General features: G+C 44.9%; 35 protein-coding genes and 2 pseudogenes (2 of these 37 running past the window's edge). 21 read left to right on the top strand and 16 right to left on the bottom strand.

The genetic code is table 11. From position 1 onward, the window contains the following. Together CCS41_RS02120 and CCS41_RS02115 are read left to right on the top strand one after the other, a co-directional pair. A protein-coding gene (locus tag CCS41_RS02120) for a hypothetical protein (protein ID WP_119797124.1) crosses the window boundary here: on the top strand, nt 1-337 show its 3' end. Its footprint begins 1,517 nt before the window's first position; only the last 337 of its 1,854 coding nucleotides appear in the window; its start codon lies beyond the left edge, outside the window; it ends in the stop codon at nt 335-337. Between the two features lie 117 nt (nt 338-454). Beyond that, entirely contained in the window at nt 455-1,450 is a 996-nt protein-coding gene (locus CCS41_RS02115; protein WP_119797123.1) for a type III secrection system effector, WxxxE family, read from the top strand. A gap of 458 nt (nt 1,451-1,908) precedes the next feature. On the opposite strand, the gene CCS41_RS16265 is transcribed toward CCS41_RS02115, so the two are convergent. Further along, the gene (locus CCS41_RS16265; protein ID WP_240313803.1) at nt 1,909-2,079 is read right to left on the bottom strand and encodes a hypothetical protein; all 171 of its coding nucleotides are present in this window, start codon (nt 2,077-2,079) and stop codon (nt 1,909-1,911) included. Between the two features lie 543 nt (nt 2,080-2,622). Between CCS41_RS16265 and CCS41_RS02105 the strand changes: the two genes are divergently transcribed. The 5 genes from CCS41_RS02105 (at nt 2,623) to CCS41_RS02085 (ending at nt 10,652) form a co-directional block, all read left to right on the top strand. Continuing rightward, complete coding sequence (locus tag CCS41_RS02105) at nt 2,623-5,463, top strand: C80 family cysteine peptidase (RefSeq protein WP_119797122.1); 2,841 nt, start codon at nt 2,623-2,625, stop codon at nt 5,461-5,463. Between the two features lie 56 nt (nt 5,464-5,519). Continuing rightward, the gene (locus CCS41_RS02100) at nt 5,520-7,616 is read left to right on the top strand and encodes a hypothetical protein (protein ID WP_119797121.1); all 2,097 of its coding nucleotides are present in this window, start codon (nt 5,520-5,522) and stop codon (nt 7,614-7,616) included. Between the two features lie 71 nt (nt 7,617-7,687). After that, entirely contained in the window at nt 7,688-8,722 is a 1,035-nt protein-coding gene (locus CCS41_RS02095; RefSeq protein WP_205411451.1) for an FG-GAP repeat domain-containing protein, read from the top strand. After that, entirely contained in the window at nt 8,653-10,299 is a 1,647-nt protein-coding gene (locus tag CCS41_RS02090; protein WP_162859957.1) for a hypothetical protein, read from the top strand. The genes CCS41_RS02095 and CCS41_RS02090 overlap by 70 nt, the downstream gene beginning before the upstream one ends. Further along, complete coding sequence (locus CCS41_RS02085; RefSeq protein WP_119797118.1) at nt 10,296-10,652, top strand: hypothetical protein; 357 nt, start codon at nt 10,296-10,298, stop codon at nt 10,650-10,652. The genes CCS41_RS02090 and CCS41_RS02085 overlap by 4 nt, the downstream gene beginning before the upstream one ends. Nucleotides 10,653-10,762: 110 nt before the next feature. Here CCS41_RS02085 and CCS41_RS02080 read toward each other — a convergent pair whose 3' ends face one another. The 4 genes from CCS41_RS02080 to CCS41_RS02065 form a co-directional block, all read right to left on the bottom strand. Beyond that, on the bottom strand, nt 10,763-12,451 hold the full coding sequence (locus tag CCS41_RS02080; protein WP_240313802.1) for a hypothetical protein: 1,689 nt from the start codon (nt 12,449-12,451) through the stop codon (nt 10,763-10,765). 5 nt (nt 12,452-12,456) lie between these two features. Next, entirely contained in the window at nt 12,457-14,136 is a 1,680-nt protein-coding gene (locus CCS41_RS02075; protein ID WP_162859956.1) for a TcdA/TcdB catalytic glycosyltransferase domain-containing protein, read from the bottom strand. 307 nt (nt 14,137-14,443) lie between these two features. Next, nucleotides 14,444-15,646, bottom strand: coding sequence for an MFS transporter (locus CCS41_RS02070; protein ID WP_119797115.1), 1,203 nt, complete (start codon nt 15,644-15,646; stop codon nt 14,444-14,446). 187 nt (nt 15,647-15,833) lie between these two features. Continuing rightward, complete coding sequence (locus CCS41_RS02065) at nt 15,834-16,595, bottom strand: helix-turn-helix transcriptional regulator (protein WP_072550806.1); 762 nt, start codon at nt 16,593-16,595, stop codon at nt 15,834-15,836. 374 nt (nt 16,596-16,969) lie between these two features. Here CCS41_RS02065 and CCS41_RS02060 point away from each other — a divergent pair, with 374 nt between their 5' ends. From CCS41_RS02060 to CCS41_RS02010, 11 genes are all read left to right on the top strand, one after another. Beyond that, the gene (locus CCS41_RS02060; RefSeq protein ID WP_119797114.1) at nt 16,970-23,758 is read left to right on the top strand and encodes a Tc toxin subunit A-related protein; all 6,789 of its coding nucleotides are present in this window, start codon (nt 16,970-16,972) and stop codon (nt 23,756-23,758) included. Nucleotides 23,759-23,869: 111 nt separating this feature from the next. Beyond that, nucleotides 23,870-29,941 carry a neuraminidase-like domain-containing protein gene (locus CCS41_RS02055; RefSeq protein ID WP_119797113.1) on the top strand — a complete coding sequence of 2,024 codons (6,072 nt, stop codon included), beginning with the start codon at nt 23,870-23,872 and terminating at the stop codon, nt 29,939-29,941. Between the two features lie 4 nt (nt 29,942-29,945). Then, nucleotides 29,946-30,728 carry a SpvB/TcaC N-terminal domain-containing protein gene (locus CCS41_RS02050; RefSeq protein WP_240313801.1) on the top strand — a complete coding sequence of 261 codons (783 nt, stop codon included), beginning with the start codon at nt 29,946-29,948 and terminating at the stop codon, nt 30,726-30,728. Next, nucleotides 30,710-33,937 carry a toxin TcdB middle/C-terminal domain-containing protein gene (locus CCS41_RS02045; RefSeq protein WP_162859955.1) on the top strand — a complete coding sequence of 1,076 codons (3,228 nt, stop codon included), beginning with the start codon at nt 30,710-30,712 and terminating at the stop codon, nt 33,935-33,937. Before CCS41_RS02050 ends, CCS41_RS02045 begins: the two co-directional genes overlap by 19 nt. Then, the gene (locus CCS41_RS02040; RefSeq protein ID WP_072550810.1) at nt 33,934-36,807 is read left to right on the top strand and encodes an RHS repeat-associated core domain-containing protein; all 2,874 of its coding nucleotides are present in this window, start codon (nt 33,934-33,936) and stop codon (nt 36,805-36,807) included. Before CCS41_RS02045 ends, CCS41_RS02040 begins: the two co-directional genes overlap by 4 nt. Nucleotides 36,808-36,994: 187 nt before the next feature. Next, on the top strand, nt 36,995-37,324 hold the full coding sequence (locus CCS41_RS02035) for a putative holin (protein ID WP_119797110.1): 330 nt from the start codon (nt 36,995-36,997) through the stop codon (nt 37,322-37,324). A 66-nt stretch (nt 37,325-37,390) separates the two neighbouring features. Continuing rightward, entirely contained in the window at nt 37,391-37,963 is a 573-nt protein-coding gene (locus tag CCS41_RS02030) for a transglycosylase SLT domain-containing protein (RefSeq protein ID WP_072550812.1), read from the top strand. After that, complete coding sequence (locus CCS41_RS02025; RefSeq protein WP_240313800.1) at nt 37,953-38,570, top strand: hypothetical protein; 618 nt, start codon at nt 37,953-37,955, stop codon at nt 38,568-38,570. Before CCS41_RS02030 ends, CCS41_RS02025 begins: the two co-directional genes overlap by 11 nt. Nucleotides 38,571-38,574: 4 nt before the next feature. Further along, complete coding sequence (locus tag CCS41_RS02020; protein WP_072550816.1) at nt 38,575-38,904, top strand: hypothetical protein; 330 nt, start codon at nt 38,575-38,577, stop codon at nt 38,902-38,904. A 190-nt stretch (nt 38,905-39,094) separates the two neighbouring features. Next, entirely contained in the window at nt 39,095-39,532 is a 438-nt protein-coding gene (locus CCS41_RS02015; protein ID WP_072550813.1) for an antiterminator Q family protein, read from the top strand. Nucleotides 39,533-39,630: 98 nt separating this feature from the next. Then, nucleotides 39,631-40,689, top strand: coding sequence for an ISAs1 family transposase (locus CCS41_RS02010; RefSeq protein ID WP_119797109.1), 1,059 nt, complete (start codon nt 39,631-39,633; stop codon nt 40,687-40,689). Between the two features lie 71 nt (nt 40,690-40,760). Here CCS41_RS02010 and CCS41_RS02005 read toward each other — a convergent pair. Further along, nucleotides 40,761-40,919 (bottom strand): annotated as a pseudogene (locus tag CCS41_RS02005) (IS5/IS1182 family transposase); the annotation flags it as partial. 325 nt (nt 40,920-41,244) lie between these two features. On the opposite strand from CCS41_RS02005, the gene CCS41_RS02000 reads away from it, so the two are divergent. Both CCS41_RS02000 and CCS41_RS01995 read left to right on the top strand, forming a co-directional pair. After that, the gene (locus CCS41_RS02000) at nt 41,245-46,821 is read left to right on the top strand and encodes an anthrax toxin-like adenylyl cyclase domain-containing protein (protein WP_119797108.1); all 5,577 of its coding nucleotides are present in this window, start codon (nt 41,245-41,247) and stop codon (nt 46,819-46,821) included. A 109-nt stretch (nt 46,822-46,930) separates the two neighbouring features. Beyond that, nucleotides 46,931-48,931 carry a hypothetical protein gene (locus tag CCS41_RS01995; RefSeq protein ID WP_119797107.1) on the top strand — a complete coding sequence of 667 codons (2,001 nt, stop codon included), beginning with the start codon at nt 46,931-46,933 and terminating at the stop codon, nt 48,929-48,931. Here the strand turns inward: CCS41_RS01995 and CCS41_RS01990 are convergent. The 10 genes and pseudogenes from CCS41_RS01990 to CCS41_RS01945 form a co-directional block, all read right to left on the bottom strand. Further along, nucleotides 48,818-49,567 carry a DUF6651 domain-containing protein gene (locus CCS41_RS01990; protein ID WP_119797106.1) on the bottom strand — a complete coding sequence of 250 codons (750 nt, stop codon included), beginning with the start codon at nt 49,565-49,567 and terminating at the stop codon, nt 48,818-48,820. The genes CCS41_RS01995 and CCS41_RS01990 overlap by 114 nt on opposite strands. A gap of 478 nt (nt 49,568-50,045) precedes the next feature. Continuing rightward, entirely contained in the window at nt 50,046-50,786 is a 741-nt protein-coding gene (locus CCS41_RS01985) for a hypothetical protein (RefSeq protein WP_162859954.1), read from the bottom strand. A gap of 243 nt (nt 50,787-51,029) precedes the next feature. Further along, nucleotides 51,030-52,094 (bottom strand): hypothetical protein, encoded by a 1,065-nt coding sequence (locus CCS41_RS01980; RefSeq protein ID WP_119797105.1) that lies wholly within the window; start codon nt 52,092-52,094, stop codon nt 51,030-51,032. Nucleotides 52,095-52,188: 94 nt separating this feature from the next. Continuing rightward, nucleotides 52,189-53,564 (bottom strand): annotated as a pseudogene (locus CCS41_RS01975) (DUF4055 domain-containing protein). A gap of 42 nt (nt 53,565-53,606) precedes the next feature. Continuing rightward, a complete protein-coding gene (locus tag CCS41_RS01970; protein ID WP_119797103.1) occupies nt 53,607-55,097 on the bottom strand; it encodes a terminase large subunit in 1,491 nt (496 codons plus the stop codon). Nucleotides 55,098-55,133: 36 nt separating this feature from the next. Then, on the bottom strand, nt 55,134-55,619 hold the full coding sequence (locus CCS41_RS01965; RefSeq protein ID WP_119797102.1) for a hypothetical protein: 486 nt from the start codon (nt 55,617-55,619) through the stop codon (nt 55,134-55,136). Between the two features lie 17 nt (nt 55,620-55,636). Continuing rightward, the gene (locus tag CCS41_RS01960) at nt 55,637-55,879 is read right to left on the bottom strand and encodes a hypothetical protein (RefSeq protein WP_162920494.1); all 243 of its coding nucleotides are present in this window, start codon (nt 55,877-55,879) and stop codon (nt 55,637-55,639) included. A gap of 142 nt (nt 55,880-56,021) precedes the next feature. Next, the gene (locus CCS41_RS01955; RefSeq protein ID WP_119797100.1) at nt 56,022-56,411 is read right to left on the bottom strand and encodes a lysis protein; all 390 of its coding nucleotides are present in this window, start codon (nt 56,409-56,411) and stop codon (nt 56,022-56,024) included. Between the two features lie 62 nt (nt 56,412-56,473). Next, the gene (locus CCS41_RS01950; RefSeq protein ID WP_119797099.1) at nt 56,474-56,992 is read right to left on the bottom strand and encodes a lysozyme; all 519 of its coding nucleotides are present in this window, start codon (nt 56,990-56,992) and stop codon (nt 56,474-56,476) included. After that, nucleotides 56,989-57,186: a class II holin family protein gene (locus CCS41_RS01945; protein WP_119797098.1), complete on the bottom strand. Its 198-nt coding sequence runs from the start codon at nt 57,184-57,186 to the stop codon at nt 56,989-56,991. Before CCS41_RS01945 ends, CCS41_RS01950 begins: the two co-directional genes overlap by 4 nt. Nucleotides 57,187-57,473: 287 nt before the next feature. Here CCS41_RS01945 and CCS41_RS01940 point away from each other — a divergent pair, with 287 nt between their 5' ends. Next, on the top strand, nt 57,474-57,671 hold the 5' portion of the coding sequence (locus tag CCS41_RS01940) for a type II toxin-antitoxin system RelE family toxin (protein WP_072551174.1). 63 nt of this gene lie beyond the right edge of the window; only the first 198 of its 261 coding nucleotides appear in the window; it begins with the start codon at nt 57,474-57,476; the stop codon falls past the right edge of the window.

Below are 57,671 nucleotides of genomic sequence, written 5' to 3'. Positions count from 1 at the left end.
ATCACTGTTTTTAACGCCGTATCTTGCAATTTCTCTATTCATTACCGGCACCGCTTTCGGCTTGATTTATCTGATCGCCAAATATAAACCAGAAACTGTGCCAAGCGATATTAACGAGATATTGTCCAAAAATATTAAAGAGCTTTCAAATAAAAAAACCGATGCTAAGTTTAAAAGCCAAGCCGTACCTTGGGCTGCTGCATTTAAATTCTGGCTGACAGGTATTTTACCCGCTGTTGTTGTGAAAAAGAGAAATGACGAAACGACTTCACCGATTACCGAGAAGTTGAGCACTTTTCATGAGGAGTATAATAACCATTCCAAAGCATATATCTAGCGACGATCACGTTTATCATAAAATTTATAGTTCACTGTGTAGTACGTAAAGATGATTTCGCCATAATCATTACAGTGGTGGGAATTTAATTTTTAACAGTAAGGTGGAGTACATATTATGACTGATATAGTTTTTTCAGTAGGGACGGGTTATTTCCCTACCACTGTCCGCATAGAAGAAATATTAAATGATGATCGTCATATTTATATGACATTATGGGAAAAGATAAAAGAATTCTTTTTTTTTCATGGCCATAAAGAAGCCCAGGAATGCCTGAAAAAATTATGTCATCCCGTACACAATATCACGCTGGATGAAGTGGAAAAAATACTATTCAAATTAAAAGAATTAGCCTCTCCGGCATACAAGGAAAGGTTTTGCTATGACTTTGGATCAACCGATAATTTATTACAAATGAAAGACAATAGAGGTAATGACATATTCTCTATCAACATTAACAAAAATGATAAAATTTTTTCCTATACTATTTTAGATAAGGAATTTTTCTTTTACGACCCGACGATAGAATTCAGAGACCTCGTCGACGATTTCCGCACCCGTCCTGCTTTGTCGAACGGCCTGTCTATTGCTACTAAGGGTACAAAACTATCCATTGCATATAAAGACGGGAACAGTTTGCGACTGGATTTTGGCACAATCTATAAAGATATTATGAAAATGATCAGAGAGATAAATCCCGGCGAGTATTACAAGCAATGGCTAGAGCAAGAGAAATGCACTTATCTCTGTGCGCTAATTAACCTACAGATAGATAGAGCCTTTATGGGACATAAGCAACTTACCAAAAATGAACGGCTCTCTTTATTTAAAGAAACGATGCATTATTTAAATAAAAGTGATATGACTATCGATATTGCTTGCGCCCAGGGTTCAATAAAACACTTGGTTTCAACATACCTGATGAAAAATACCCTGTTCACCGATTTTTTAAAAAGAATAAATGACTGTGACCAAAAAAGCGAAGTTAACACTAAGATCTCTTATGCTCTATCCGATCTGATGTATGAAAGCATTTTTAAAGAAAATATTATTAGTTCCGTTAGAAAAACAGCTGCTCATGTGGCCAATGAATATATTCAAAGAGCAGCCTAGTGGCAGCAAATAATTCATATTGTAGTCAATTATTTCCAGACAGTGTTCACGGCCAAAGTAGATTGAACTTACTATGGCCGTAGTCAACATGATGATACATTTAAAATAGTACTGGATACAATCAGTTGCCTTTCTTCCTCTGTTAAGAAGAGTTCTCAATTAACTCTCAAACCAAAAGAGGCATGTGAACTCTATAAGCTAATAAAAGAAGGAAAAATACCATTTCTTGATATAAAACACCGCGTCAATACTTATAAAAATTTAAGATTAGTAAAGAAAATTATGATGCGCCCAATATGCAATAAATTAACAAACGGGAGTGCACGTAAATGATAATATTTTATCGCGGATCGATTAAATCGATAAGCGTTGATACCACTTTATCAACGAGGTAGCTTTCCGCTACAGTTGCAAAATGTGCCAGATGTCTCCCTTATGAGGTATTCTCTGTTTTACCATTACCAAAATTCCTTACCTGTCGGTGGAGTAACGGTAAAATTAGCCACTGTTTCATTAAGAGAGAATATTTCGTTACTGTCTATTTCGTTAAGTAATTCCTGAATGTTTTTACGGCCACGCGGAATACGGTGCATTGGCGTCAAACTGATTTTAGCACCTTCAACTTCCACAGTGACCTGCTGTTCCTACCCGCCATCCCATTGTCGATGCAATATCACGGGGTATAGTTAATACCACTGCCCCGCCTTGCTGCCTCAATTTTGTTAAGACCATCATCAATTGCCTCGTCAATCTATTGATATGTAGCACTAATAGCATAAAAATCACACTCAGTCACACATTAATCAATAACGAGGATAAACTTTATGGCAAACTTTATTTTTATACTCAATGATATTTAGCCCCAAAAATAAAAAAGAATAAAATATAATAATTATAAACTTATTTATCTCGATTATTTATTTTATATTGATAAAAGCAATCCATTTTCTCACTTCTGGCTGCAACAGAAATCACAAAAACATACAGTAATTTATACTTTAGTTTATAAAAACATGAACTTTTATCATTAAATTAATAGTTAATAAGATAAAACAAAAATTTCTATTTCTGTTTTAAGTCAATAAAATTTAATCAAACTGCCTATCGATTTCAAAAATAAAATCAGAAATCGATGATACGGTCTTGATAGACATTTATTAAGGATAATATACATGCCACACACATCCATGTCCCGATACGAAGCCACTAACACAGCCCCCACACTCGTCACGACTCCCGTATCCTCTACCCCCATTAGCGGCTCGGCAGCGACACAAAGCAATTCACTGAGCGGCGCGCCAGGCCCAGCCAAACGCGATAACGTTGCTGGATGGCAGAGAAGGGATATTAGTGCTCTTTCTCGCGATGAACGCTCAAAATTTGATAGCATCCTCATTATACAATTGGAAGACAATGAACAAAGCCTAAGGGATGCCATCAATTTAGCCAGTAAACATCCTAAAAAGTCGGTGTTATTGCAGCTTGATGCAGAGGGGAACTCACGTTTAATACATGGTGATCTTATGCGGCTGACCGGTTATTCACGTTGGCATTTTGTCGGGCGTAGCCGTGGTGGTGAGGATGATCATAACCCTACTTCGTTAGCAGGCTATGATGCCTCAGGATTGTTAAGTGTAAAAAAGCAAGTTTCTCAAATACTAGGGGGGGCTGAACCGAATGAGATTGTGTTGATAGGATCTGCTCTGGCCAGCGATGATGAGAACCCAGAATTTGTCGATTATAGAACGCAATTTGCCGACTTGCTAAATCAGACGAACACCGGAGAACCTCGCACAGAACCCGTTGGAGTGGTAGCGTACACAACGACAGTGGACGTTGACGAGCAAGGCCGTCGGTTAACATTGGACGATGATGACCAATTCAAACCGGGTCTCATTGAAAATCGAGTGGTATCACGCGCTGCGCCCAAAGGGCTGACGTCAGTACAGTGGATGCAACTGATCCGGTGGATGCAAGAGAAATACCGCAATCGGGTGCAAAATCAACCTGGCAACGAAGGGCGCTACATGTCATCTGCCAGTGCAGAAGCCTACCTCAAACTCTATAACTTCCCTCCAGAAACCCGGTTGCGTGACTACGACATGCTGTTGGGGAATCCTGATTTTTTTATTTTTAACGGCCGCTTAATAGAACCGGGTCCAGTAGAAAGTCATGGTCACCATTCCATCACTCAGATCGACGCACAGGCGTTAGCAAGAAGCAACAGAGAAAGTGCCAAACAAGAACAGCCCGTCAATAATGAAGATATTAAGAAAAAATGGTTAATTTTTCCTAAAAAAGAACAACAAGCCATCGCTGTGCTACAAAGCTTGCATCCTGATAAAAATAATATTGAGATTGATGTATTGTGGAAAAGCTTCAATATGTCAGGTGAATTACGGCAACAGCTAGTGGATCATTTAATCACAGAAAACACTGTTCCTGAGTGGGCTGAGGCACATAAAAGCGCGTCAATGGACAGTAATAACACGCATCGCTTTGATCATATTCGTAGCGTTGTTGATCCGATGATCGCTCGCTTTCTAAGGAGTGACGATCAGACCATGAGTATGGGCAGTGAAACGAGACAAGCCCATTATTATGCTCCTGCTTTTCTCAATGACTATTTACGTTCAAGAGGATATCAAATCAATGATCGCGGTTATCCTTTCAGAAGAGATATTAGCGGGGTATTCCGGGGTACCCATATTACACCCTATGAAATAGTAGCCGATGAAAGATTACTCCCATTTCATGGTTCCCATCCCGATCGCACCGTGACTGAAATAGTCATGTGTGGCAGCGCCCTCTATCGGGTATCTCAAGAAAATTATACTTCTGGGAAGAGTGCCAACATTAGTCAGTACCACTATGATCGCCAGTCTGATCCTACTTATCGTGAATTCTCAGACTCAGATAGCGATGATGAAGATTACGATCATCCTATCGCTTCGAAAAGAATCCACAAAGAATACAGTCGCCCTTTACGTCGAGGTCAAACAAGTGGCTTTATCTATTGGATTGATACACGGGGTCTTGAAGTGGTATCAATGGTAGAGAGTTATATACTCGATCCTAAGGCCGTTGCAGACGGAGGGGGAGGGGACGCCGAATTGCATATTTCCGCTCCTTTTGATAAGGGTATCCCAGCCGATCGTATCTGGTTAATTGATACTGAAGGTAACCGGGCCCTCAATATTGCTGATCTTGGCGAGCATTTCCATAACGATCTTGTCGATTTAGAAGAAGAAACGTTACAAGGAGCGAGCAGAATACGCTACGATAGATTATTTGGTCGAGCAGAAGCCAAAGGCTTGAGAATACTGGATATTAGCAGTATGACAAGCGCATTACCGACGCAAAATAACTATAATTATGATTATCAATATTATAGTCCGGGCGCTCTTAACTCAGCAAAAGAGAGGACAGCACCACGACCCAAAAATATACCAGGTAGCTCCCTTGAATCCAGGGTTGTTGTCGATCCTGTTAGTAGGCCCGTGGACACTGTTGAACCCATGGAGTTTGGCAAGCGTGTTGGCCCAACGATGGACAGTGGTGAACCAATGGAGGTTGATGAAAGCGTTGACACACCAAGGGACAGCGGTGAACCGATGGAGGTTGATGAAAGCGCTAGCGTACCAGGAGACGACGTCGAACCGATGGATACTGATGAAAACGTTAGCTCACCCAGGAATAGTGTCGAACCGAGTCATCATGTTTACGAAATAGCCGTGGTACAGCAGGGAGATGCCGATGCCATCAGGGCAGTGGGCCAATGGCTCAGAAAAGATCCCATGCACCGATACCTTGTTGTCATGAATGGAGAACAGGCAGATATCTCTTCACCGAATGGCACTGCATTTCCAATGGAAGCGTCCGCGCAAGCCTGGCTTACATTAAATACTTCCCCGCGAACGTACAAGTACTCTTTGTCGGTGAAAAAAAAGGGGAGGCATCCCCCAACGTACTGTGGAATGATCAATCACTGCTTGACACCCGAGAAAGAATAAACCGTTTTATTAATAAAAATTTAACCGGCGTTAGTGCAACTCATCTCCAAATTAAATTGGGCCAAATTATTATCACCGATCTTGATGAAGACGGCTATGCGCCAGAATACCGTATCGATGTAGGAACTGATTACGTCGCGCAACTGGCCCCCGCTGCTGAAGGCCGGATGAATGTCACCGATCTTATTGCACAGCCTCGCATATCCATGCCGACGGGCCTACCCGGAGGAAATAGCGCCTATGCTGATCCCCTGTCTTCAATCCCGCTTCCTTCTCCCGTGGTGGATCGTACCGATCTCACTACCCGACTGCAGCGGGTTATCGCACTCATGGAGGCGCTGCACGCCAATACGTTAACCCTCGATACGCTGGATGCCCAGCAACGTCTTGACCTGGCCGATTTTTTCCCTGATGCCGACGGCGCCTTTGATGAAAGGAAGATCTCTGCCTTCACCACTGACGCGCGCCATTTTTCCCGCTGGCATAACGATGTAAAACAGCTGTTGCAATTACCGGATACCCATGCTCAGCTCGCTCACTTGACGGGTGAACACGCGTTGGCGCGCAGTCAAGAATGGAACAGGCAGCAAATCAGTGCTATCACGGCATGGAAAGGCGTTGAGGCCGAACAGGGCGTCAACGTGCAGCTCGCGCCACAGGCGTTATTTATCGAGGACAATAGCCGGTACGCACAGGCGGCGGCCACTGCCACAGGACTTGCCTGGTTGGATGCACAAACACAAGGCGGGCAGGCCAGTGAGCATTACCTGAAGGGCCTCAATACTTACGCCACGCTCAACGAGCTGCGCGCTCAGGATCCCCTTTCTGACAATGACGTCAAGCAAGTGCAACAATTCCGCCGGCTGTTCGAGGGGTTGCTCGCGACACCTGACGCGCATCCCTCGATTTTTGGCCGACAACCGTTGCCCGTGACGCACGCGGATATGACGCCCGGCCAGTATCTATTAAAAATCGATCAGCAAATCCTGGCGCTTTCTGTCAAAGAGAACGGCCACTTTACGCTTTATCACCCCAATGTAGGCGCGATGCACATCACGGGGGCGGATGTCAGTCAAAACCGACGGGTACTTGAGACGACCTTGCGTCACCACATGGCGCCCTCCACGGCAGTCACCTTGTACAAAGTCGATCTGACCGCCGCCCGTGCGCAATTCTCGGGGCTAAGGCAACTGCAGACGCTACTCGGCGAGTATAAACCCGAAGCACAACGCCTGGCCGCTGCCCCTGATATTACCCTGAGCGCGGTCCCGATAGCCGTCGTGGTACTCGATAAAATGGGGGCCCGCATCGACGGTAAGCCCTTTTCAGTCGATCATCTCCAACGCCTCTCACCACAACAGGTGGCGGAGCAACTGCGTTTTGATGCCCAAAAATTGGCGCGTTATCTGCACCAGGCTGATTACAGTACCGTTGAAGCACAACAGGCCGTGCGTTTCCTCCGGCAGCAAATACCGGCGGAAGGCAGTATGGAAAATCGCCTCATCGACAGCGGCAATCCCGCCGCAAAAGCCAGTGTGCTGGCGCAGCTGGATGCGATCCGACAGCAGGTGACCTTCAGGCCACAGCCGACGGCGGGCAGCCAGGCGACCAAGCTGGTGTTAGACATTGCACCAACACTGGGCGACACGCTAAAAAGCGTGCCGATAGCCGGCAGGGCGCGTCTGCAGCGCTTTACCAGCCGCGCGGGCGGCACCATGCAAGGCTACGGCTACCTGCGTTCATTGAGCGATCTAACCAAATATAACCGGCGACTGCAAAATCAATCCTTACCCCCCGCACAAAGAGAACAGCTGACACGAGAAAGGGATATGGCCCTGTTTGCACTGAGTTCCAACATGGCGATTGATCTCACCCAAGAGGGGCTCGGCATTTGGGGCAGTCGTCTGACCCAGATGGGCCTGCAGTCAGGCTTCAAACTGCAGTTGGCTCGCTTTGGCGGCCCGGCGCTCGGCGTCTTATCCAGCGGTTTTGACTTCTACCAGGCATTCCGTGCTTTCAGTCAGCTCGCCACCACCACCGATCCGACATTGCGCCAAGATTTGATCGTCGAAGGGTCTTTATCGCTCACCGGCGCGCTGGTAAGCATCGGCGTCCCCTTGCTTTTGCGCTTGGCGGCGCCGCCGCCGCGGTAGCCGGCCCGGTGGGATTGGCCTTCGGGGCAGCGCTGCTCTTAGCTGGCGGCATTTATTCGGCAGTCCGTGAAGTGGACGAGATCAAAAAAATCGTCAAATTAGACGGGTGGGAAACCTTTCAAGCTGGGGTATTGGCCTTTACCGGGCAAGATCAGACGCCGGAGGTGGAAAACCAGGTAACGGCCTACCAGCTAAAAGAGGAGGCAGAGGAAGCACTGACCGCCCGATTGGAACAGGCTGCTAAAACCGTATTACGGGCTAACATCAACATTGAGACCCTGTACCTCAGCCGAGGGGTCGTCAAGCTGAACCCCCTCCCTTATCGGCGGATCGTGGCGACAGACATCGCCAAGGGCGAGCACATCATACGTGACCGCATCCCCCCGACAGCAATACCGTCATCAGACGCCATGCAACAAGAGGCGGCCAGCTACGCCATGCGGTATAGCAGAGGAAACAGGGTATTGACCTTCCAACAAAGCGAAGGGAAAGCCGTCGTGAGACTGGAAGAATATTCACTAAACTACTACCTGCCTTACGCGGAGGGGGTCGACGAGGTCGTTGATCTGAATGATGAGGACGCGCGTCTGCCCGCGACCGTGCTAAAAAAACCCTTTATCGGCGCGGACCAGCCGGTAGGGTCCTTTGTTGCGACGGCCGATCACCCCTTGCCCACGGTGAGCTTGAATCCCTTACAAAATGATACGCGCGCAATCAGTATCGATATTGACCATGATGGTCACCGTGAGCTCGCCTTTTATTCTATTGATGGGTTCTATTTCCTAAAATCTGATGGGAAAGGCGGTTATGGGACTCAACAGCGTATCGATAGCATCGTGCCGCTGATCTGGCCGACAATAAGAACGACGGTCGGGGATATCAACGGGGATGGATGGGACGATATGGTGGCCGTCGGCGACAGTAGCGACCCGGTACAGATTTTTTTAGCCCATAAAAACGGGGCCTTTGCCCGTCGCGAGCAATCAAACGGCCTGCAGCGGTCATTTTTAAGTGACGCCCCCCGGTGTTACTGGACGTGGATAAAGACGGCCGGGCGGATTTTGTGTCATTTACACGAGACGTTAGCCGCGACAGCAGCGGGCTAGGCCATGTCAACATCAGTTATGGCAAACCCGTGAAGGCCGACGATGCGCTGGCCGCCGCCGCCGGTATTTTTGAACCCGCGCAGTCAATGGCGCTTTCCACGTTATACCCCGCGTCCGTCCCCGCGTCTGTGGCGGCCTATCTTCATCGTGTGGTCGGCGATATTGATGGCGATGGTGATGACGATATTGTTTCCATCACCAAAACAGGGGACCTCTACACGCTCTTGAGCAGCGGCAATCGCCAGATGCCTTTTATCGCCAAAGCAGTACAACATCATGACGGGATAAAACAGCTGTTCACGCCAGAGAAATTCAATAATGCGCAAATACAGCTGCATGATATGAATGGCGACCACCGCGCCGATTTAGTGGTGATCCAAGACGATGGAAGCTACACCATTGCAGAGGGACAAGCCGATGGCACCTTTGGCCCGGCGAAGGCGGCAAGTCGCCAGAACCGCTTCGCGCCCCGTGGCGCCAGTCAAATCGTGAACATTATTGACGAAAACGGCGAAAAATTCTTAGTGTCCCTCCGTCCCACCGGCGAGGCAGTCCGAGCCCCTTTTCGCCGACCCTCGGAGGCCGACTCCATCAACAAGGTGAATATGGGCGAGGGTAATGACAGAGTCCTGGGCAGGCGGGACAGAAAAAATGACTTCGACATCGGCGGCGGCACCAAACAGTTTACTGGGGGCAGCCAGGCAGACAGTTTTCGACTTTTGGGTCAAGCGGCGCCGACCACCCCGCACGTCCTGGATGGCGGGCAGGGTGCGGGGAGCGATCGTGACCAGGGAGATACGGTGATCGCCTCGCGCCAACCAATGAATGGCAAGAGCACCCTGCTGGCGCTCGATATTGGCCTCGCCGCGTATTACCGTGAGGGGCAGCGCCAGGATGTGATTGATCGGTTAGCCCGGATTGCGCAATTAACGGGGCAGGCGCGAGAAGAGGCGATAACGCAGCTAAACGCGTTGGCGCATGTTAAGACACTGGCTCGGTTAAGCCACATTGAACATGCCTACGGACAGAGTGACGTGTCTGTCTTACTGACAGGAGACGCGGGTAACAATACCCTCGGTTTAGGGCGCGGGTATGCAGCCGGAGGAAAAGGAACAGACAGCTACCATATCCTTCGCAATCAGAGCGCAACACGCGCACAGATAACGTTAAAAGAGCAGGTGGAGCCGCAGGCACACAGCAACGTGCTCCTGGATTATGACGCAGAAGACATCGCCAGTATTCGGCTGGCCGGCGAAGAGGTGTGGCTGCAACTGCGGGGCGATAACGGGGCCCACACTGAGCTAAGGTTAGAAAACATGTACCGTCTGCACGCAGACGGTCAGCAAAAAAGCCTGCAACACGCCTATGTCCTCCATACCCGTGATGGCCTGCGCATCACCGGATGGCCACAAACGCTCAGACGCGCCGCCGACGGGCATTGGCCATCCCTGACCCCGTTAACCGCGCACTACATTCCCGAGCATGACCAAAGCCGACAAGCGTTTCTGCGTGCGGCCCGACCGGAGGACATCCAGGTTGAATTCATCACCCCAGCCGTGAGGGTGAAAAACAAGTGAAAGTCACCATCAAGGGAAAACCGGTCAGCCGTCATGAAAATAATAGCCCGACCCGGGTGCCTCATTTTTTACAACTGGCGCAGGTAGGGACGAAATTTAGCACCCACCTGCAAGGAGACAAACGAAATAACACCTTGTCAACCACGCCTCTGCCGGGAGACGAGGAAAATAATCGCTTATGGCACCAACATGGCAAAGATACACTCAAGGGTAAAGGGGGGCAGACAGGTATCATATCCAGGCTGGCGCCCGTAATGTCGAGATTGATAACCAAGATAATGGCAGCGAAAACGGCGGATACATCGCCCAAGATGTCGTGCTACTGCCGTGGTCGTTCGAAAACATGCGGATAGAAAAACAGGATAACAACGATGTGGTGCTGAGCCACGCGAGCACCCCGAGTTCGTATCCGACTGTCCGTATCAAACACTTTATGAAACATGCAGAGTACCGTCATCTTTGGTTACAAGATAACTGTTGTGCTGAAAAAGGGATTTGGATAGAGGCGTCCATTGACTCGCTGGTAGCATTTAATGAGGCGTTCATGTTGCTGTTCCAAATAACGCCTCATTTCAGCAAAAATAGTATTATCGGTTGTAAGCTGTATTTTTTGCATTTTATCTTGGTGAAGATAATACATCTCATACTGCTGAATTTCTTTGTTGTAGGTGAGGGTTGACAACAAGCACCCCCATTTATTCGTCTCCAAATGGTTTTGAGTCAATAAATTTCGATTTGCGCTAACCAATGCATCACAGTGATCGATAACCATTCGGTATGAATGAGCACTCAATGTATTGGCGTAATACACCTGTGCTTTGATGAGGTAACGCGGGCTGGTATATTTTCTTTTCAATTTGCTATTATTAATAGTCGCCTGTTCTGACTGGCGTGTGAGTTCAGAATGATAATAAAGTGACGTGTTTCCTTCTCCCTTACTTAATTTTTTTAGATTTTGCTCTATATTATCAATGCTGGTTTTCATTTTTTTCAGAGAAGTCTCGGGATCATCGTTGTAGGCTAGGCTTTCTTTGATTGTTTCACCGAAATGCTGCTCAACTTGGCCTAAATAAATACTTCTAATCGGTGCTTTGTCGCGTTTATCACGCTCAATAATGCCAGCACTGGCGGGATCACTGAGATTGAGACTGAATAAATCAAAATCATCATGCAAATACCGTTCTTTCAAACGCAGGAAAGCGGTTTGCGGCTGGGTAAATAGTTTCTCCATCAGCAATTTTAATTCTTTTGTCCCACCCCACAGGTCAAGTTCATTCAACCAATGAATATAATCATGATATTGTTCAGTTTGCCGTAAAATATGCTGCAGTGCAGTCATATCCGGCCTATTCGCGTTGATAATAATTCGATGTGGCGCGACCTCTTCACACATTCCCGCTATCAATGCCATGATATCAGCCACCATCAGAACGGGGCCTTTCTTTATATTTTCCACAATCTGGCGGGCGATTTTTACATTAATGGCGCCACTGAGTTTTGTTTGGTAGCCGTCGAAGACATCATCTACGCCAAAACGACCGTTATAAGAGGTTTTTAGTAATCTCGTGCGCGCAGAAGCCTCCTTTAGCAAACCGATACGCGTCTTCACTATTTCTCCATCCTCTCCCTGAGTAAAAATAATTTTTCGGTTACTCTCTTTGACTAATGTCCAATCAACCTGCCATTGCTCTTCCGGTATCTGAGGATTTTTTATTAGCCCAGTCCATGTGCGTCCTAATGCATCGATTAGCACTAATTTTTCGCGCACACTGATACTCCCAACGGAGATTTTTTCAATGGAAAAAGCACGATAAATATTTTCTATAAAATTTTCGTCTTGAATCGGACGGTTCATGACTACGTTAGCCGGTGTGGCTTCATTGATATAACAGGCTGCTATTGACACTCTATCGATTTTTTGGAAGTCGCCTGTAGTATCTTTTTGTAATAACCCGCGAGTGATCAGCAACTGAACGATTTTTTCACCTCCCATTGCCTTCATAAAAATACCATGGCTTATAAAAATAATGCGGGTTTTACCGTGAAAGACAAAATCAGGGGCAGCATTTACGATAGCCAAGGTATTTGTTTGTGCCTGATAACAATAATGGGCAGTACGATCAGCATTTTTGTTATAGAGGAAACGCGCCATTTGACTCACCTCCTCATCATCCTGCAATTGTATAATATACTGACTGTCGTATTGGCTATTTTGGCGAAACAAATCACAGGGAAACCTTCCCCGCGTTCACGCAAACGTGACAGATAAGCCTCTTCGGTGGAAAAAAAAGCACGGCGAAAAGGGGGAATCGTTTTATGCAGTGAGGGCTGTATCCTATTATCAGCTACCACACCCGCTTCTTTCATCAATAGGGTATAGGCATGACGGTAAGGTGCTAGCCGGTTGGGAATGTCAGCACTATACGGACCCCCTTCGCGATAAGCGAATAATGATCGACTATCGGGGAACAGCTTATTTGTCTGTAAATCTTCAGCAATTTTTCGGTTGATCTCACGTGGAATGGGTTGATCAGGATCTAGTCCATCAATGTTATGCCTACGCATTACTTTATGTATTTGTGCAATATAGATTAAAATTTGATCAATAAATTCACTGCCTTTTGCAGCAACAATCGCTTTATTATTATCCCCGCTATAGCTACATGCAAAATAAGGGTCCACGGCCAATCGGCCAAGGGGTGAAAAAAGGCTCTGTCCGCTATCTAGTGCACTTATCACGACATTTTTAATGTATTGTCTGGCTGATTCATCAATAATTTGCAGAGGATTAGGGTAGTCTCCCCGATTTGTATTCTTAATAACGGCAGCACGTCCTGGCATCGATCCTCGGTGCGTCAATTCATCTAACACCACTTGCATAATGACTTCTGGACTGTATTGATGGGCCGTATTGCTGGAATGGGTTGCGATCAATCGAGAAAAAATAATTTCATTCAAACAGGGCAATAAGTCGGTATCAAGGTAAAGGCCCCCCTGATCTTTGAGTATCAGCAATCGGCTAACATCCAGCGCCGTGACCGGATTACCTCTTAACACCAGTTCCTTAAGATATAGAAAATAGCCTGGCAAATAGTTCAGAGAGTGAAAATCGATAAAGGTGACGTTATCAGGGTGACGGGTTGTCTGTTTTAATTGCTGAATGGCTGAGTTAAAGCGCTCAGTATGGGTTTGGCGAATTTCAGCCAATTCTCCCGGTTTTGCTAACCCTTCTTCTTCTAAAAAGATTATCACAGCCTGATCAAAACAAAATTTTTTGTTTCCGTCCTGTGCGGGATCATTGTGTAACATCGTGTTGATGATGCTGTTACAAGCTTTATTTTGCCACATAATCAGTTCTGATCTAAAGGCTTGCTTGCTTGTATATTTTCCGTTACGGGCATGGCGAACGGCCACTTCTTCTATACGTGTGGAAAGTTCTTCTGCTAATAAGGTGGTGGAGTCTGTCCAAATGTTTATTGTATTATTTTCGGCGTTTTCCTGTATCCAAAGATTAATATAGTCTAACTGAATCGCTTCAAACCCAATTAGGGACATAAAATGTATTTTCGGTGGTACTGTTTCAGATAAAACAGCGATATGTTGTTTAATAATGTTAAGTAGCTTACTTTTGTAAAAAGGGTAATAATTACATTTCACCGCCCAATAAAGTATGCGGCTTAACGCTTCCATTTCATATTTTGGTAGGACCTCCCTCTTACTCATCACGGTATATTCTACCAAGGCGGCGATCAACTCGTTTTCATCGGGTTTAGTTAAAATAAAAAAATTCTGTGAAAGAAAATTATCTATTTCTTTGGCAAGTTCTAGATTTGGCATAATATACATCATCCTTGATTAAACATTAGACGTCTTGCAAAACCTGCTACGTGCCGCAAATTCTACGTTATCGGGTGCCCGCAATCCTCATGTACTCTATGCACCGCACAGTGACTGTGCGACGGGCGCCTTGAGTTCGCATAACGAATACGGTTTTGCAAGAAGTCTATTATTTTTTAAATGCGGGATATCAATGAGTACAGCGAAATGATGAATAGATAAAAAAATGCAACATTGTGCGAACGATATAAACCAGTTTTGTGCAAACGTCAAGGCTATACCCGTCTTATTATTTTTAATATCAATACTATTTGGTACAGCATGTGGATTTTCGGATTGCAGGAATGTATCCCGCCACGACAAATGCCACCCCTGACGCAGCAACATAAATCCCTGGGAAGAGTCCACCAAAGGGTATCAATAGCGCGATAATAAGAGGAGATAAACCACCAAAAACCGACAAAGCCGCGTTGTATCCTAGGCCCAAGATCGCTGTTTTATTTGCGCTTTTTTCAAACAGCACCGCAGCCAGATTGCTAAGGATCAGTGCTGCAATCAGGGTTAACGCCAATTGAGCGATAATGACCAGCACAACACTCTTGCTGGCTAGCAGCAGATACAGAGGGGCAGCGGCTATCAGTAACGCATAGATACCAAGGCGAAAGATTTTTTGCGGCGTACTGTATTTATCCGTTAACCAGCCGATAAATAGCACAAAGACCAACAACAGGCTACTGGAAAGTAATGGATAAAGTGTCTGCAGCGTCCCGTTATCCAGCGCTCTCTTGGAGAGAGTACTCGCTAAATTTTGCACGTAGAACACCACAGCACCGGGAATAACGATAAGAAAAATCTTCAAAACAGCTAAAAGCGTTATCCCTTGATTTTTGATGACACAGGGTGATATTTCTTTCAATTTTTGGCGAAAATAGAAGCTGATTGCAATATTTACCAATGCAATCAGCAGAGGAATACGCCAGCCAATCTGTTGCATCTCCTCGGGACTTAATAGATTGTTTATAAAATAGACAATCAGTAATGACATCAAGACACCAACAAGAGAACTGGCTACGATCATACTGCTGATTTTCGCTCGCTGTTTCTGTTCTGATTCACTGAGCAGATAGTGGATGATGGTCGGATATTCCCCACCAAAACTGAAGGCTTGCAGCATTTGTAAAATTAAAAAGAGCAACGGAGCGGCAGCACCTAATTTAGAAATAGGTAACACCGCCATAGTTAATGTAGACAGCCCAATAACTGTACTGGTGAGGATCAGTGCCGCCTTACGTCCATAATGATCTGCATACAAACCGATAATATAACCGCCTAACGGTCGGATCAGAAAACGTAAGGCAAAAATCCCCCAAACAATATAGGTTGAATTCCCCATCCCCGCTTGTTGGAATTCCACTGTGATATAACCAGAAATCGCGGCAAAGAGAGCAATATCATAGAATTCACACGCGTTTCCTGCCACCACACCAAGGCGTTGTTTCCATGTCAACATATTTTTATCCTCATCATTCCACGTAACGCAAGATCTATACCCAATGAATTTCGAGTTACAGCAAGGCGGCAATCAATCGAATCCCAGGAGTGTACAAGTAGTACATGACTGGGATGAGTGCGAGCAGCCAACGTCGCCGTAACTTGAAAGGCGAAGGGTATAGGTTACAAGAGATGTCGAACGGGTTCTAATAAGAGATAATATAAGTACCCAGACATGCGGCTATTATCCCATATTTTTTGAGTGTGGTAAAAACTCTGGAAAGGGGCATATTGGCACATCCTATTTTCTCTTTAATACGTATTATCCGATTTTTCTCCGCCGTTGCTGAGCAACAATGGAGCCAGGCTATTTCTTTAATCGATTTTAATTCCAGCAGGTAACGTATTGTTTCTAGTTCCAGCTCAGAGAGAGAGATATCGCCAAATTTAAATTTTTTATAATTTATATCCCTGCCAGCTGTCTGATGTGCTAACGGACTGTCTATGTGCGCACGTAATGGCAGAGCAATATTATCACCATCAATCCCTCTGATTTTTCTTGTTGCGTAGTGACTAATAGCGGATTTTACTTTGTTTAAGTAGAAAAGATCTGGCAACAGCATATCCGTTCTGAAACTTACGGAAAATAACTCAAATCTACCTTTGTCGTAGCAAGTCATATCTATTTTTTTTATGCCATTTTCTAATTTTTTTAACGTATTGCCATGCTCGCTGGAATAGGCACCCCAATAACTCATTGTGTGTTTTAAGCGTTCATTAAGATGCCTATCCAAATCACTGTCCCAATATTGCAAATGCCAAATATAATTGCTGGGCAGTGCATGAACACAACGGTTTACTGTATCAATACAGGTATAAGTTACTTCATGATAAGTACGAAAAAGAGACAAAAATTCTTTTTTAAATTCATAGGAATGGCGCTCCAATATTTTATTTTCTACATTCATTTTGTATTTTGTTCATAGTTATACATGCTTTGAATATATTAATTGTAGCAGAATCAACCATTCTGTCCCGTCAAGACGATAAATCAAGACAAAACAAGCGAGCTAATGATCATCCGATAACAGCCACCCTTTACCTGATGGCCGTGCAGTAAATGCCTGAAAAAAATTTTCCTCTCCGAGAAAAAAATCATTCCTGCGCGACGCAGAAATTGTATTAATGTGATAGGTAGTGCCACCTAGCTGTTAATAACACAGCGATTAATAATGGCTAGGTAGCACTCATCACTCTTTTTCGCCTGGTTTTAACTTGCTATTTGCTGAGACTTACAGCAGATGTTAAGCAGGCTATACAACAAAAATATAACAAGGATCTTATGAGTATCAGTGAATCTCTAGCAAAACTTAAATTTTATTCATTAAATGAAGTGGCACAAATCTCATTTAATGATTTTTTAGAAAAAACAAAGTTTTACTCCTTAGAAGAAAAAAACGCTCAAGTGCTTTATAACACAGCACTTGAAGAACAGAGTCAACAAAGAAACGCATTGACGCGTGCTAATCCGATGCTAAAGAACATTCCTAATATTATTTATACAGATGTATCACCACAGCATGAATATAACGAAAATTTTACTACCATCAAACATGATTATGCTGTTGCTGATACTCCCGCTTCCATGTTTTCAGTTTTCGCTTATCTGGCTGAATTATACCGTGAGGCATATGGACTACATGCTAAGCACTCACCCTACCATTTAGATAAGCGGCGGGCAGATTTAAAAACATTAGCGCTTAGTCAGGATAATAGGGATCAGGAAGTGAGCACCCTAACGCTTTCTAATGACATTTTATTGCAATACGTAAAAGAAAAAATGAAAGAAAAGGGCAGTACGCTTGATAGGAAAAATAAAAATGATATATATCGATTCCTCTATGAGAGAAAAATTTATACTAACGGTAATGTAAATCTTAATTACTATTTTAACTATCATTATGAAGTGATTGAATGGGCACTTAAAGCGCAAGGAACAACGGTCAGTCGCTTATTGGACAACCCTTTTTTCGCGAAAAGAATGATAAAAAGTCATCTAAATCCTTTATTACAAGCAAAAAATGATTTCCTTTTTTACCAGATAGTGACTACGCCTAAAAAAACAAAATATTATTATAAATTGACTGGTTTATCTTCAGAAATAATTGACGCTATCATTGATCCTGTATCTCAACATGAACAGTCAGATTTTGAAAAAGTAGAAAAAATAACCAGAATAAAAAACTACCAGGCGCGTTATCACATACCGGAAGAGCAGGCGTTTATTTTAGATAATAACACCATATTAATAACAAAAAATAATAATCACCAATCACCGAGTCAATTTGACCAATTATTTAATTCTCCACCCCTAAAGGGGGTTCGTTATGAACTCACAGGCGCACAAAAACGTACTCATGCGCCCTTAGAGGCCCAAGAATCGGCGGTATTAAGACAGGCATTGGCTGTCGATGAGAGAGAGCTGAGCATCATGTGCGAAATGCTGACTGATGCTGTCGTCTCTCAAATAACCTACCTGTCTGCGTTATATCGTATTCGGTTACTTGCGCGTATTCACGGACTCACTATTTCCGAACTCGCTATGCTGTTAAGAATGTTAGTCAATCCATCAAAGAGCCTAACCCTTTTTCCTATCGATATGAGCGATGATCAGTGCGCTGAGTTGATAGACAAACTCTATCAGCGCACTTATTGGCTGTGTGAGCAAGGATGGCGGGTTGATGAATTGTATGACATGACCACCACAGAATATAACGGTGTAAAGACGCTTGAAATCGAAACCTTAATTCAGACCGTCGCCATGGGTTTGAGTTCAGCACTTGCCCAGGAAAACCCTGAAACAACCATACAGGTATCAGAACAGATCGCCCCTTTTTTCCTCTCTTCATTGGCTTTGCCTTCGATAACAGTGGCTAATTTTTTACTGGCTTGGCTTGATAAATTAATTCCACACGCCAATCCAAGCAGTCTGATTATTAATGTCAATACATTTAGAAATGAAATAATAAAATGGAATCGAGATCATCTAGAAATCAATGAAAAAATGATCATTTTTTGTCAACGTTTACAACAGTTAGCACACATTTATCACCGTTTACAACTCAGTGAACCCGAATTATCGCTACTAGTCGAACAGCCTCATTTATTAGACGCTTCTCTCACATTAATCGGGCACAGCATCGCACATCTTGAATTATTAACCCGTATCCATAGCCAAATAATCTCACTCGGTGATCAGGTTCCTCAGGTGCTAATAGCCCTAAAGCAGCGCAATCTGACGGCGGCCATTTTGGCACCCATGATACAAATGGACAAAGAAACGCTACAACAGGCGGCTAAACAGGTCGATATTCAGCGAGCAGAAAGGGCAGAGAGAGAGGTTTCTCTTCTCGATCAAACGCTAGGAGCAGTAGAATCTACAAAAACAGAAGCGAAAAAATTAGCCGCCGATCTTCGGAAGATTGCGGATTCCCATGAGGATATGCGCTTCTCTGACTTTTCCAGCATCACAAATACGCTGGAATGGTTAACTATGGCACAAGAACTTGGTATTAAAACTGACGATTTACGCAAGCTACTCAGGTTATCAAATGTAGCATACTTTGCGGATTATCCGGATTGGCAAGCCGTCTCAACAGCGTTGCTCGCCGGGCAGGATGCGCAACAGAGCAGGAAGATCGCGCTTGAGCTTGATAAAATAGTCAGCAGAGGATTGAGTCATTACTATGTTGCTTCCCATGGAAGCCAAACTACACCACCCGTCATAACGCGCGACCAGGTTTACCAACATTTATTGATTGATAACCAGGTTTCAACCGAAGTGAAAACCAGCAAGATAGCAGCGGCCATTGCGGCTCTCCAGCTTTATATTAGCCGCGTCTTACAGCGTAAAGAAGAGGAAGGCTTAAATACAGATGTGTTGAATAAACCTTTCTTTCAAAATTGGGAGAATGGTAACGGTCGTTATAGCACTTGGGCTGCCGCGGCCAAGCTTCGTTATCAGCCGGAAAATTATATTGACCCACTACAGCGCCTTGAGCAGAGCCAAATGATGGATAACTTTCAGCAAGCGATTAGTGATGCTCAGCTGAATAATGAAATGATAGAACAGGCATTTAAAGCGTATCTAACAGAGTTTGAACAGATTGCTAATTTGTCGATTATCAGCGCTTATCACGATAGTGTTAGGAGTAATGAGGGATTGACTTATTTTGTCGGTGAAAATCCTAACGAAAAAGGGGCCTATTATTGGCGGCGTATTGATCAAAAACAATTTAGTCAGGGGAAATTCTTTGTTGGTGCCTGGAGTCAATGGAAAAAAATTGATTGTGCCGCTAATCCGGTTGCTAAATTGATCCGGCCTGTGATCTATCAATCTCGTCTTTATCTGGTATGGATAGAAGATCAATGGGAAATGGCAGCAGATAATACTGATATCAGAAAACAGATAAAAATCAATAAACAAAAATTAAAAATCGCGTATCTTAATTATAATGGTAACTGGAGTTCAACGTTTTCATTCAATATTTTGGAAGAAAAACGGATTAAGAATTTAGGATTATCTTGTACAGAAGATAATGAAAAAAACATCATCGCAGTTTATCTTTATGAAAAACAGGACAGTCATTATAGTTTAACACCTGAGCATACAGTGGGTTATGCTATTTCTGAGAACATGATCTGTCATGTCATGTCTCATGAATCACTTATAGAATATTTTCCTCATGTAAAAAATGAATTTGATGTGCTTAATCAAAAGAATAAAAAAGTAAGTTATCCCTATCCTGGATTATACAACTATAGCATCACAGATAATCAAGATGAACTGATCAGTGGCCGTCTAAAACTGTCCAATGATATCGGGATAATAGACAGTATAGAATCTGAAAGAAATTTATTCGTAACATGTGAAAGTCATAAAAAAAATTATTTGAAATTATTTATCAAACCACGTTTGCAATTTGCACATAATTATTTTTCTGGTTATGAGGAATCGCAACATACGCTCATTGGGCTTATGGAAAAAATGGGGGAAGTTGGCCATGACAACTATATTTTTTATAAAATAGAAAATAAAAAGAAGCATCAGTCTGGCACCAAAATAACACTTGTCATCTGTCCGAATAAATGTACAGTTGGCATTTTTAATCCTTACTCCAGTCCCGACCCAACGAAAAATATTAAGTTGTATTTTTATGGCAGAGAAAACCCACTCTTCGAACCGATAATAATAAAACGCGGAAAAAATATTTTTCATATCTCTGAATTCAAATATCAATCTGAACGCCCGATACAATTTCAAACACCACAAAATGACATTATGAAATTTAATGAATGTGTTGAAATTAAACTGGCAGAAGAAAATATAGAATTTGATAATATTTTTTTTGAAACGAACTTTATTAAATCATCCAAAGAAATCAAACCCACTATTACCGATTTTTTTATATCGATGGGAAATCATCATAAGGAAAAAACTGACAATTTTTTTTCCGAGCTAGACAGCGATAGAATCGTCTTCGAATCCGATGAAATTGAATATATTATCGAAAATGCCCTGTTTTCTAGCGATATTTTTACAACCACCATCAGTATGAATTTTCATAAAGGTGCAGTGATAACCACCAAGGAATGGGCAATTAAAATTAAGCGCACACATAAAGCGGACACGTCGAGACTAAAAATTAATAACGATGCTGGTATACAATATTTGATATTGAATGAGGCTTACCGAGAACCCCTGAATACGAAATTTGCTAAAAAACTTGTCTCTCTGTCCACGCGAGGCATCGATGCGATATTAAATTTAGAAACACAAAAACAGGAGGAGATTTCCAGTAAAGCACAGAGGGATTTCCACGGTGCTAACGCTATCTATTTTTGGGAACTGTTCTACTACGTCCCTATGATGGTGATGAAACGTTTATTACAGGAACAACATTTTTCCCAGGCCAGTCGCTGGTTAAAATACGTCTATAATCCCGCTGGCTATGCCGAGGCACCGACTGATACTGGTGCATTGAGGCGTTGGAACGTGCTTCCCTTACACGTCGACGAAAAGAAGAATAATTTAGAAAGCAGTGGTGGCAGAGATCCCGATGCCATCGCTCAGGCGGAACCTATTCATTATCGTATTGCGACTCTCATGCTTTATCTCGATTTATTGCTTGAACGCGGTGATCATGCTTACCGTCAATTAGAGAGAGACAGCTTGGTAGAAGCGAAAATGTGGTATATGCAAGCACTGGATTTATTAGGTGAAAAGCCGGTGCTTAAAGCGTTTATTTGGAATGAGGAAACCACGCTCAAGCAGGCAAGTCTGGTCACTGACACAGAAGAAGATTATTCCTTACCACAGGGAGCATCATTAACAGTGATACCAGGAGAACAACTGTTTTTACCAGAAGAAAATACCAAATTCAGACGCTATTGGCGTATTTTTGAACATCGCTTATACAACCTACGTCACAATCTGACCCTCGATGGCGCACAGTTGTCACTGCCTTTCTACGCAACGCCACCGGATCCACGCACGTTGCACTCAGCAAGTCTTTCCTCTTTACAAGGTATTGTGAGTTTACCCACGCAGAGTGTTGAGCGGCCGATGTTACAACGTTTTCCACAGATGCTCGATCACGCCCGGGAAATGGTATTACAGCTGATGCAATTTGGCTCCACCCTACTGAACGTTATCGAGCGTAAAGATGCAGAAGCGTTAAACGAGCTATTACAGACTCAGGCTCTGGCACTGATGACGACCAGCATCCAGTTACAAGATAAAACCCGAGAAGAATTGCAACAGGACTTGACCGCACTGAACCTCAGTGTAGCCGGGGCCACTGCCCGCTATAAACATTATGATGAGTTGTATGAAGAAAACATCAATCCTGGTGAGCAAAGTGTAATGGATTTATCTGCCGATGCGTCATCAGTGATGACAGTCGCACAAGGGTTCAATACGACTGCGGCGGTGCTAGACATGGCACCTAATCTTTTTGGTGCCTCGAATGGGGGTTGCAAATGGGATGGATTAGCCAGAGGTATGGTGCTGAGCGCTGAAATTGTTGCCGCTAGATTGAGGGTAGCTGCCGATAAAACCTCACAATTTGAGATGTATTGTCGCCGTCGTGAAGAATGGGATCTCCAACGCAAGAGTGCGCAATCAGAAATTGATCAGCTAACCGCACAGATTAATGGGACGGAGATCCGTATACAGTCAGCGGATAAACAGAAAGAATATTTGGAGGCCCAACAGAAACAGATTCAGGAGCAGTTACTATTTCTACAAAGTAAATTCAGTAATCAAAAACTTTATCATTGGTTACGCGGTCAGTTAACGGCAATCTATAAAGGGTTCTATGACCAAACCCTCTCGCGTTGTCAGATGTCAGAGCGCGCTTGGTTGTGGGAAACCGCTCAAGAACCACAAAATTTTATCCCCGCAGGTGCCTGGCAAGGTATTTATGCGGGGCTACTCAGTGGTGAAATATTGATGTTGAACTTGACTCAAATGGAAACCGCGTATTTACAGTGGGACAACAGAGCGTTGGAAGTGGAACGAACTGTTTCTTTAGCGCAAGTGTATAACCAGCAAGCTTTGGGTGAAAATAAATTTGATTTGGCAAAAGAGATCAAAGAATTGATTACCAACCCGGAAACTAAAACGCGAGGTAAAGACCAAAATACATTGCAAATTAATGGCAAGACCTTGTCTGCGTCAGTCAATATCCACGGGCTACAAATCAGCAAAGATTATCCTGTCGCCCTGTTACCAGGTAAAGGCCTGAAGAAACGCCTTATCAAGCAAATCAGCGTCAGTTTGCCGATGCTGCTAGGCGCTTATCAGGATGTTCAGGTTACGTTAAGTTACCAAGGTTCGTGCCAGTTGCCAAAGGGCTGTACCGCCATCGCAGTCTCACGAGGCATCAATGACCACGGTCAGTTTCAATTGAATTTCAATGACGAAAAATACCTCCCATTTGAAGGTATCGATATCGAAGATCCTGGCGCGCTAGTGCTTCGTTTCCCTAATGCGACCTCGAAACAAAAACAGCCATTGCAAAGTTTAAACGATATCATTTTGCATATTCGTTACATTATTTGTGATTAACGATTTTGTAAAAAGTCCAGGGTACAGAGCAAGTCTACATTCAAATCCCTATTTGCTGTGATCCACAGCAAATACTAAATCGGCTATACGAAAAAATATAATAAGGATTTTATGAACATTAATGATTCCCTAAAACAAATTAAGCTTTCTTCATTAAATGAAGTGGCAGAAATGCCGTTTAATGATTTTTTGGAAAAGGCAGAATTTTACCAACTCGATTGGCAAGATACGCAAGTGCTGTATGATACCGCGATTGAAAATCAGAACCGACTGAGAAAAACATTGACGCGTGCTAATCCGGAAATAAATATCGGACGGATTATCAGCGAATATAAACCACCCACGGAGAAGCCGACATATGATTCGAGTTTTCTCTCACTTCAGCACGGATACGCTGTGCCTGGTACTGCCGCCTCTATGTTTTCAGCGCCTGCTTATCTCTACAAATTATACCATGAAGCACGTGCACTACATGCTCACTCATCAGACTACCATTTAGATAAACGGCGGCCAGATTTAAAAACACTCGAGCTTAGCCAGGAAAATATGGATCAGGAAGTGAGTACTTTAACGCTGTCTAATGATATTTTATTACAAAAGCTTATAGAAAAAAGGGAGCAGGATCCGTCAGCCGATGGGAATAAAGGTGACATATATGAATATTTTTCTACCAAGAGCGATTTTCATTATGCCAAGGAAATAATTTATCAGGTATTACACGCGCGTGAAATAAACGTTAAACGCTTAATGGAAGAAATGCCTTTGGCAAAAGAAATAGATCAAGACATTCTTTTATGTACAGAATTAACCCTGACGCCATTGCGATTGAATAGCGTAAAAAAAGACATAAAAAAAATAGCATCTTATTATAAAGAAAGGGGCTTATCTGCAAAAATAATGGATCCTATCCTTGGATCTTCAACACTTCCTGGATCTTTGATACTTGAAAAATTAAATAAAATAGCCAGAATAAAAAAATACCAGGATCGCTATAACATACCGGAAGAGCAAGCATTTATCCTAGAGAATAATTCCATATTAACAACCCGAAGTCAGCATGATCCAAGATCACCAAGCCAATTTGACCAATTATTTAATTCGCCACCCTTAAAGGGGGTTCGTTATGAACTCACAGGCGTGGAAAGATGCACTGATGACGCCTTAGAAGCCGAAGAAGCTGCGGTATTAAGACAGGCATTGGCTGTCGATAAGAGAGGGCTGAGCATCATGCGTGAGATGCTGACTTCTGATACTACCGTGTCTCAAATCACCTACCTGTCTGCATTGTATCGTATTCGGTTACTCGCGCGTGTTCACGGACTTACTGTTTCTGAACTCGCTATACTGTTGAAAATGTTAGGCAATCTATCAGAAAATCCAATCACTTTCTCCATAGAAATGAGCGATGATCGATGCGCTGCGTTGATGGAGAAGCTCTATCAACTCACTTATTGGCTGCGTGAGCAAGGATGGCGGGTTAATGAACTGTATGACATGACCACCACAGAATATAACGGTGAAAAGACGCCTGAAATCGAAGCATTAATTAACACCATCGCCATGGGTTTAGATTGGGTACCTGCTCAGGCAGAACCTGAAACAGCCATACAGGTGTCAGAACAGATCGCTCCTTTTATTGCCTCTTCATTGGAACTATCTTCAGAAACAGTGGCTTGTTGTTTGTTAAATTGGCTTGATAAATTAATTCCACAAACGGCTCCAGACGATCTGATTATCAATGTCAATACATTCAGAGATGAAATAATAAAATGGAATCAAGATCATCGAGAAATCAATGAAAAGGTGATCATTTTTTGTCAACGTTTGCAACAGTTAGCATTCATTTATCGCCGTTTACAACTCAGTGAAGCCGAACTATCGCTATTCGTCGAGCAGCCTCACTGTTTGGATCGATCCCTCACATTAATTAAGAACAACATCACCGATCTGCAATTATTAACCCGTGTTCACCGTCAAATAACCTCATTCGGTGATCACGCATCCCAGGTGCTAATGGCATTAAAGCAGCGGAACCTGACGGCGGATAAGTTGACGGATAGGTTAGCGCTTACAATGCAGACAGACATAGAAACGCTACAACAGGCCGCTAATCTGGCTGATTATACCGATTCCTCGCCCTTTATTGATATCTTAAGCATTATCGGCACCGTACAATGGTTAAATACCGCACAATGGCTCAATATTGACACCAATACCTTGCGTCAACTCATCGATCTCAATGCCCTGTCAACCTATCAGGACTGGCAAGCAGTCGCGACGGCTTTATTGACGGGACTGAATAAACAACAAGCCGAGAAGGTAAATATTCAGCTTGATGAAGGATTAAGCACCGCCCTGAGCGAGCACTCTATTAATTTTTACTCTGTTGTCGATGAGCCGAGGTTAAATACCCTGACCACCCGCGACTATCTCTACCAATATTTATTGATTGATAACCAGATTTCGGCGGAAGTGAAAACCAGCAAAATCGCGGCGGCCATCGCTGCTCTCCAGCTCTATATTAATCGGACTTTACAACGTCAAGAGAAAGCGGGCTTAAATACAGACATATTAAATAAACCTTTCTTTCAAAATTGGGAGAGCATTAACTGTCGTTATAGCACCTGGGCTGCCACGGCCAAGCTTCGTTATCAACCAGAAAATTATATTGACCCACTACAGCGCCTTGGGCAAAGCCAAATGATGGATAATTTTCAGCAAGCGATTAGCGAGACTCAGCTGAATAATGAAGTGATAGAACAGGCATTTAAAGCGTATCTGACCGAATTTGAACAGATCGCGAATTTATCGATTATCAGTGCTTATCACGACAATGTGAATAGTAACGAGGGATTGACTTATTTTGTCGGTGAAAATCCGGATGAAAAAGGGATCTATTATTGGCGGCATGTTGATCAAAAACAATTCAGTAAGGGGAAATTCTTCATTGGTGCCTGGGGTCAATGGAAAAAAATTGACTGCGCGGTTAATTCAATGGATCAACTGATCCGTCCGGTGGTCTATCAATCACGTCTTTATCTGGTATGGATAGAGAAACGTCAGGAAACGGAAATAGATCAAGATGATGATAAAAAAAGCAACAGTGTCAACAAATATAAATTAAATGTGGCGCATCATCGTTATGATGGTAATTGGAGTTCCTCTATTGAATTCCCAATTGAATTTTCTCAATCAGGACCCGGTGAAAAAGCGGAAGAATTATTTTTTAATGATAAAGCAAAAGTAGGTATCTATTGCGCCGAAGACATTAAAAATAAAAAAATAGCGATTCTTTTTTATAAAAAAGGTGAAAAAAATATAAAGCAAGGTTTTTTTATTTCTGATGAAATGGTCTGTGATAAAATTGAAAATAGTGCATTACAGATACACTTTGACAGTATAAAAAACCAGCTCGATACAGACAATACGATAAAAGTTAATAAGTGCTACTCTTCACCTTATCATTATGCCGCCGAAATCAACGGACAAGAAAATACCGTAAATCATAACGGATTCAGTCTTATAGTAAAAAACAGTCTGCCTTCTATAAAAATTGGACAGATTCATGAAACATTGAAAATATTTTTCAGAGTGGGCGTCAGCGTTGCGTATCAAGGGGGAGATCCGCATCAAACAGAACTGATGAAATTACTGTCTCCTCATGGCGGGGAATTTGCTCTTTCTACGTTAAATGATCAAGTTACAGACAGACCAATGATAAAAGTTGTTATCTCTTTAGATAAGATGAAAATAGGCATTTATCATTATTTTCATGCCTCCGATGTCAAAATTGAATTCTATCGGCAGGTAACAGAAAAGGTAGAGCATCTTGAGGTCACTACGCAAAAAATTATTTTTAGGCCCGTCATGCTTAAGGCTCTCTATAGCATTTACGACGTTAATGAATTTATGTTAGACCCTCACTTTGCAATAGACGTAGAAGGGACGCCAGAAAATAAAATTAATTTCTTAACTCAATCCTTTTCTTATTTTGTACGTGAAGGAGATGAAAAAGATACACACCTTAATCTTGTACAAAAAATGATAAGAATCGATACCCGGATTCATGGTATAAAGACGTCATTCAATGATAAAAAAGAAAACAATGCCGTCTCATTTAACGAAAAAAATAACCGTTACCAAACGGATGAAATAAGCATAGGGGTTGCTGCTATCACTAGTGATACCGCTATCCAGGTGCCTTTTGAGGTTAAAATAGGAACCACACCTTATACACAAAATCTGACTATTCCTATTACTTATCGCGCTGTCGGTGACAATAAAATATTTGATCTACATAAAGACGTTAATGGCGTGCAATATATGAAGTACAGTGGTCACCGTGTACACCTTAATACACGCTTTGCCAAAAAATTGACTTCCTTAGCCAATCGTAGCATCGACGCAGTATTAAATCTGGACACACAAAAACAGGAGGATATTTCTGGTCAGGAGCGGATAGAATTTCGCGGTGCCAATGCGCTTTACTTCTGGGAACTGTTCTACTATCTACCCATGATGGTCATGCAACGTTTGTTACAGGAACAACATTTTAGCCAAGCCAGTCGCTGGTTAAAATATGTCTATCATCCTGCGGGCTATATTAAAGCACCTGCTCGTCATATTGGCCGCAATAGTAAGACAGAGTATTGGAATGTGCTTCCTTTACAGGACGCCAATGATGGACGTGTTAATAATTTAGAAAACAGCGGGGGCACAGACCCAGATGCTATCGCTCAGGCAGACCCTCTCCATTATCGTATTGCGACCTTTATGCGTTATCTCGATTTGTTGCTCAAGCGCGGTGATCATGCCTACCGTCAATTAGAGCGGGATACCCTGGTAGAAGCACAAATGTGGTATATGCAAGCACTGGATGTCTTGGGTGAAGAACCTGAACCTAACATGGTTATTTGGCAAAATCCCACACTGGATCCCAGCACCAGGCCAGCACAACAGGCAGAGCGATCTGCTCCATCGTTATCCATGACAACATCAGAAATAAGGTACCCTTTCTATCCACAAGAAAATATCAAACTTAGAAGCTACTGGCCTATTTTTAAAAGACGTTTGTACAATTTACGTCACAATTTGACCATTGACGGCATACCCTTACCCTTGCCTCTCTACACAAATCCCCTCGAACCCAGCGTGTTACGCGGAGCACTCTTTTCCTCTCCGCAAGACGTTTCTAGCATACCGACACAAGACATTGAACCGCGGATGCTACAACGCTTTCCTCAGATGCTAAATCACGCACGGGGGATGGTGTCACAATTGATGCAGTTTGGCGCCACCCTGCTGAACGTTATCGAACGCAAAGACGCAGAAGCGTTAAACGCGTTACTACAAACACAAGCTAAGGCATTAATGGTCACCAGTATCCAGCTACAGGATAAAACACAAGCAGAATTGCAGGAAGAATTGACCGCACTGAACAGCCGTCTGACAGGGACTAGGGTCCGTTTTGAACACTATCATAATCTGTATGAAAGAAACATCACCCAAGGTGAGCAAAGTGCGATGGATTTACGTACTGGCTCATCATCGGCAACGATGGCTGCACAAACACTCCATATGACGGCGGCAGGGCTGGCAATGGCGCCGAATATTTTTGGCTTATCCAATGGCGGTATGCGATGGGGAGCATTGGCGACAGGCATGGCACAGAAAGCCGAAATGGTCGCGTCAGGATTGATGACAGCTGCCGATAGAACCTCGCAATTTGAGATGTATCGCCGCCGTCGTGAGGAATGGGATATTCAACGTGAGAGCGCAAGGTTAGAAATTGATCAGTTAACCGCACAGATTAATGGATTAAATATTCGTATCCAAGCGGCGGATATGCAAAAAAAATACTTAGAGATGCAACAAGCACACATCCAGGATCAATTATCACTCCTACAGAGTAAATTCAGTAATCAAAAGCTCTATAGTTGGTTGCGCGGGCAATTAATGACCATTTATCAAGGATTCTATGACCAAACACTCTCACGTTGTCATATGGCAGAACGTGCTTGGCTGTGGGAAACCGGGAAAGACTCCCACAAATTTATCAAAGCAGGAGTCTGGCAAGACACTTATGCGGGGCTACTCAGTGGCGAAAAACTGATGCTGAATTTGGCTACAATGGAAACAGCTTATTTATACCTCACAGGACGATTTTATCGGTCCAGACGGTGAAGTATTGATTGTTCAGAAAACGGCTGATGGCCAGCCCGACAGTCAGAATCATATTGTTGAATGCCAAGGTATCCCCCTAAGCGAAAGTTTTACCGTTACCCGTTATCGACCGCGTGTTGAAAGAGCGTTTAGCCGTATCGAATATTGGCAGCCGATGGACGAAAGCCCAACACGACCGTTTTGGCTCGTCTACACAGCCGATGGCCAGCTACATTGTCTGGGCAAAAACGCCAGCGCCCGGATCGCCGATCCCGCAGATAACCGCCGTGTTGCTATTTGGCTACTCGAAGAGTCGGTCTCACCGACAGGTGAACATATTTGTTATACCTACCGTGCAGAAGATGATACGACAGATTCAGCGCAACAGTATCTCTCACATATCTATTACGGTAACCTCGCAGCGAAAGAGGCATTATTTTCCTGGGATACACAGGTACCTACTGCCGATAACTGGCTATTTACACTGGTGTTTGATTATGGCGAACGATCTTTCAGCGTGAAAGACCGCCCTACCTTTAATACCGAGATAAGCTGGCCAGTGCGTCTTGACTGTTTTTCTCGCTATGAATACGGTTTTAACCTACGTACCCGGCGACTTTGTCACCAAATATTGATGTTTCATCGCTTAAAAGCACTCAGTGGTGAGGAAAACGTCACCGACGAAACGCCGGCATTAGTCAGTCGATGGCTATTAGCCTACGAACAAAATACCGCGGTGACAACCTTGGTTTCTTGTCGCCATCTTGCTCACGAAGAAACGGGGAACCCTTGTGCCCTCCCCCGCTAGAATTTGGCTATCAAACTTCTCAACCAACAATAACCTCGTCTCCGTGGCAACCCATTTCTTGGCAACAAAGCAACGGATTGAATGGATTCCAAGACGGGCGAAATTACCAGCTGGTTGATCTGTATGGCGAAGGAATACCCGGGATCCTGTATCAGGATCAGGGAGCATGGTGGTATCGGGCACCACAGCGTGACGGTGAAGTGACACCAGAAAATGACACTGTCACTTATTCTGCCGCCACCCGTTTGCCTCAGATCCCCTCTTTACGTGACGGTGCACGTTTGATGGATATGACAGGCAGTGGCCGCCTCGATTGGGTCGTCACTCAGGCTAACATCGCCGGTTACTACGGCATACGCGCGGATAAAACCTGGACTCACTTTACCCCCTTATCCGCCTTGCCCAGTGAATTTTTCCACCCCGCTGCGCAACAGGCAGACCTAATGGGTCATGGATTGTTTGATCTGGTGTTGATTGAGGGCAACAGTGTCAGAGTTTATGCTAACCAGCGGGATGGTTTTTCTAAGAGTCAGGGGATCACGCTACCGGAAGGTGTTAGCCTACCTACACCCACAGACAGCCTAACATGGTTAGCATTCAGTGATGTATTAGGCTCTGGACAACCTCATTGGGTACAAATACGACACGATGGCGTCACCTGTTGGCCGAATTTAGGTCAGGGACGTTTTGGGCAACCGATTACTCTGCCTGGTTTTGAGCAACCTCGTGCGACTTTTCAGCCCAATTACGTATTTTTAGCCGATCTCGACGGCTCAGGGCTACCTGATCTGGTGTATGCCCAGTCAGACCGTCTGCTCATTTATTGCAATCAGAGTGGTAACCACTTTGCAGAACCGAAAATATTGCTGCTGCCCCCCGACATCCGTTATGACGACAGCTGTCAGATCACACTCGCCGATATCCAGGGGCAAGGTGTCACCAGTGTGATCCTCAGTCTCTTCCATCCAACACCGCGTCACTGGCGCTGTGATTGGGTACAGAAGAAGTCTAACTTGCTCACCGACGTCAATAATAACCGTGGGATGCGTTATCAGCTGCAGTATCGCAGTTCCGCTCAATGTTGGCTGGATGAAAAAGCCACCGTAAAAGCGCAACCTCATGCCAGTGATTTACCTTTCCCTCTTCATCTATTGACTAAAATTTGCACTGAAGATGAGATCACCGGCAATCGCTTAACCCAAGTTGCGTCTTACTCCCAGGGTGTCTACGATAACCGAGAACGCGAATTTCGTGGTTTTGGTCGCGTAGACACCTGGGATACCGAAACGTTAGGCAATGGAGCGAACACCAAACAGAGTCGCACCTGGTACCATACGGGACAAACGCAGGACGAAACCCGTCATCAGCACGAATTTTGGGCAAAAGACAGCCATGCCTTTCCCCGTAAAGCAACATTATTCACCACATTTAACCGTGATCAAGACCAGCCAACCACACCGACAGAAGAAGAAGCATATTGGCTATACCGTGCGCTCAACGGCAGCATGTTACGCACTGAAGTCTATGGACTGGATGGCGATCTGTCCGATAAAAACAGCAAAGCCAGTATTCCCTACACCGTCAGCGAATCACGTTATCAAGTACGACGTATTCAAGCCTCGATGCCGTCCCCAGAGAGGAAAAATCTGTCTATCGTCGTACTGCCTTTATTGATTGAGCAACGTGACTATTATTACGAACGAATCATCAGTGATCCCCAATGTCAGCAACAGATCTTGTTTCAATCGGATGAATGGGGCTACCCCTTGCACAGTGCCACCCTTCACTATCCAAGAAGGCCGCGCGCAACCGAAAGTCCCTATCCAACCGATCTGCCGCTCACCAGCTGGTCGAGCAGTTATGACCAACAACAAGAGGTATTACGTTCGACAGTCACTCGGCAACGGTGGCATCATCTGACCACGCAGGGTGTATGGCGATTAGGGCTTCCTGATTTGCAGCAAACCGATATCTTACACTATGCCCAAGATCAAATACCTGAGCAGGGTTTATCAAGAGAGGTGCAACCACTCAACCCAGAGCACAAGACATCAACCTTCGCCGGGCAACAGCAGATATTTTATACCGCCAACCAATCGGATAGACCATTGGAAAAACCCACGGTGCAAGCGTTAGTCGCTTTTACTGAAACCGCCGTGCTAAATGAACGTACCTTAACCGCATTTGCTGATAAATTAACAGGGGAAGCCCTTGAGCGGCAGTTAGTGGCAGCGGGTTACTTACCGGCCAGCGCACAATTTTCCCCGAGTGAGAAAATTTGGCTGATCCGTCAAGGCCAAACCGACTATGCAAACAGCACGGGTTTTTATCGCCCATTGAGACAATGCAGCACTTCATTGATGGGTAAAAGCACACTAACCTGGGATAAATACTACTGTGTAATAAAAAAAATAACAGACAGTGTCGGTCAGATGACTGAAGCCGACTACGACTATCGTTTCTTAACACCCTTTCAAATTAAAGATTTGAACGACAATACGCATTGGGCCCAATTTGATGCCCTGGGACGCCTATGCGCCAGCGGCTTTTACGGCATTGAAGAGGGAATCGCTGTCGGATTTCCCAAGCCGGAACCCGGGCAATTTCATCTACCCAGGACAGTAGATGAAGCCTTGGCATGGACAGGCCCTCTGCCTGTCGCCCAATTCCACGTTTTTGCTGTCGATTCGTGGATGATGAAAGAGCCTCATCGATTACCACCACATATTGCCACCGTGGTGACCGATCGTTATGTCGACAATGCACCACAAAAACTCAGCCAGCAAGTGATGTTCAGCGACGGTTTTGGTCGCCTGCTACAAACCTCAGTGCGCCATGAGGCGGGCACGGCTTATCAACGTCACAGTGAGGGAGCCCTGATGCAAACAGCGCCCCAGTTTACTGCGCGCCGCTGGGCGGTCACCGGACGCAAGGAATACGATCATAAAGGTCAGCCGGTGCGCATTTATCCCCCTTACTATCTCGATGATTGGCGTTACGTCAATGATGACAGCGCGCGTGAAAACCGTGTTTCTGATGTAGTTTATTATGACCCACTCGGGCGCGAGATACAGAAGATTGATACGAAAGGTTACCTGAGTCGGACACGTTTCTTTCCTTGGTTTACCGTGCACGAGGACGAAAATGATACCGCCGCGGAGGTATTGGAAAAAAGACAGCAAAATATGACGGAGACGCCAGGATCATGACAACACATTTTAACCCCAACCTATACCGTGGCACGCCTACTATTAAGGTAGTAGATAACCGCGGGTTAGCCGTGCGTGAACTGCAATACAATCGCACCAGCGAACAAGAAAGCGTAAAAGAAGGCATTAGCCGCAGTGAATATAATGCCGAGGGGCATGTGATCAACCATATCGACCCTCGGTTATATCACGCGCAATTAACACAGTTATCGATAAAACCTAACTTCACTTACCAATCTGACCTGGTTGGCAATGCGCTGTACACTGACAGTGTTGATGCCGGTTGTCAGATGATACTCAAGGACATTGAGGGTCGTCCCGTGTGGAAAAGAGAAGCGCGTGGCACAGAACAGCGCTGGCAATATGAAACAGGAAAAAATGGACGTCTCCTGGCGGTGTCTGAGCAGCCAGTAGGGGGCACGGCGGATCGGGTGATTGAACGTTTTATCTACGCGCCAGTGAACGAAGAAAATAAAAAATACAATTTGTCCGGCCGATTGTTGCACCACTACAACACGGCAGGTGTCAACACCTTGAGAAGTGTGGCGTTAACCGGCCAGCCGTTACGTGAAGCATGTCAGCTACTCCGTAATATCGATCAGCCGCTGGACTGGCGGGGAGAAGATCAAACCACCTGGAATACCTTGTTAGCAGAAGAGACGTTCACCACCCGCAACCGCTATAACGCCGCGGGCAAGCCGATCACGCACATCGATGCGAAAGGGAATCAGCAAGGTTTGGTGTACGATGTGGCAGGCCAACTGCAAGCAAGCCGGTTAACGATACATAATCAACCCGAACAACGCATAGTCGATTCATTAACCTACTCAGCCGCCGGACAAAAATTGTGCGAAATCAGTGGTAATGGGGTGAAAACCGAATACCGCTACGACCCACAGAACTTACGGCTCATCAACAGCAAAACCACACGGCAAAGTGATAGAAAAATTCTACAAGACTTACACTACCAACACGATCCCGTTGGCAATATTCTCAGTATTGAAGATCACGCGATTAACCGCCGATTTTACAAAAATCAGGAAATAAAAGCGCAAAGCCGCTACAGCTACGATGCACTCTATCAACTGAGCACAGCGACAGGTCGTGAGTCGTATGGACAAAGGAACCCACAAGTTGTTACGCCACCGCCCCTCATTGGCGATCAAAATCACACGGTCAACTACAGCCGTGAATACACCTACGACAGCGGAGGGAATTTAATTCAGATCCAGCATCATGGCGCGAATCGGTATACCACCCATATCAACGTTTCTCAGCAATCTAATCACGCACTGTTTCAAGATGGCGATGAGCGGCAATCACATCAGATAGAATCGCTTTTCGATGCGGCAGGCAATCAACAACAACTGCAATATCACGCCGAAAAATTAATGTGGAATAGCCGTAATCAACTACAGCAGGTCATACGTGTTAACCGTGATGGAAACCCCGATGATGTAGAAAAGTATCACTATGACAGCACGGGGCGACGGGTGATCAAACAACAGTTCACATTGACCGGTGGAACACTGTCTCAGAAAAAAGTGGTCTACCTGTCTGGCCTGGAACTGCATACAAAAAAGAGGGGCGATGAGATAAAAGAATCACTGCAGGTGATCAATGTGGGTGTCGCGGGGCAGGCACAAGTACGCGTACTCCATTGGGAAACGCCCCCACCGCATGGGATCCAGAATAACTCCCTTCGCTACAGCTACGACAACTCGATTGGCAGCAGTCAACTGGAACTGGACGGTGACGGTAATCTTATCAGCCAGGAAGAATATTACCCCTTTGGTGGCACCGCACTGTGGGCAGCACGCAGTACAATCGAAGCCAGTTACAAAACCCTGCGTTATTCGGGTAAAGAGCGGGATGCTTCAGGGCTTTACTACTACGGTTACCGTTATTACCAACCGTGGATCGGCCGCTGGCTCAACGCTGATCCTGCTGGCACCATCGATGGCCTAAACTTATATCGCATGGTCAGGAATAACCCTGTGTTATTGTCTGACCAAGATGGATTAGCACCCCCAATCGATATTAATCATAAAGAGGGTCTCCAGGCTTTTACCGGGTTCGCCAACCATGTAAAAGGAACACTGCACATCCCTTTCCGTGACAGAACATTAAACGAACTAGCACAACCATTTTATAAAGAAATGGTAAACCAACACGACGAGGATTTAGGCAAATTGTTCATAGAAGCTCTGGAACAACAAAATGAATCATCCAGGAGTATCGTTGCCGAATATCATAAATTTGCTGAGCAAGGCGATATTATGCAGGCAGCGTCCCCTCAACAGACAGCGAATATGGTAGGCGTAACAGTAAACTTTCTGACAGACGTACACAATGGAGGCGAAAAAACAAAGAGCATTCGTACAGATCTTGAACACAAGAAAAGAATAAAACCTGCTCTGGCGGCAACATTTACAGATCAGATGGTACGTGATGGCCTATTGCTAAGAAAAATAGTGAAATGCCGTAATACCCTGTATGCAACCCTTGAGTCAAAAGGAGAAATCGTACAAGAATTCACGGCATTTTCTGGTGACTTTGACCCGCTAACTTATCGATTCCACAATTTAAACTCAGAGGTTCACTATATTCACGGCAGTGAGCGAGACGAAAATCCTGCTAAGTTATATCCGATTTCTACCATGGGCGGGGAACAACCGGTTTCGAGAAGTACGGATACTGAAACAAAATTGTTAGAAGCCGTGCACCACTGTATCGGTATGAATCCAGGAGATTATACATTGAATATCACGTCAACCCTGAGGCCCTGCCATTCCTGTGCAGCCATGCTCGCCAAGTTTTCTAACGACCATAGAATGAAAATTAATATGTTTTATGTAGATGGTAAATAAATAGCCGACGATACGTCTTTTTTTGAGCGTTTCACAAGCCATTTCTCTACTTAAAAACCTGGCGCTATCCTCACGCTATCATTTTTTTATCATAGTGTGAGGTTTTACTTATTATAAATAACATAACCTCATGACAGTCCGTTTCAAAATAAAACGAGATTGACCCATTCATCACGAGATAAATCACATGAAAAAAATAAATAAACCCCGCCTGAGTGGCTGGATCATCACTTCTATTTTACTCCTTGCGATTATCAGTCTTATTTCGCCGCAACAGTTACCGGTTGTCATCTACAAACTTTCTCTGATCACGTTGGCGGCGGTACTGGGCTATTGGCTTGATCGCTCACTGTTTCCTAAAGCCCGCCCCGATCAGTACCTCTGTGATGAAGGTGATGTAACAGCTAAAAACCGTTACCCGGTATCAAGGGGGGATCAACGAGTATTTTCAGCGATCATGATCCGCAGAGCCTTGATTGTCGCCGCGGTATGTATCGCAGTGGCGATAGGTTTATAAATCATGAATACATTTCCTTACCGACTTCATTCCTGCAAACGATTATTGTTCATTATTTTTCTATCAATGATCGCATGCAATACCGCCGTAGCCAATCCGGCACCGGCATCCTTGCCTTATCGAACCGATGTGATCCGTAACGCACGAATCGAATGGGGGATCAATGCCCCTATTGCTGATTTTGCCGCCCAGTTCCACCAAGAAAGTAGCTGGATACCCAGTGCCATGTCACCACAAGGCGCACAAGGGCTTGCACAGTTTATACCGTCTACTGCACGCTGGTTCAGCAATATGATCCCCGCTTTACGTGCTAATCAGCCCTTTAATCCTTCGTGGGGCATTCGGGCATTGATCAGCTACGACCGCTGGTTATGGTGGCGCATCCAAGCGGCTAATGACTGTGAACAGATGGCGATGACCCTTTCAGCCTATAACGGTGGACTAAAATGGGTTCAGCGAGATCAAAAACTGGCAGTTCAAAAAGAGTTAGATCACCTGCGATGGTTCAAACAGGTCGAAACCGTCAATGCAGGACGCTCTCAGGCCAATTGGCGTGAAAATCGCCACTATCCGCAACGGATCCTACATACACTCGCGCCACGTTACCTGCTATGGGGAGGCAGTTATTGTGTGGAATAAAACCTCTATCGTCTTGGGCATGCTGGGCTTAACATTGTGCACAGTGCTAATGGCCAGCCTGTATTACACCGGACACACCCATGGTTTTCAACATGCTAAAGCGTTAGGAGAGCGTGCCTTAGCACAGCAACAGGCAAAATTTAGCCAAAAAAAACAACAGCAGGCAGAAGCCCATCTCGCTGAATTACAGATTGCAATAGAGCGTTATCAGCAACAAACACTTCGCGCTAATCAACTCGAACAAACCTACCTCTCCACCCGGCAGCGCTTAACCACCAACAATGCGCAATTACAAAGGAAAATCAATGATTTCACCCAGCGTTATATTGACCAACAGGGTCAAAGTCACCCTATGCAGTGTGTGTTTACTCGTGGTTTCGTGCAGCAATACAACAAAGCGAACGGCATACCCACGAACGACAATACCGCCCTTACCGGCAGCATTATCCCAACGCCCAGTGGCGGCGTACCCGCTGATGGCAAATTATACGCCAGTGGCGTCACCGCCCGAGATATCCTCGCCAACATCAATGACAACGGTGAACAATGTCAAGCACTAAAAGCGCAAGTTAATGGGTTACTTGATTACATCAATGGGTTGGGTTAACACTGTGAAAGTCGAATTAGAAATTTGGACATTAATCAGTTTATTGTTGAGTTTTTTTGGTTTTTTATTTGCAGCAGGCCGAATATTACTCACACAAATAGAAAAGCGCTTCCATGAACGTTTTTCCGCATTGGAAATGGCCTGTTATCAGAACGTGAAAACGGCTAGCCGCTCAGAGAGGACATTTTTGGAGTTTCGTGCTGATCTGCCATTAAAATACGTACGACGCGAGGATCACATCCGTGTTCAGAACATCATAGACACAAAACTGGATACGATCTACAATCAATTATCTGCTTTACAATCAAATAGTAAAAGAAATAAACGAGATTAAATTTTCGACCCTTTAGTAAACGCAACAATCGATATACAAACATTCAAATAAATTAACAATCAGAATATAACTTTTATAATAATTACTAATTATTAATAATAAAAAAGTGATTTTTTACGGTCGGTTTATATGATCAAATATAAAATGAAATTTATTCTATAAATAATTCAATGTTAACAAGGGAAATGACATGAGAGATATAAATTTAATACTAGAGCGTTGGGGGACTTGGGCAAGATATAGTTCAAGGATGGATTATTCACCTATCGCGGCGGGATTTAAAGGACTCTTTCCAGCGAGTCCAAATAAAACAATTTCATGCAGTGACGATGATGGAATGATTATTGATCATGCGGTAGGACGTTTAAAAGCAGTGCGTAAACCGGAAGAATTAACGCTTATTCTGGCACATTATGTTTATTGTATCCCTAAACGCGTCATCGCTAAAAAATGGAAATGCTCCGAAAGTGAAATCCGCAGAAAAATACAAGTCGCGGAAGGCTTTATCGATGGTTGCCTGGCAATGAAGCACGTTTGTCTTCATATGGATCCTTATGTTCAAAAAAAAGGCGTGCAAACGGACATCATTGGCAAAATAAATACGTACGCTAGTGGAAGTGTACGTTGAGTAATCTACAGTACAGGGCAGGGCGGGATCCCACTTTAATGTGAACTAATAATAGGCAGTAAGCTCATAATATTATGTATCCTAAAGAATATGTAATCATGAGTATTTTAAAGCAATTAGCCCTGATCCCTGACCCGCGTAAAGATATTAATATCAAACATCACCTGCTCGATGTTATTTTCCTGTTTTTTGCCGCCGTGTTAAGTGGGGCCTCGGGATGGAAATCCATCCAGGATTTTGGCGAAGCTCAGCTCGATTGGCTAAAAAAATATGGCTCTTATCATGGTGGGAGCCCACGTCGTCATTGTATTGCTAAAATCATCAATGCATTAGATACAAATTTGCTGATTCAATCCTTGTTTTTATGGATTAACGAACGACGCCAACGAGCCGGTAAGACGTTGCTTGCCATCGACGGTAAAACCTTGCGGAGAACCTGGTCTGAAGAGATTTGCACTGCGCTGCATGTGGTGAGTGCCTATGATGTTGATGCTGGTATTACGCTTTATCAAAAAGCGGCGAACAATAAGGGAAAAGAAGGAGAATTAGCCCGTCAGAGCATTGACGCGTTAGCGCTGGATAATGCTATTGTGACGCTCGATTCATTGCATTGCCAAACCTCAACTTCATCACTTATCACGCAACGTAAAGGCAATTTTGTGGTGCAGCTTAAAGCGACTCAAAAGAAGCTGTTTGAACAGGTAAAACAGCAATTTGCTTTTGCCTATGATAGCGATAAATTGCACGAATATACGCAGACTAATCAGTGGCATGGCCGGATAGAAAAACGTACGGTTATGCAAATTAATGCGGAATTACCCAATGAATTAAAAGCGAAATGGCCTACCATTCGTACTTTCATTGAGGTCGCTAGTGAACGAACAAAAAATAATGTCACCCACTGTCGGTCACGTTGGTATGTCAGCTCATTACCGCTGAATGCAGAACAAGCGGCACAGGCAATTCGGCTGCATTGGGGGATAGAAAATCAACTTCACTGGGTATTGGATGTGGTGTTTAGAGAAGATGAACTCTTGATAAAAGCTCCGGATGGAGCAGCCCATGTCGCTCTTTTCAATCGCGTCGCGTTGGGTGTGATTAAACAGCACAAAGGTAAACAAGATAGTATTGCCAGTAAACGTAGACGAGCCGCCTGATCAGCCGATTTTCGTAGTAAACTTATTTTTGGTTAAAAAATTAGCAAAGTGGAATCCCGCCCTGCCCTGTGTCAGGGTATATGTCGCAAATTGAGCTCCCAGTTATATATTCCGGCAATAAGATTAAATCTAAGTCCAAACCTTTTTCGCCTGTTGCGATATTTTTCAGCAATAATTCTGAAACGCTTAAGCACACCGATCACATTTTCGTTAACCACTCTTTCACTGGCTCATTGCTAATTAATCTTCTTTCGTTAACGGATTAATTTTATAAAGCATCATCCTTAAATTATAAAAATGTATAGTTTTGAACGGTCATTTAATAGCGCTGTTTAATAAAATTAATTAAAAATAGTATTTATAAAGCAATTTATTGTTGTTATTTTTCTTCAATTAATACAAATTATATTCATATAAAAAAACGACCTGATACAATATTAATAATCATCATTTATATAAAAATGATGTATTTTTTACTCTTGTCAATTAAAGTGAAATTATCTTTTAAAATTTGCGATTTAAAATAGTTTTACCATTTAACCGAACCAGGAATATATGATGACAAACAGCCAACAACATCACTCCTTTAGTAATTTTGTTCCAGTTATAGAAGGAGAAGATGCAATTAAAGCATCTGGTATTGTCGATGAACATGTCAAGCAATTTATTAAACTGGCTAAAAGAAAAGATACTTTTTTTATATTTCGTCCAGTCAATGGCCTTTCGACCTCATTAATTAAGCAAGGCGCTGCAACTAAAGGGATGGAGGTACATGGTAAAAGTGCAGATTGGGGACCGATGGCAGGTTATATTCCCTTTGATCAGGATTTAAGTAAACAGTTTGGTAATCATGATGCCGTTATTAAAGGAAATGCCAATAATGTTCATTCAATTAATGATAGTCAGGGTTCAATCAAGAAAACCATTCTGCGTATTGACATGGATCGATTAAAAGAATTACAAGACAAAGGTATTTTAAATTGGCAGCCTACAACCGGAGAAATAATTATTCTGCATAAAGGAGCTGATACATATCAATTCCGTTTAAATAAACAAGACGACAATAATTATACGGTTGATTATCGAACTTTACCGACTGCTGCTTCAACCTTAAATGAAACTTTTACTTGGCGCCCAGTAGAGGTCATTGGTAAAGAAATCAATGGAATCACTACACCTTTGACAGCAGATTACGATTTGTTTATGGTTGCTCCGAAGCTGCAGAATGTGGTTGATCTTAAAACGTTAGGAGGTAGAAAGCACTCACTAAAAGAAATTACTCAGCTTATTTCTGAGCAGGGCTTGGGGCAAATTGCCAGACGCCAGAGTGATACTGAAAAAGGGCGTTTACCCGTATGGCTCCGTGATGATATCAACGATTTGAATAGAGTGGCCAAAGAAGCAGGTTATCAAGGAGGCACGTTAGTAAACCATGGTTCCGAAATGGATAATCCATTCCCTGAACAAGATCAGCGGTTATTTGTAATAACACCTGAAGGAAAAACTTTTTTAACAACCCGCTGGGAAGATACACAACAGGTTATTAGAGATATTCATCAACAAGGCTATATTGTTTATCGTAATCGTAGTTACAATTCATTATCTGTGACAACCAGCAGTGATGGACAACAACAAGTTAAAATGATTGTATGGGGTGATAGCTTACCTTCATTAAACGAATTTGATAAATATATTACTGAATTCATAAAAATAGTAGACAGCGGAGAAATATTACCAGGATTGAATAATATTCGCAATGTACTGGCTGAATATTATTTAAATCAGGATAAAGATCTCAGTGAGCAAAATAAAAAAATTTTTATTATTAAGGGGCAATTTAAGCAATTACTGAATGAGCATGGTTTAAAGTCAGAAAATATAAAAATTGCGTTAAATGCGATGTATCAATGTATTGATATTTATGAGCGTATAGTTTTCACACCTCAGCTCATGCGCCTCGTGACACAAATTGATCATGTACTCTCACCTACCTCTCAAGTAACCAAAAGATTTAATACAATGACAGCAGAACCTTCTGTAAGGACAGAATTGCCTTCTGTCATGCGTGACCAAACACCCGCTGCGCCAATATCTATCTTTGAACTAAAAAGAGCAACAGATGGAACTTATATCCTAATAAATGAAGTCACACCGAATGGAAAAATACCGCCAGATGGAAAATATTTTTTTGTCAATCCTATCGGAAAAAATGCCGGAAAAATTATAGTCGCTCATGAAGATGATGCACAGGGACATTCATCGCTGACTGTGAGACATAAAGATAGTTCAGTCTCATTTGTAGACGCCGAGAGCGTCTATTATGCTGGAGAGTTAACGTTTAGCAACGGTGAATTGCTAGAATGGACCAACGAGAGCGGGCATTACAAACCTCCCATTGATCACGCAACACAGATGAAACTAGACGATCCAAGCCTACTCTCTTCCGAAAAATTTCGTGCATTTGAAGTCCCACCCAAACCCGTGGATATACCTCCTCCGGTACCACCAAGACCCGCTCATACATTTTCGGTTATGCCTTCCGTTCCCGTTACTGCGCCCACTGTGCGAGAGAGTAGACCTCCGCTATCCTATTCAGGTGAGCCGACTGAGAGCTCGATCCCCTCCATTCTCTACCAAATAGTCGTGGTGCAAGCACATGATGAAGATGCGATGCGTGCGGCGGGACAGTGGCTAAAAGAAGATCAGGGGCGTCGGTTCCTTATCGGTATGCATGGAGAGCATCTAAACCTTTATTCACCGAATGGCAATCCAGCTGATGTGCCACAAGATGCACTGCAAGCATTTAGAAGAACCATAGCCTTGACCCCTAACCCATCTGTGAGCATGCTCTTTATCGGTGAAAAAGACGTGAGCGGATTCGTGAAGGCTGAACAAGTGGCGTTTTTGCCCGATGGCACACTTGTGGTGCAAGATGATGCACTCGATGAACAAACGGAAGCAACACGATGGAATGGGCAATCATTGGACGATACTCAAAAAATGATACTCGGCTTTATTAATGAAAATTTAACCGGCATTCGCGCAGAAAATATCCAGGTTAAATTAGGTCAAATTACTGGGATCAGCGATCTTGATGCAGATAATGAACCTCTACCTTTCCGGAGTTCAGTCACTGTGGATTATATCGTTCCACTGACCACGTCTGCTGAAGGCCATATCATTATCCAAGATCTTGTTGAGCAGGCTCCCACACCGAGACAAACCGGCATGCCCGGTGGCAATGCCGGATTTAATCATCCAGTGAAGCCAATCCAGCCTGTTAATCTGCCGATGACGCCAGTTCCCGATAATTTGCCCACTAAACTACATCGGACAACAGAGCTGTTAGATCAGGTAGCCGACGGACGCACAACAATACAATCATTGGACATGGCCTCACGCGACCTTCTCACCGAAGCTTTTCATTTATCCGATGGGCAGTTAGATAGCCAGAAATTACTGCTCCACGCGCATAGTCCGGAAAACCGTCAAGCATGGGATAAGGCTATTCGACAGCTGTTGCAAGATCCTGCAACTTATAATGAGCAAGCAAATTTAAGCCTACAGGACGCCTTAGCGCAACAACAGCACTTACACCAGCAGCAACAACAGCGGGCCCGTGAATTTTTTCAAGCGGGTGCTAATACTCAAAAAGTGAATCCAGGGGTGGAGACTAACACGCACTTGATTCCCCCCTCGTATTCCCTCAGAAAGGGAATCGACAGCGGGCGCGATAGCGATGCCTGGTCTTTGGCTTTTTTAGACGCCAAACAGGCAGGAAAAACACAATATGATATTTTTTCCGCTGGCTTAACTGCCGATGCGGGGCGGCGAGCGCGGCTTATCGATGGCAGTGCTTCGGGGAGTGAAATGGCTTACAGTGATTACCTGCATGGTCAGTTCGAACAGCTAAAAAATAGCTCAGCTCTCTCTGTCGACAATCCGACGATTTTTACCCGTCATAACGTACAGGATTTATTCGGTGCAACGCCTGCCGCAGGGGCTTATTTGTTAAAAGGCACGCACCACTCGGTGGCGTTACATATTCATCAAAGTGGATCCGGTTACACTTATTCATTGTATGATCCTCAGGTGGGGAGTGTTGATTTAACTGCGCTGAGTACGGGCGAACATCGCCCGGCGTTACACGGCCTACTGGACAACTATTTACAAGGGACAAACGCGGCCGGCCAGACGCGTTCTCAGCAGTATGGCATTGAAAAAACAGGCACAAGATACGCTTTTGCTGCCTATCAAGTGAATATTGAACAGGCCCGCGCGCTCACCCCCCTTGGCGAATTTCAAACCTCACTCAATAATGAGGTGGCCGCCCGTACGCTCTTATCCTCTGTCACCCTCGACGGCGTGACGCTGCCCACTAATATCCTCCTGGATATGGGGGCCATTTTTGAGGGCAAACCCAGGACTCTGGAGCATTTTACTGATACTGACAGTGCATCGTTAAAAACCCTTCGCTTTCGGCCTCAACAATTGCACGATTTTTTAACGAAAAATAATCTCAATGATCCGGCTTTTGAACCGGGGCTGCGTCTGATCAGGCAAAGAATGAACGGGATCGATGGGGATACCTCGCCGCTATTAGCACGGGGGTTACTGCAAGAGCAGAAAATTGCAAAAAAGACCTTGGCCTTACTCGGCAAAGTTAATCGCCATACCCTCGTTAACACTGACGGAACGCTTACCGTCAAACCGACACTGATGCCATCGCTGCAGCCAAAAAGTCGCTGGCATCGGGTTAGCAATGTCACTGGCTATGCCGGCTTGGGCATGTCTGGTCTCGGTTATTATTTAGGATATAAAGCTATCGCCGGTTATGAGGAGGCATTAAAGCAGCAGGGATTAACGCCAGAAAAAAGGCAGCAGCTTGAATTTGAGCGTAATTTTGCCATTGCTTCTATTAACACGAATTTCGCCGTTGATATCGGACAATATGGGCTGAGTAGAATGACTGCCTCAGTGAGTAGCAGTGCGGCGAAACTCGGTGGCAACATGGCGACAAAAGCGCGCTTTATCAAAGTAGGCGGTGCCGCGTTAAGTTTAGTGGGTGTGGGTTTTGATATCTATGGCGCCTATCGATCGTTCTCACAACTGGCTACCGAGACTGACCCAGATATCCGGCAAGATCTGATCGTCTCGGGTAGCCTCTCGGTGGCAGGTGCTGCCGTTGGCCTGGCGGTGACGGGTGCTTTTATCGCCGGCGGTACTGCTGCTGTGGCGGCAGGGCCCATTGGTCTTGCTGTGGGCGGCGTCTTGATGCTGGCAGGTCTAGGCTATTCGGCGGCACGTCAAGTTAAAGAAATAGAGAAACATATTTATTTAACGGTGGATGAAAAATGGAATACCGGCTGGCGGGTATTTTGGGGGAGCCACCCCTCGAAGGCGATACAAGACAAAATGGCTGAAACCCAGCGGTCAGTGTATCGTGAAACTTGTGATGAATTTTTACGCAATACGGCCAGGAGTATGATGAGAGAGCGGGGTATCACCCCGATTTACCACTATGTTTACAGTGGTAAAGATTTTGATTTGGTATCGCATCCCTATTGGCAATTAGATAGTGCCTATGTTGATTATTATAAAGCGTTAGCGAGTAGAATCGAGGGAGAAAACCTGGAGAAAGAAAAACGAAGATTAGGACGTGAATACGCATTAGAAATCGGTGATTTTGAGGCCACAAAAACCGGAGAATACTATTACACCCCGGTTTTTAAGGAAGTGGATGATTATGTTGTCGCCGCCTCGGGATCTATAAAAAACGCGGTGCGCTTCGATAATCTGGCAAATGGAGCGGCAGATGGCATCGTTCTGTTTAATCTCGGGGACGGCAACGACAGTGCATTCGGATATAAAGGAAGAAAGAATACCTTCCTCGGCGGGAAAGGGAAGAAGCACTACGTGGGTGATACCTTAAATGATCTATTTTATTTAGGTAATGACAATCAAAGCTCTGCTACCAGCGACTTCGAGGGGAGTCGCTTTTACGGAAAAGCGGGCGAGGATACCCTAATTATTGCAGCAACACCTTCAGGGATTAGCGGTTATTCAATTGATCTTAGAGAAGAATTAGTTTGTTACTACAACAGGGGGTCGCGACTAATCGGGTGGCAATAATTAGGGATATTGAACACATTATGGGGCACGCGACACTTGTTGATCGCATAGTGGGTGATGCACATAACAACCAGCTCAATGGCCAAGGGGTTACAGTACACTTTTTGGCATGGGGGGCAATGATATTCTCACGCTGGAACAGGGTCGGGCTGACGGCGGAACGGAAGAAGATAGCTACATTATTTTGCAAAATGCCAGCGCAGAAAACGCCGAGATAGCGATTATAGATACCGGCAGTGCCTCTGCAGAGAACAACCATGTGCTATTAAAACACTCTGCGCCGCAAATTCAATCCATCGCCTTAGTAAAAAAAGACCGCGCCTGGGTAAACGAAAAGTGGGTAAACAGAGACAATTATACGCTACGTATCCTGCTCGCTAACGACAACGGCACCAGCACCCAACTCGATTTAGAAGACGCCTATCAGAGCTCTGTGGATAGTAGGCAACTGCAGGCACAGAATCGCTATAGCTTAACCACCGGTGACGGTATACAGATCGATACAACGAGCTGGCCAGAAACCTTAACCGTAGCCGATAAAAAGACAGTGAGAGGGGTAGAAAGCTGGTCATTGCCGGTGCTGTCGGCGCAATATGTGGTGCTTTTGGATAATCGAAAACCGTCCAATCGTTCTTTTGATCTTTCAAGAGAGATCGATGCGGATGCTTTGCCAGCATTGAAAGCCGATATTGCTAAGATTAATACGGTTATCGGGGACGCTACACTGGGTGATTGGATACAGGGTGATGAGGCTAACAACCAACTCAATGGTCAAGGTGGGTACAGTGTGCTCTATGGCATGGGTGGCAATGACATTCTCACCCTGGAACAGGGTTGGGCTGACGGCGGGACAGAAGAAGATAGCTATATTATTTTGCAGAATATCCGTACGGAAAACGCGGAGATAACGATTATAGACACAGGCAGTGCCGTAGCAGAAAACAACCACCTGGTATTAAAACAGGATGCACAGCAAATCCAATCCATCATATTAATGATAAAAAACCACGCGTGGGTAAACGGAGGATGGCAAAACAGAGACAATTATACGCTACGTATCCTGCTCGCTAACGACAACGGTACCACTACCCAACTTGATTTAGAAGATGCCTATCAGCGCTCTGAGGATGGCAAACAGCTTAAATTGCACAACCGTTATAGCTTAACCACCCGTGATGGCCTGCAAATCGATACGAACAGTTGGCCAAAAACGCTTCAGGTTGATGACAAAACGACCAATGAAAGCGGATTGTGTACCTGGTCACTGCCGGTGCTGTCGGCACAATATGTACCGATCTTTGACAGTAAAAGAAGCGCCTTTCTTGGTAGTGCGGCAGCGGAGCAAAGTATGATTGAACTCATACAGAAAAATGCGCAAGGACAGAGCGAGATAACGGTCGGTGGTCAAAAAACGGTACTACCGAAATCGATGACATTAGTATTGGGAGACACAGCGTATAAGGATACCATAGAGGGCGATGACAGCAACAACGCCTTATCCAGCGTTCAGGGTAATGACCACCTAAAAGGAAAAGCAGGCAGCGATGTCTATCATCTCTACCATACCCCCAACATAAGCAAAACCCTCACCATTGATAACGAAGATCTCACAACCAACCCAGCGATAGACGTTATTATCCTGCATTCTGTTTCCATGGACCAATTGAATACCGTGATCCACCAGAACGAGGGTGATCTGGTGTTAGGTGCGACGATCCCCAACCTCGCGGTGGGGATCCTTGAACTCCGTTTGCGTCACTTTATGCAGGATAAGCGTTATCAACATGCGGTTATCCTCGATAAAACTGGCGATTACTATCTTGTAGAAAAAGGAGAAGACGACAAGGCACATATCTATCCTGCGTACTTTGATCAGCCCAGCGGTGAATTTAAACGAGGAGAACGACAAGATAACCTGCAAACACAGGCCACCTCTGGCGATGACAGGGTGACATTATCCAATGCGGCCCTATTACTAGAGAATACTTTCCGTGCCCTAGCCGGTAAGGATACCGTCTTTGAGTGCGGCCTGTTTGCTGCCGATGTCCAAGGCATCAAAGGCGCTGCGTTTGAGTGTTTTGTGTCCGTGCTGCTGGGGTGTGGGTTGTGAACCGCCGCCACGGTGGCCGGAGGCTTTCAGAATGTGGTCTTTGTGCGGATACTGTTCGATGAGGTATTCTAAGGCTTCCTCAAACTCCGCGATTTCCCCGGGCTGACGGCGTGAGAACACCTTGTTGCCTGCCGCATCCGTGGCAACCACCTTGCCCGCGTCAATGCTGAATGCGTGACCGAACCGGGCTTGCACCAAATCCGCCGGGATCGCCAGGTTATCCTGGATAAACGTCGAGCTGCTGAAACGTCCGCCAATCATCTCTTGATACAACTGGGCTTCCAGGGTTTTATTTTTGCTGCTGGCCTCGTCAAGCTGAGTTTGAAAGGCTTGGGTGATTTGTGCTTTCACCTGGTCGACCGCACCGGCCTCGATTAATTTCTTTTGATCGATGTGGGTGAGCGTTTGCAGTGCTTCACGGGCTTTCGCCGGGTCGTCAATGCCGGCAAAGGCCTTGAGCTTGGCTTCGAGTGCTTCCTTGGCCTCACGGTGGCTTTTGGCTTCCCCATTGAGTGCGCTAATTTTGTTCAAGGCCGCCACCGCATCAAAGGGGATCGCTTTGCCGTCCTCATGCAAATACACCGGCATGCCGTTTTCCAGTACCGCTTTTCCTTCTGTATCGAGGTGTAATTTCATTGCTATTGTCTCCGCCCATAGGCTGGGTTAACCGGTCATCCGACCCGGGCGCTGTGTCGCCTCCGCTCACAGCTGTTCATAAAAAAAGCCACCCTGGGGTGGCCTGTGTAAAGTTGGTTATCAACGCTATTTTAAAATGTCCAGTTTTTGCTACTTTACGTGATGAGAGAACATGTTAAGTTGTTTGGGTGGGTTACATTGGTCATGTCAGGTGTGCCTATTACTGTCAAGAAGATCGGTGAATACCATTGAAGGAGATCACTTTTTCGACAAAATGTATTGAGCAATCTCCATAAATGGTATTCACCAATCTTCTTGATGGTATAGCTGGTGTTTTATCATTCACGTTGACAATATTCGACTTTTACTTTATATGAGTAGTTTCACGCAGCCGTTCCGGTAATGTATTCAATGAATTGACATGACTATCAATGGTAGTGGTAAAAAATCATTATGCATCGAGTTGTTTTAAAGTTTCTTATAAATGAGAATATTTTTTCAAAGACTTTATATTCTCAGTAACGCTATCAGGGATATCAATTTCATGTTTTTCGATCAAATCATTAAAGTTTTTCTCCAATAAATTCAGCTTTATTGAGATACTTTTTCTTTCCTTCATTTGTTGATTTGCTTCTTGTAATTTTTTAAAATTTGTCCATAATTTTTCAACGATAATATTAGTACATTCTGCTCTGTCACTTATTTTTTTAGTATAAATTTCATGAATCTTAGCTGCGATTTCTGCTGTAACTGGTTTAGAATCAAGTAAATGGCTGGCATAATTATGATAAAATACATCCTTATAATCTTGAATACCATTTCCCGGAAGATCCTTCTGAAGATCAAAATTTTCTTTAGCAGAAAATCTTTCTATATCAGAAAATTTTTCTTCTTGGTTTTTCAATTCATTTTCTGTCTTTGGATGAAAATCAATAGTTTTTAAATAACACTTTACTATTATTCTCTTAAAGATTTCTTTATACGCACTATCTATTTCATAAGAATGTAATCTGCTAAAACAAAGAAGATCAGACCTAAAAGATTTGCGTTCATCTTCTGATAAACCTTTATTATCAGATAACCTTAATTTTTCATCAGATGACGTTAATTTTTCATTTATTTCATCAATTTTATTGTTTTTTTCATGTGGCGTCATGATATCTCTAGGACATGGTGAAGTTATAACACGAGCCGAGTAGTATGAAGGTATTTTTGACATGATATCTCTTTATTTAAAATTAGCACTAATGCATTTTAATAAATGTTAGTGAGAGTACTATTTTTTATAAATTAATACTAAGATCAAAAACATAAAATTACTATAAAAAAACACTCATTTTAAAGTCCATGGTTGAATGGATCTGCTAAGTGCCTTATAAAAAACGTCTCCATTATTGACTAAAAATCGTAAATTTATTACGGGATTTAGTCATCCTCCGTGTTTCCTTAAAAATTTGGTTATTTATTCAATAAGTTGATTCCCTTTGTCGCTGAAAAATACGTCGGGACACAGTCCCCCATTTCGCAGCATTTTGGCGCGGGTTTTACCCAGGACCTGGACTTGCCGCGCGTAGGGTTGTTGCTGTAACCAGTCAGCATAGGTGGTATCCGCAGGCACTTGCCCGTCCAGGCTGGCGCGTGTGCCCGGGTCCAGCTCATCTAAGTCAATGCCCAGGGCGCGCCAGGATTTGATGACCAGTGTCTCCGTTGAGCGACAGCAAAAGTGCAGGCGTCCCGGTCCTTGCAGATAGGGGATTTTGTGGCCGAGTGGCTGGCCGGCTAGGGTGTAGCACAAACGGTCACGGATAACACAGGGTGATGAGGTTTTGTTATCCAGCGTACTGAGCCACTGTTTTCTGTCTATCATTGCGGCGTTATTTTCAGCAAATTTATCCCGTGCTACCGCTGAAACATGGTTAACAGCGGTTTTGACCACACTGGTGAGATTTTTGCGACTGATGTCCAGTACCCCATCTTGATACTGTTTTGCCCTGCTCCCGCGTACTTTGCGTGTAATTTGCTCGATGGTATCACCCAAGAGAAACCCGTTTTTTACCGCGTTGTTGATACGCTGAAAGCGATCGCTTTCCAGATGACTGACCCAGTCGCGCAGTAAACGCCCTTGAAAGGGCTGCGCCATCGCTGCCGCGTAAACCTGTTCTGCGGTGATAATCGCTAAGGGATAGCGGTGTAGCACCACATCAGGCAGCAGCTTATCAACAAGACGGCAGTGATAACCCGCTTCGTGCTCGGCAAAGGCTAGCAATTCCTCGCTGAGCGATAAATACAGGGTACTCATTGCCTGCTGATTCACCTCTTGGACACAGGCTAACAAGCGGGCTAACTGTTTGACTTCGATGTGTTGCGGATTAACCTTCTCCAATTTCCCGAAAAGTCGGGCGGTTAGTTCAGCATCATATTGATTGAGTATCGCCACCTTTTCTTTAGCCACACCGTGGGCGTAGCGGGATTGAAACAGACTGTGTGCAAGGGCTTCATCACGCAGCCGCTGGTTGACAGTGGACATGGTAACCCCTTAATAGAAAAACCGGTTTGATGGCATGAGGATAACGGGGTGTTTTTATACAGCCTGCGCGTTACCTCACGATGCCACGCGGGCGTTACAGCAAATCCGGTGGCAAATTGTTAAGTTCATCACACAGGGTTTCCGGGTTGGCATCGGCATCAATAAGGTTCAGTGCCTGTAAGGCGCGGATGGCATCCACCTGACGAATATCCCGCCTTGCCGCAGTGCCTGTATCGCCAGGGCGGCCGGGGCATTGAAGGCTTGCTGGGTGGTTTCAAGCTCGGTGCGAATGTTCACCTTGCCGCCGTCTTTTTCGCCTGACCAGTCTGCCATCAGTTGCAACAGGGTATCGAGGGCATCTTCTAGCGAGTTAGACAGGGTGTAGAGCGGGGATTGTTCTTGTAGGCGCTCTTCGCTCACTTGGTCGAGGGTCTTGGTGCTACTGTTTTGACTGCGCAACAGCTTGCCACCGGCTTGACGCATCTGCTCGACCAAATCCGTCAGTGCCTCTTTGCCTGCTCCTACGGCGGCGCCCGAATGTTCGGTGTACGCACTGCCCTGTTTGGTGCGGTCAGTAAAGTGTGTCGCGCTTGAGGCACCAATGGTCAACTTTTCGCCGGCTTCAAGACCAAACACATTGAGGATGGGCACCCGGGCCACATGCAAAATATTGTCTTGCTCACTCTGACTTTGCCAGTGTTTGATATTGAGTAACGCCAGATTCAATAGCGGCGGGGCGCCACACATAAAACCGGTGCGTTTGCTGTACAACGTGACCAGCGGAATACGCGGGCAAGAGGTGGCCCAGCTGTCGTGCAGTGCCCAGCGGTCAGTGCCGTCGGCTTGCCTGATTTTACGGTAGAGTTCAACCCGACCGGGCGTCAACTTGCGGATTTGCGCGATTTTCTGTTGGCGGTAAGGGGCGGTCTCGACGACAATCTCTTCTCTAATTCGCAATTCTGTCAGCTGGACCGGCCCTCCCTGGTGGCTGGATTGCCAGCCGATGACCTGACGGGGGTTAATCAACACCGCATAGGGACGGGCGCCACGGGCTTTTTCCTCGGCACGGGTTTTCAATGTTTCCACACGGGGATAGTCAACCAGTGCATGCGCCACGCCGTATTGCAGCGCCAAGCTGAAATACGCTTGCGCCCAAACATCCAGCCGGTTGCCCAGCAAATCCATATCCTGGCAGTACTCGACCATCACGGCGGGGGTGGACTCACTCAATTGGGTCGGTTCTGAAAAGACACGACCTAAGTTATTTTTGAGAGTTTCCTCGTAAGCGGGCAGTAAGGTCGCGACAGCAAGGCGTTGCTGATAACTGTGTGCCTCTTCGTTAGTCCAGCGCGGTAAATAACTTTCGCCCTGTTGCCGCAGGAATAAGGTGCCGCCCATCAGGGCGTCATTGATGTCCCAGGCAGCCAACAGGCTGGGGTAGTCGAGATGGGGAGTAGCAATATCGGACATGGTTTGACTCTCATGGGTTGTCAACGCGACTGTGGAGGGCCGTTACAGTCTTAAGGGGGTCACCTGTCCCCTGAGCTGACGGTGATTTCTTTTGGCGACGGCAAAATAGCGAAACGCATCGGCGGCATGGGAGCTGGCATCGTGCAAGGGTTTGTCTTTCCAACAGCCATGCTGGTTATCCCAGGCTTTGCGGTAGCGCTCCAGGTGGCTCAATCCTTGCTCACAGGTAACGCTATCAAAGGCACAGCGCGGCAGGATTTCGCGTACCGATTCAATGCCTTCATCGATACACAGTCGTGGGACTACCCTGAAATTGATGCGGTAAATGTCACCGTCCAAATCATAACCTTCATAAGCCAGTTGCCGACGGCTTTTACCGTCGCCAGCCAATTCTCGATTATCAATATCGTGTGGTGCCCAGTGTTCACCGTAGTGATAGGCGCGGGCTTTCAATACCTGCATGTAATGCCGCAGGCCTTCGCCACTGTTTTCGTAATAATCCATCAGGTGAAATTCACTGCCGACCTCACGGACAAACCAGATAACCGTGGCATCGCCTACTCCTAAATCCCAAAAGGTGTGCACCGGCAGGTGCGGATTAGCCGGTAAGGTACCAATGCGCTGATTCTCATAGAGATAACGGAACTGATTGGCGTAATATGCGCCCTCAATCGATTGCTGAAAGGCCTCGCTCGGGATTGACGGATACTCGCGTTTCATGTCGTCACCCAGTGTGCTTTCTTTGGCGTAATACCAGGCTTTTTGTTCCGCCGTTAGCCTAATCGACTGTTTGGTTTGCAGCTCGCTAAAGTAGGCTTGCAAGCGCGGCGGCAACGGACTGCTCACTGGCAAGGCATACTGCGGATTGTTCCACCAGGAAAAGAAGAAGAACTTCCAATCCAATGGGCCTAAGGGTTTGTTGCTGAGTAAGGCTTTTTCCGCTGTTTGGCAATAATCGAAAAAATACCCCGCACGCCCTTCCGCTGTCGATTCAATGGTGACCACGCAGTCTGTGGCGACCGCTTCAAAGGCACCGGTGACGATTTCACGGGCTTTCTCAGGAAATTTGGCACACAGCTTGCCGAATTCGGAAATATGCAAATAGCGCAAGGTGCCACCGCGAAAGGAGGTGCTGATGTACAGTGAGCCGCCGTTGTGAAACACCAATTCGCCTGCGGAATCATTGCGGGCGGGATTAGCACGTTTAAGAAGGTCAGGCAAATGGTCGTAGGCGTATTTCACTTTCTCGCGGAACAGGCGTTTGGCATCGTTTAAGGTATGTGCAATCAAGGCACATTTGGCTGACTCAAAGAGTGCGGCATCCAGTTGGATAAGGCACACCTCGGTGGTAAAGCCCAGCTGGCGGGCTTTCAAAATCAGATTACGGGTATGCATGCCCGTGAAATAGGCACGCTGCTGCGCCGTCATCGTAAAACGGATTTTGCGACCGTGTTTATCGGTAATAAAATACAGGTGGTTAAGACGCCAAAAACGGTCAGCTAACTGTGCTTTCAGCGTCGCATTGAATGCCATGGGCGTTGCCTTCCGCAAGGTCTTTCATCCATTGTGCTAACTCTTTCTCTGCGCCGGGGCCGTCTCGTTGTTCAGGCCATAGGCATCGCGCTCACCCTTAATCAGTTTCAGCTGAGCATCCACCCCGGCGCTGAGCGTTCTAGCGAGCGAGGCATGATTGTCTTCGGTGATAACGATGCTGCTGAGGAAGGCTTTCAGATGGTTGGCAATCTGCCGCCAACCGGCTAAGGCCACACGATGGGACAGGACGACAGATAAGGCTTCATCCGAAGCTTGTTCAATAATATCGTGGTCGGTGCGCACGGTATTTTTAGTAGAAAAAGTGCGCACAGCCGCACTGCGCACCACTTTATCTTTTGTGGCTGCTGCCACTTTCTCGGTCAGGTCTCTTTGCCACGCGTTTCTTACTGCAAACTTCCTGAGGGTCGATTCAGGTACCTGATAGCGTTTTGCTATCGCACGGACAGACAACGCACCCGCGCGGTAAGCCGATTCGATGGCCTCCCAGTCAGGTTTTGCCATGGTGAGCATTCCTTGGGTTAGGGGGATTTATCGAGATGGGTATAGGTCGCTACCGGCTGGCCTGCGGCATTAAGCACCGAGACCGTATCGGAGGGCGCAAGATGAATGGCATCACTGATACCCTCGGAAACGATATCAAGGCGCTGAGCATTGCGGTTCCAGCCCCAATGGGCGCTAGGATAGCCGACTTCGCCTTGACCGTTGCCGAAAGTCACTTTGATGGTGTACATAGGGTGCTCCTGTGTTGATGCGATCGACATGTCGTCGCGTTATGTCGATAAAAGTGAATTTCATGAACATGAAGAAATAGCTTGAATCATGGTTATTACGGGTGAATTTACCCTCGGCATTTGAAATGCGCATGGCGCTAACACCGTAACCCAACGTTATCTTTTCGATTATTTATTGAGCCAAACAAACCTGGGTAACGTACGCCTGCAAGCCTGCAATTTGCTGCGTGACTATTTCAATGCCTTTTCGGAGACGGAAATAATCGTTGACAACGGCGTCGTCAAGTCGGGCACCGGCAGCATCATCCAGGCGGGTGGCCGTGGGGGTGGCGGGCAATTTTTCAGAGCGGGCAGCGAGCTGCATCCGACGCTGGCCAGCAAGAACATCACGTTCAAGGGCCGCGAGCTGAGTTTTAGCATCGGTTAATTCCTGGGTGTGTTTGTTATCAAGCACGGCTATTTGTTGGTGTTGCTTTTGCGTTGTTTGGAGCATGATAAAGAGGTTATCGCGCTCATTCCTTATCATTTTGATGACGCTGTCTTTTTTTTTCTGATTCAGCATGGTAATAAACCGCCACCAGACTGACGAGCAGAATGAGACTCATCAGGATAAAAAATAAGCGATTAAACATCGAGTCCCCAACAGGTGAGTTCACTTTCTTGCGCGCGTCTCATCACTTGACCTGCACAGTTATTAGCTCGAATGCGGCAATTTTTACCGCCGTCAAATAGCCAGCGTTTAATTTCAGCACAGGCACCGTGGTAGTCACCGGCATTGAGTTTGCGATAAAAGGTAGAGGAAAGGCATTTGCCTGCACCGATGTTATACGGACAAAACGAGGCAATACCGGCTTTCTGGGCGTCGCTTAACGGCACCTGAACATGACGTTCTACCCAGGCAATCGCCTTATTCACCTCAAATTTGTTAACCTGCTCGCATTTCTCTGCACTGAGTTGCAGGCCTTGCATTACCGGCTTGTCATCAACTCGTGTCGCACCGCGGCAAATTGTCCACACATTCGCGCCATCTCGATAGGCCTTCAGCCGATTACCTTCTTTTTCATGCAGAAATTGTGCAAGAATGGCGGTCGCTGTCGTCCCTGCCAAAATCAGTCCCAGCATGGGTTTGCTTAACTTACTCATTGGCTTGTCCCGCTCTTGCGTCTGTCTTCTTTAATCTTGAAATACAGATTGGTCAAATAGGTCAGCACCGCCAGAGAGACGCCCGCGAGCACGCCAATGGCGTTCCATTGTTCCGGGCTGTAGCTGTTTAGCAAACCATTCAGGATGCTACCGGCGGAAGCCCCGTAGGCAACGCCGGTGGTCAGTTTTTCCATAGCTGAAGCTCCACCTCCCTAGGGAGAATGATTGTCCCCTGTAGGGATAGATGCGGTGTAGTGGATTAGCGCCACGCCTTTCGTTAAAGGGGGATTAATATTGATTTGGCAGGCGCTAAAATAAAAAAAGGCCACGCGATGCGCAGCCTTAAATAGCCGAAAGAATGTTTAATAAATAGTAACTCTGATGCCTTTGGAATAAAATAATTAGATTTATATTGAAAAAATCAGAATATTCACTTATTGTCTAATTATCAGTGCATATGCTTTTCAAATATGAGGAAACAATGGTTAAGATAAACTGGTTGCGACGAGCATCTAAACAACTTGTTATGATAGATCCCCGTTATCGAAAAGCCATCAGTGAAAAAGTTAGCAAATTGACTACCTTCCCAACCACTGAACTCGATATAAAAAAGCTCCGAACCACTGATAATCAATATAGAATTCGGGTAGGCAACTACAGGATAATCTTTGAAGTCACT

The organism is Candidatus Fukatsuia symbiotica (assembly GCF_003122425.1).
Taxonomy (GTDB): Bacteria; Pseudomonadota; Gammaproteobacteria; order Enterobacterales; family Enterobacteriaceae; genus Fukatsuia; species Fukatsuia symbiotica.
This window is presented reverse-complemented; position numbering and strand designations above follow the sequence as displayed.

Bases quoted from the DNA above. Each gene is read 5' to 3' on its own strand.
- CCS41_RS02010 (WP_119797109.1), top strand. From the start codon at position 39,631: ATGAGTATTTTAAAGCAATTAGCCCTGATCCCTGACCCGCGTAAAGAT.
- CCS41_RS01960 (WP_162920494.1), bottom strand. From the start codon at position 55,879: ATGTCGATCGCATCAACACAGGAGCACCCTATGTACACCATCAAAGTG.
- CCS41_RS01945 (WP_119797098.1), bottom strand. From the start codon at position 57,186: ATGGAAAAACTGACCACCGGCGTTGCCTACGGGGCTTCCGCCGGTAGC.
- CCS41_RS01995 (WP_119797107.1), top strand. From the start codon at position 46,931: ATGGGGGGCAATGATATTCTCACGCTGGAACAGGGTCGGGCTGACGGC.
- CCS41_RS02115 (WP_119797123.1), top strand. From the start codon at position 455: ATGACTGATATAGTTTTTTCAGTAGGGACGGGTTATTTCCCTACCACT.
- CCS41_RS01965 (WP_119797102.1), bottom strand. From the start codon at position 55,619: ATGGCAAAACCTGACTGGGAGGCCATCGAATCGGCTTACCGCGCGGGT.
- CCS41_RS02070 (WP_119797115.1), bottom strand. From the start codon at position 15,646: ATGTTGACATGGAAACAACGCCTTGGTGTGGTGGCAGGAAACGCGTGT.
- CCS41_RS02055 (WP_119797113.1), top strand. From the start codon at position 23,870: ATGAACATTAATGATTCCCTAAAACAAATTAAGCTTTCTTCATTAAAT.
- CCS41_RS01985 (WP_162859954.1), bottom strand. From the start codon at position 50,786: ATGTCAAAAATACCTTCATACTACTCGGCTCGTGTTATAACTTCACCA.
- CCS41_RS01955 (WP_119797100.1), bottom strand. From the start codon at position 56,411: ATGCTGAATCAGAAAAAAAAAGACAGCGTCATCAAAATGATAAGGAAT.
- CCS41_RS02040 (WP_072550810.1), top strand. From the start codon at position 33,934: ATGACAACACATTTTAACCCCAACCTATACCGTGGCACGCCTACTATT.
- CCS41_RS01980 (WP_119797105.1), bottom strand. From the start codon at position 52,094: ATGTCCACTGTCAACCAGCGGCTGCGTGATGAAGCCCTTGCACACAGT.
- CCS41_RS02080 (WP_240313802.1), bottom strand. From the start codon at position 12,451: ATGGCGCGTTTCCTCTATAACAAAAATGCTGATCGTACTGCCCATTAT.
- CCS41_RS02065 (WP_072550806.1), bottom strand. From the start codon at position 16,595: ATGAATGTAGAAAATAAAATATTGGAGCGCCATTCCTATGAATTTAAA.
- CCS41_RS01990 (WP_119797106.1), bottom strand. From the start codon at position 49,567: ATGAAATTACACCTCGATACAGAAGGAAAAGCGGTACTGGAAAACGGC.
- CCS41_RS02075 (WP_162859956.1), bottom strand. From the start codon at position 14,136: ATGCCAAATCTAGAACTTGCCAAAGAAATAGATAATTTTCTTTCACAG.
- CCS41_RS02105 (WP_119797122.1), top strand. From the start codon at position 2,623: ATGCCACACACATCCATGTCCCGATACGAAGCCACTAACACAGCCCCC.
- CCS41_RS02030 (WP_072550812.1), top strand. From the start codon at position 37,391: ATGATCGCATGCAATACCGCCGTAGCCAATCCGGCACCGGCATCCTTG.
- CCS41_RS02035 (WP_119797110.1), top strand. From the start codon at position 36,995: ATGAAAAAAATAAATAAACCCCGCCTGAGTGGCTGGATCATCACTTCT.
- CCS41_RS02000 (WP_119797108.1), top strand. From the start codon at position 41,245: ATGATGACAAACAGCCAACAACATCACTCCTTTAGTAATTTTGTTCCA.
- CCS41_RS02060 (WP_119797114.1), top strand. From the start codon at position 16,970: ATGAGTATCAGTGAATCTCTAGCAAAACTTAAATTTTATTCATTAAAT.
- CCS41_RS02015 (WP_072550813.1), top strand. From the start codon at position 39,095: ATGAGAGATATAAATTTAATACTAGAGCGTTGGGGGACTTGGGCAAGA.
- CCS41_RS01970 (WP_119797103.1), bottom strand. From the start codon at position 55,097: ATGGCATTCAATGCGACGCTGAAAGCACAGTTAGCTGACCGTTTTTGG.
- CCS41_RS01950 (WP_119797099.1), bottom strand. From the start codon at position 56,992: ATGAGTAAGTTAAGCAAACCCATGCTGGGACTGATTTTGGCAGGGACG.